The organism is Streptomyces sp. NPDC053432 (assembly GCF_055585365.1).
Genome location: NZ_JBVJKF010000018.1, coordinates 1 through 53,563 on the forward strand (window position 1 = coordinate 1; position 53,563 = coordinate 53,563).

Annotated in this window: 57 protein-coding genes and 2 pseudogenes; 33 read left to right on the forward strand and 26 right to left on the reverse strand. The window is 73.2% G+C overall.

Annotated elements, in window-relative coordinates:
- Both ACZ6Y1_RS26270 and ACZ6Y1_RS26275 read left to right on the forward strand, forming a co-directional pair.
- Window positions 1-89: aggregation-promoting factor C-terminal-like domain-containing protein (locus tag ACZ6Y1_RS26270; protein WP_469631460.1), on the forward strand; the 89-nt coding region annotated here is incomplete at its 5' end.
- A gap of 129 nt (window positions 90-218) precedes the next feature.
- Window positions 219-971 (forward strand): DUF72 domain-containing protein, encoded by a 753-nt coding sequence (locus ACZ6Y1_RS26275; RefSeq protein WP_469634539.1) that lies wholly within the window; start codon window positions 219-221, stop codon window positions 969-971.
- Window positions 972-994: 23 nt separating this feature from the next.
- Here ACZ6Y1_RS26275 and ACZ6Y1_RS26280 read toward each other — a convergent pair whose 3' ends face one another.
- The 5 genes from ACZ6Y1_RS26280 to ACZ6Y1_RS26300 form a co-directional block, all read right to left on the reverse strand.
- Window positions 995-1,399, reverse strand: a complete 405-nt coding sequence (locus ACZ6Y1_RS26280) for an ATP-binding protein (RefSeq protein ID WP_469634542.1) — start codon at window positions 1,397-1,399, stop codon at window positions 995-997.
- An 89-nt stretch (window positions 1,400-1,488) separates the two neighbouring features.
- Entirely contained in the window at window positions 1,489-1,878 is a 390-nt protein-coding gene (locus ACZ6Y1_RS26285) for an STAS domain-containing protein (RefSeq protein ID WP_469634544.1), read from the reverse strand.
- Window positions 1,879-2,009: 131 nt separating this feature from the next.
- On the reverse strand, window positions 2,010-3,602 hold the full coding sequence (locus ACZ6Y1_RS26290; protein ID WP_469634547.1) for a phytoene desaturase family protein: 1,593 nt from the start codon (window positions 3,600-3,602) through the stop codon (window positions 2,010-2,012).
- Window positions 3,589-4,035, reverse strand: a complete 447-nt coding sequence (locus ACZ6Y1_RS26295; RefSeq protein ID WP_469634550.1) for an SRPBCC family protein — start codon at window positions 4,033-4,035, stop codon at window positions 3,589-3,591. The genes ACZ6Y1_RS26290 and ACZ6Y1_RS26295 overlap by 14 nt, the downstream gene beginning before the upstream one ends.
- 45 nt (window positions 4,036-4,080) lie before the next feature.
- Window positions 4,081-5,088 carry an SDR family NAD(P)-dependent oxidoreductase gene (locus tag ACZ6Y1_RS26300; protein ID WP_469634554.1) on the reverse strand — a complete coding sequence of 336 codons (1,008 nt, stop codon included), beginning with the start codon at window positions 5,086-5,088 and terminating at the stop codon, window positions 4,081-4,083.
- A 159-nt stretch (window positions 5,089-5,247) separates the two neighbouring features.
- Here ACZ6Y1_RS26300 and ACZ6Y1_RS26305 point away from each other — a divergent pair, with 159 nt between their 5' ends.
- Window positions 5,248-5,472, forward strand: coding sequence for a DUF6480 family protein (locus ACZ6Y1_RS26305; protein WP_469634557.1), 225 nt, complete (start codon window positions 5,248-5,250; stop codon window positions 5,470-5,472).
- On the opposite strand, the gene ligD is transcribed toward ACZ6Y1_RS26305, so the two are convergent.
- From ligD to ACZ6Y1_RS26320, 3 genes are all read right to left on the reverse strand, one after another.
- Window positions 5,448-6,377: a non-homologous end-joining DNA ligase gene (gene ligD / locus ACZ6Y1_RS26310; RefSeq protein ID WP_469634560.1), complete on the reverse strand. Its 930-nt coding sequence runs from the start codon at window positions 6,375-6,377 to the stop codon at window positions 5,448-5,450. The genes ACZ6Y1_RS26305 and ligD overlap by 25 nt on opposite strands.
- Window positions 6,374-7,012, reverse strand: coding sequence for a DNA polymerase ligase N-terminal domain-containing protein (locus ACZ6Y1_RS26315; protein WP_469634563.1), 639 nt, complete (start codon window positions 7,010-7,012; stop codon window positions 6,374-6,376). Before ACZ6Y1_RS26315 ends, ligD begins: the two co-directional genes overlap by 4 nt.
- Window positions 7,013-7,137: 125 nt before the next feature.
- Window positions 7,138-7,647: a GNAT family N-acetyltransferase gene (locus tag ACZ6Y1_RS26320; RefSeq protein ID WP_469634566.1), complete on the reverse strand. Its 510-nt coding sequence runs from the start codon at window positions 7,645-7,647 to the stop codon at window positions 7,138-7,140.
- A gap of 199 nt (window positions 7,648-7,846) precedes the next feature.
- Here ACZ6Y1_RS26320 and ACZ6Y1_RS26325 point away from each other — a divergent pair, with 199 nt between their 5' ends.
- From ACZ6Y1_RS26325 to ACZ6Y1_RS26390, 14 genes and pseudogenes are all read left to right on the forward strand, one after another.
- A complete protein-coding gene (locus ACZ6Y1_RS26325) occupies window positions 7,847-8,497 on the forward strand; it encodes an acetate uptake transporter family protein (protein ID WP_469634569.1) in 651 nt (216 codons plus the stop codon).
- 121 nt (window positions 8,498-8,618) lie between these two features.
- Window positions 8,619-8,897 (forward strand): isoamylase early set domain-containing protein, encoded by a 279-nt coding sequence (locus ACZ6Y1_RS26330; RefSeq protein WP_469634572.1) that lies wholly within the window; start codon window positions 8,619-8,621, stop codon window positions 8,895-8,897.
- Between the two features lie 15 nt (window positions 8,898-8,912).
- The gene (locus ACZ6Y1_RS26335; protein WP_469634575.1) at window positions 8,913-9,377 is read left to right on the forward strand and encodes a hypothetical protein; all 465 of its coding nucleotides are present in this window, start codon (window positions 8,913-8,915) and stop codon (window positions 9,375-9,377) included.
- Window positions 9,378-9,458: 81 nt separating this feature from the next.
- Window positions 9,459-10,154: a DUF6766 family protein gene (locus ACZ6Y1_RS26340; RefSeq protein WP_469634578.1), complete on the forward strand. Its 696-nt coding sequence runs from the start codon at window positions 9,459-9,461 to the stop codon at window positions 10,152-10,154.
- A gap of 150 nt (window positions 10,155-10,304) precedes the next feature.
- Window positions 10,305-10,766 carry a DUF5133 domain-containing protein gene (locus ACZ6Y1_RS26345; RefSeq protein WP_469634581.1) on the forward strand — a complete coding sequence of 154 codons (462 nt, stop codon included), beginning with the start codon at window positions 10,305-10,307 and terminating at the stop codon, window positions 10,764-10,766.
- Between the two features lie 111 nt (window positions 10,767-10,877).
- Complete coding sequence (locus ACZ6Y1_RS26350; RefSeq protein WP_469634584.1) at window positions 10,878-12,062, forward strand: PP2C family protein-serine/threonine phosphatase; 1,185 nt, start codon at window positions 10,878-10,880, stop codon at window positions 12,060-12,062.
- 128 nt (window positions 12,063-12,190) lie between these two features.
- On the forward strand, window positions 12,191-12,994 hold the full coding sequence (locus tag ACZ6Y1_RS26355; protein WP_469634587.1) for a polysaccharide deacetylase family protein: 804 nt from the start codon (window positions 12,191-12,193) through the stop codon (window positions 12,992-12,994).
- Window positions 12,995-13,108: 114 nt separating this feature from the next.
- Window positions 13,109-14,620 (forward strand): hypothetical protein, encoded by a 1,512-nt coding sequence (locus ACZ6Y1_RS26360; protein ID WP_469634590.1) that lies wholly within the window; start codon window positions 13,109-13,111, stop codon window positions 14,618-14,620.
- Window positions 14,621-15,166: 546 nt separating this feature from the next.
- Window positions 15,167-16,078: an ADP-ribosylglycohydrolase family protein gene (locus ACZ6Y1_RS26365; protein WP_469634593.1), complete on the forward strand. Its 912-nt coding sequence runs from the start codon at window positions 15,167-15,169 to the stop codon at window positions 16,076-16,078.
- Window positions 16,079-16,484: 406 nt separating this feature from the next.
- A pseudogene (locus ACZ6Y1_RS26370) lies at window positions 16,485-16,601 on the forward strand (SDR family oxidoreductase); the annotation flags it as partial.
- Between the two features lie 216 nt (window positions 16,602-16,817).
- On the forward strand, window positions 16,818-18,251 hold the full coding sequence (locus ACZ6Y1_RS26375) for an SWIM zinc finger family protein (RefSeq protein ID WP_469634596.1): 1,434 nt from the start codon (window positions 16,818-16,820) through the stop codon (window positions 18,249-18,251).
- Entirely contained in the window at window positions 18,248-20,953 is a 2,706-nt protein-coding gene (locus ACZ6Y1_RS26380; protein WP_469634599.1) for a DUF7824 domain-containing protein, read from the forward strand. The genes ACZ6Y1_RS26375 and ACZ6Y1_RS26380 overlap by 4 nt, the downstream gene beginning before the upstream one ends.
- Window positions 20,954-21,039: 86 nt before the next feature.
- Window positions 21,040-21,711: an esterase/lipase family protein gene (locus ACZ6Y1_RS26385; protein WP_469635094.1), complete on the forward strand. Its 672-nt coding sequence runs from the start codon at window positions 21,040-21,042 to the stop codon at window positions 21,709-21,711.
- A gap of 321 nt (window positions 21,712-22,032) precedes the next feature.
- Window positions 22,033-22,458, forward strand: coding sequence for a subtilase-type protease inhibitor (locus tag ACZ6Y1_RS26390; protein ID WP_469634602.1), 426 nt, complete (start codon window positions 22,033-22,035; stop codon window positions 22,456-22,458).
- A gap of 22 nt (window positions 22,459-22,480) precedes the next feature.
- Here ACZ6Y1_RS26390 and ACZ6Y1_RS26395 read toward each other — a convergent pair whose 3' ends face one another.
- Window positions 22,481-22,975 carry a MarR family winged helix-turn-helix transcriptional regulator gene (locus ACZ6Y1_RS26395; protein ID WP_469634605.1) on the reverse strand — a complete coding sequence of 165 codons (495 nt, stop codon included), beginning with the start codon at window positions 22,973-22,975 and terminating at the stop codon, window positions 22,481-22,483.
- Between the two features lie 73 nt (window positions 22,976-23,048).
- On the opposite strand from ACZ6Y1_RS26395, the gene ACZ6Y1_RS26400 reads away from it, so the two are divergent.
- Window positions 23,049-25,166, forward strand: a complete 2,118-nt coding sequence (locus ACZ6Y1_RS26400) for an MMPL family transporter (protein WP_469634608.1) — start codon at window positions 23,049-23,051, stop codon at window positions 25,164-25,166.
- Window positions 25,167-25,266: 100 nt separating this feature from the next.
- Here the strand turns inward: ACZ6Y1_RS26400 and ACZ6Y1_RS26405 are convergent, their stop codons facing one another.
- The 4 genes and pseudogenes from ACZ6Y1_RS26405 to sigK form a co-directional block, all read right to left on the reverse strand.
- Entirely contained in the window at window positions 25,267-25,950 is a 684-nt protein-coding gene (locus ACZ6Y1_RS26405) for a DUF1365 domain-containing protein (RefSeq protein ID WP_469634611.1), read from the reverse strand.
- A pseudogene (locus tag ACZ6Y1_RS26410) lies at window positions 25,947-26,081 on the reverse strand (amine oxidase); the annotation flags it as partial. The gene ACZ6Y1_RS26405 and the pseudogene ACZ6Y1_RS26410, both read right to left, overlap by 4 nt.
- Before the next feature lie 221 nt (window positions 26,082-26,302).
- Window positions 26,303-27,052 carry an anti-sigma factor gene (locus ACZ6Y1_RS26415; RefSeq protein ID WP_469634613.1) on the reverse strand — a complete coding sequence of 250 codons (750 nt, stop codon included), beginning with the start codon at window positions 27,050-27,052 and terminating at the stop codon, window positions 26,303-26,305.
- The gene (sigK, locus tag ACZ6Y1_RS26420; RefSeq protein WP_469634616.1) at window positions 27,049-27,642 is read right to left on the reverse strand and encodes an ECF RNA polymerase sigma factor SigK; all 594 of its coding nucleotides are present in this window, start codon (window positions 27,640-27,642) and stop codon (window positions 27,049-27,051) included. Before sigK ends, ACZ6Y1_RS26415 begins: the two co-directional genes overlap by 4 nt.
- Before the next feature lie 376 nt (window positions 27,643-28,018).
- Between sigK and ACZ6Y1_RS26425 the strand changes: the two genes are divergently transcribed.
- From ACZ6Y1_RS26425 to ACZ6Y1_RS26445, 5 genes are all read left to right on the forward strand, one after another.
- Window positions 28,019-28,258 carry a chaplin gene (locus tag ACZ6Y1_RS26425; RefSeq protein ID WP_469634619.1) on the forward strand — a complete coding sequence of 80 codons (240 nt, stop codon included), beginning with the start codon at window positions 28,019-28,021 and terminating at the stop codon, window positions 28,256-28,258.
- Window positions 28,259-28,438: 180 nt separating this feature from the next.
- Window positions 28,439-30,109, forward strand: a complete 1,671-nt coding sequence (locus ACZ6Y1_RS26430) for a molybdopterin-dependent oxidoreductase (protein ID WP_469634622.1) — start codon at window positions 28,439-28,441, stop codon at window positions 30,107-30,109.
- On the forward strand, window positions 30,106-30,756 hold the full coding sequence (locus ACZ6Y1_RS26435) for a fasciclin domain-containing protein (protein ID WP_469634625.1): 651 nt from the start codon (window positions 30,106-30,108) through the stop codon (window positions 30,754-30,756). Before ACZ6Y1_RS26430 ends, ACZ6Y1_RS26435 begins: the two co-directional genes overlap by 4 nt.
- Window positions 30,757-30,902: 146 nt before the next feature.
- Window positions 30,903-31,337, forward strand: coding sequence for a DUF5959 family protein (locus tag ACZ6Y1_RS26440; RefSeq protein WP_469634628.1), 435 nt, complete (start codon window positions 30,903-30,905; stop codon window positions 31,335-31,337).
- A gap of 75 nt (window positions 31,338-31,412) precedes the next feature.
- Entirely contained in the window at window positions 31,413-32,450 is a 1,038-nt protein-coding gene (locus tag ACZ6Y1_RS26445) for a hypothetical protein (RefSeq protein WP_469634631.1), read from the forward strand.
- A gap of 1 nt (window position 32,451) precedes the next feature.
- Here ACZ6Y1_RS26445 and ACZ6Y1_RS26450 read toward each other — a convergent pair whose 3' ends face one another.
- Complete coding sequence (locus tag ACZ6Y1_RS26450) at window positions 32,452-33,186, reverse strand: hypothetical protein (RefSeq protein WP_469634634.1); 735 nt, start codon at window positions 33,184-33,186, stop codon at window positions 32,452-32,454.
- 589 nt (window positions 33,187-33,775) lie between these two features.
- On the opposite strand from ACZ6Y1_RS26450, the gene ACZ6Y1_RS26455 reads away from it, so the two are divergent.
- The 3 genes from ACZ6Y1_RS26455 (at window position 33,776) to ACZ6Y1_RS26465 (ending at window position 35,958) form a co-directional block, all read left to right on the forward strand.
- Window positions 33,776-34,426, forward strand: coding sequence for a DUF4360 domain-containing protein (locus tag ACZ6Y1_RS26455; RefSeq protein WP_469634637.1), 651 nt, complete (start codon window positions 33,776-33,778; stop codon window positions 34,424-34,426).
- 312 nt (window positions 34,427-34,738) lie between these two features.
- Complete coding sequence (locus ACZ6Y1_RS26460; RefSeq protein ID WP_469634640.1) at window positions 34,739-35,332, forward strand: NAD(P)H-dependent oxidoreductase; 594 nt, start codon at window positions 34,739-34,741, stop codon at window positions 35,330-35,332.
- A gap of 128 nt (window positions 35,333-35,460) precedes the next feature.
- On the forward strand, window positions 35,461-35,958 hold the full coding sequence (locus ACZ6Y1_RS26465; RefSeq protein ID WP_469634644.1) for a hypothetical protein: 498 nt from the start codon (window positions 35,461-35,463) through the stop codon (window positions 35,956-35,958).
- Between the two features lie 143 nt (window positions 35,959-36,101).
- Here the strand turns inward: ACZ6Y1_RS26465 and ACZ6Y1_RS26470 are convergent, their stop codons facing one another.
- Window positions 36,102-36,740 carry a TetR/AcrR family transcriptional regulator gene (locus tag ACZ6Y1_RS26470; protein ID WP_469634647.1) on the reverse strand — a complete coding sequence of 213 codons (639 nt, stop codon included), beginning with the start codon at window positions 36,738-36,740 and terminating at the stop codon, window positions 36,102-36,104.
- Window positions 36,741-36,826: 86 nt separating this feature from the next.
- On the opposite strand from ACZ6Y1_RS26470, the gene ACZ6Y1_RS26475 reads away from it, so the two are divergent.
- Window positions 36,827-38,374 (forward strand): FAD-dependent monooxygenase, encoded by a 1,548-nt coding sequence (locus ACZ6Y1_RS26475; RefSeq protein ID WP_469634650.1) that lies wholly within the window; start codon window positions 36,827-36,829, stop codon window positions 38,372-38,374.
- Between the two features lie 46 nt (window positions 38,375-38,420).
- Here ACZ6Y1_RS26475 and ACZ6Y1_RS26480 read toward each other — a convergent pair whose 3' ends face one another.
- Entirely contained in the window at window positions 38,421-38,963 is a 543-nt protein-coding gene (locus ACZ6Y1_RS26480) for a DoxX family protein (protein ID WP_469634653.1), read from the reverse strand.
- Between the two features lie 423 nt (window positions 38,964-39,386).
- On the opposite strand from ACZ6Y1_RS26480, the gene ACZ6Y1_RS26485 reads away from it, so the two are divergent.
- Together ACZ6Y1_RS26485 and ACZ6Y1_RS26490 are read left to right on the forward strand one after the other, a co-directional pair.
- Complete coding sequence (locus ACZ6Y1_RS26485; protein WP_469634655.1) at window positions 39,387-40,607, forward strand: beta-ketoacyl-[acyl-carrier-protein] synthase family protein; 1,221 nt, start codon at window positions 39,387-39,389, stop codon at window positions 40,605-40,607.
- 99 nt (window positions 40,608-40,706) lie between these two features.
- On the forward strand, window positions 40,707-41,744 hold the full coding sequence (locus tag ACZ6Y1_RS26490) for a hypothetical protein (RefSeq protein WP_469634658.1): 1,038 nt from the start codon (window positions 40,707-40,709) through the stop codon (window positions 41,742-41,744).
- A gap of 17 nt (window positions 41,745-41,761) precedes the next feature.
- Here the strand turns inward: ACZ6Y1_RS26490 and ACZ6Y1_RS26495 are convergent, their stop codons facing one another.
- The 3 genes from ACZ6Y1_RS26495 to ACZ6Y1_RS26505 all read right to left on the reverse strand — a co-directional run bounded on the left by ACZ6Y1_RS26495 (window position 41,762) and on the right by ACZ6Y1_RS26505 (window position 44,261).
- Window positions 41,762-42,772, reverse strand: a complete 1,011-nt coding sequence (locus ACZ6Y1_RS26495; RefSeq protein WP_469634661.1) for a BtrH N-terminal domain-containing protein — start codon at window positions 42,770-42,772, stop codon at window positions 41,762-41,764.
- Window positions 42,769-43,578, reverse strand: a complete 810-nt coding sequence (locus ACZ6Y1_RS26500) for a MerR family transcriptional regulator (RefSeq protein ID WP_469634664.1) — start codon at window positions 43,576-43,578, stop codon at window positions 42,769-42,771. The genes ACZ6Y1_RS26495 and ACZ6Y1_RS26500 overlap by 4 nt, the downstream gene beginning before the upstream one ends.
- Window positions 43,579-43,664: 86 nt before the next feature.
- Window positions 43,665-44,261, reverse strand: coding sequence for a TetR/AcrR family transcriptional regulator (locus ACZ6Y1_RS26505; RefSeq protein ID WP_469634667.1), 597 nt, complete (start codon window positions 44,259-44,261; stop codon window positions 43,665-43,667).
- A 170-nt stretch (window positions 44,262-44,431) separates the two neighbouring features.
- Between ACZ6Y1_RS26505 and ACZ6Y1_RS26510 the strand changes: the two genes are divergently transcribed.
- A complete protein-coding gene (locus ACZ6Y1_RS26510; protein WP_469634670.1) occupies window positions 44,432-45,391 on the forward strand; it encodes an alpha/beta hydrolase family protein in 960 nt (319 codons plus the stop codon).
- Between the two features lie 19 nt (window positions 45,392-45,410).
- Here ACZ6Y1_RS26510 and ACZ6Y1_RS26515 read toward each other — a convergent pair whose 3' ends face one another.
- Window positions 45,411-45,866, reverse strand: coding sequence for an RpiB/LacA/LacB family sugar-phosphate isomerase (locus ACZ6Y1_RS26515; protein WP_469634672.1), 456 nt, complete (start codon window positions 45,864-45,866; stop codon window positions 45,411-45,413).
- Window positions 45,867-46,015: 149 nt separating this feature from the next.
- Here ACZ6Y1_RS26515 and ACZ6Y1_RS26520 point away from each other — a divergent pair, with 149 nt between their 5' ends.
- Window positions 46,016-46,300: a DUF6400 family protein gene (locus ACZ6Y1_RS26520; protein ID WP_469634674.1), complete on the forward strand. Its 285-nt coding sequence runs from the start codon at window positions 46,016-46,018 to the stop codon at window positions 46,298-46,300.
- Window positions 46,287-46,550: a hypothetical protein gene (locus ACZ6Y1_RS26525; protein ID WP_469634677.1), complete on the forward strand. Its 264-nt coding sequence runs from the start codon at window positions 46,287-46,289 to the stop codon at window positions 46,548-46,550. Before ACZ6Y1_RS26520 ends, ACZ6Y1_RS26525 begins: the two co-directional genes overlap by 14 nt.
- A gap of 24 nt (window positions 46,551-46,574) precedes the next feature.
- Here ACZ6Y1_RS26525 and ACZ6Y1_RS26530 read toward each other — a convergent pair whose 3' ends face one another.
- On the reverse strand, window positions 46,575-47,006 hold the full coding sequence (locus ACZ6Y1_RS26530) for a glutaredoxin domain-containing protein (RefSeq protein WP_469634680.1): 432 nt from the start codon (window positions 47,004-47,006) through the stop codon (window positions 46,575-46,577).
- Window positions 47,007-47,075: 69 nt separating this feature from the next.
- Here ACZ6Y1_RS26530 and ACZ6Y1_RS26535 point away from each other — a divergent pair, with 69 nt between their 5' ends.
- Entirely contained in the window at window positions 47,076-47,384 is a 309-nt protein-coding gene (locus ACZ6Y1_RS26535; protein ID WP_469634683.1) for a hypothetical protein, read from the forward strand.
- 46 nt (window positions 47,385-47,430) lie between these two features.
- Here ACZ6Y1_RS26535 and ACZ6Y1_RS26540 read toward each other — a convergent pair whose 3' ends face one another.
- The 5 genes from ACZ6Y1_RS26540 to ACZ6Y1_RS26560 all read right to left on the reverse strand — a co-directional run bounded on the left by ACZ6Y1_RS26540 (window position 47,431) and on the right by ACZ6Y1_RS26560 (window position 53,270).
- On the reverse strand, window positions 47,431-49,875 hold the full coding sequence (locus ACZ6Y1_RS26540; protein WP_469634686.1) for an ATP-binding protein: 2,445 nt from the start codon (window positions 49,873-49,875) through the stop codon (window positions 47,431-47,433).
- Between the two features lie 149 nt (window positions 49,876-50,024).
- On the reverse strand, window positions 50,025-50,609 hold the full coding sequence (locus tag ACZ6Y1_RS26545) for a TetR/AcrR family transcriptional regulator (RefSeq protein ID WP_469634689.1): 585 nt from the start codon (window positions 50,607-50,609) through the stop codon (window positions 50,025-50,027).
- Window positions 50,610-50,682: 73 nt separating this feature from the next.
- Complete coding sequence (locus tag ACZ6Y1_RS26550) at window positions 50,683-51,573, reverse strand: SDR family NAD(P)-dependent oxidoreductase (protein ID WP_469634692.1); 891 nt, start codon at window positions 51,571-51,573, stop codon at window positions 50,683-50,685.
- Window positions 51,574-51,699: 126 nt separating this feature from the next.
- The gene (locus ACZ6Y1_RS26555; RefSeq protein WP_469634695.1) at window positions 51,700-52,251 is read right to left on the reverse strand and encodes a DM13 domain-containing protein; all 552 of its coding nucleotides are present in this window, start codon (window positions 52,249-52,251) and stop codon (window positions 51,700-51,702) included.
- Window positions 52,252-52,367: 116 nt separating this feature from the next.
- Window positions 52,368-53,270: an aldo/keto reductase gene (locus tag ACZ6Y1_RS26560; protein ID WP_469634698.1), complete on the reverse strand. Its 903-nt coding sequence runs from the start codon at window positions 53,268-53,270 to the stop codon at window positions 52,368-52,370.
- Window positions 53,271-53,563 lie beyond the last annotated feature (293 nt).

The window sequence follows — 53,563 nt, forward strand, 5'->3', positions numbered from 1 at the left end:
AGATCAAGTGGGGCCTGGACTACATGAACTCCCGCTACGGCAGCCCGGTCGGCGCCTGGAACTTCTGGTCCGCCAACCACTGGTACTGAGCCGCCGGCAGCACAGGCAGCAGCACAGGCAGCAGTCGCACGCAAGACGCCCGGCAGGGACTCCCCGCCGGGCGTCTTCGCGTACGCGGGGCCGGGTGTGGAAGGCCCGCCCCAGGGCATGCGCACGGTATGGGTGTGATCGTCGGCACCTCCGGGTGGCAGTACCGGGACTGGTCGGGCGTCTTCTACCCTCCGGACCGGCCGCAACGGCTGTGGCTGGAGGAGTACGCGCGGCACTTCCGCACGGTGGAGAGCAACAACGCGTTCTATCGCCTGCCGTCGCCGGAAACGTTCGCCCAGTGGCGCGAGCGCACTCCGGCCGGCTTCCTGATGGCGGTGAAAGCGAGCCGCTTCCTCACCCACATCAAACGCCTGCGCGACCCGACCGAACCGGTACACAGGCTCATGGAGCACGCCGCGTCCCTCGGCGACCGGCTCGGCCCGGTCCTGCTGCAGCTGCCGCCCACGCTGCGGGGCGACCCGGAGGCACTCGACCGCTGCCTCGCCTGCTTCCCCGCCGGTGTCCGTGTCGCCGTCGAGCCCCGTCACGCGTCGTGGTGGACCGCCGAGGTGCGGTCGGTGCTCAGCGAACGGGGCGCGGCCCTGTGCTGGGCGGACCGGGGCTCCAGGCCGGTGACACCGCTCTGGCGCACCGCCGACTGGGGCTACGTCCGCTTCCACGAGGGCCGCGCCCAGCCCTGGCCGTGCTACGGCCGCACGGCACTGCACAGTTGGGCGGGCCGGATCGCCGACACCTGGCCCCGTGAGGCGGACGTCTTCGCCTACTTCAACAACGATCCCGGTGGCGCGGCCGTGGCGAACGCACAGACGTTCATCCGGCTCGTGGAGGCATCGCAGCCGGCTCCCCGGCCCCGCCCGTGACACCACCGGCTACGGCGGGACCGTCAGGACGGAAGCGGGAGGTCGGCCCAGACCGTCTTGCCGCTGCCGTCCCGCAGGGTCCCCCAGTCCAGGGTGAGCCGGTCGACGAGGAAGAGGCCGTGGCCCCCGATGGCTTCGGGCCGGTGCTCGCCGGGACGGGGTGGCTCCGGGCTCGGGTCGCTGACGGCGATCCGCAGCACACTGCCGTGGTGCTCGAGGGCGATCCGCAGGACACCGCCGGCGTGCTGGGCGGCGTTGGCCAGCAGCTCCGCGGCGACCAGGACGGCGTCGCCGCTCTCTGCGGGCAGGTGCCAGTCGTCCAGCGTCCGGCGCACCCAGGCGATCCCCGCACCACAGGCCCCCACCGCCTCGGAACCGAATTCCAGTTCGCGGTGCGGGAGTGCGGGAGGCGATGGCGGTGGGCCCATGATCGATCCCTGAGCAGCGGGCGGCTTGTTGCTTCGTAGCCCGCCCCTGCCCGCCCTCGTCCCCCCTACGCACCGGGCGGTGTCCGGGATCAGCGCGTGTGCCGGGCGGCGGCTTCCGCGACGGTCGGATGCACGTCGAACGAGTCCGTCGCCCCGGTCACCTCCAGCACGTGCCGGACGGCTTCGCTGGGGGAGACGAGGGCCAGCGGCACGCCGCGGGCGCGGGCGGTGTCGCGCAGGCCGAGGAGGAGGTTCAGGCCGTCGGCGGTGAAGAGCTCCACGGCGTTGAGGTCGACTGCGAGCAGGACGGGACGCAGATCGAGAGCGGCGCGCAGGGCGTGGTCGCCGACGTCGCGGGTTCCCACGTAGAGGTCCCCGGAAAGTACGCAGACGACGGCGTCGCCGACCCGCACCGTGTCCGTCTTCAGCTCCGGCGCCTGCGTCGGCAGGTCGGCGTCCTCCTGCGGGCTGCTGCTCATGACCGCCTCCTCGGCCCGCCGACCCACGCCTGCCGGGCTGCTTCCACCGTACGCCCCGACCCGCACCCGACCTGGGCAGCGGGGAGCCCCCGAAGGGGGTGACGGACCGATGCAGCGGGGGCTCGCAGGGCTCAGCCGGCCTGTCCCCGTCCGCGGGGCCGCAGCCGCCCGGCGCGCAGCGCGGTGCGGGCGGCATTGGCTCCCGGGGCTCCGTGCACGCCCCCTCCGGGGTGTGCGGTGGCGGAGGCGAGGTAGAGGCCCGCGATGTGGGTGCCGGGTCGTCCGGTGCCCGGTGTGGGGCGGAAGAAGAGCTGTTGGTGGAGGTTGGTGGTGCCCTGGTTGATGGCGCCGCCTACGAGGGCCGGGTTGAGCCGTTCGAGATCCGGCGGGGCGAGGACCCGGCGGGAACGGACCGTCTCCGCGAAGCCGGGCGCGAACCGCTCGATCTGCGCCTCCATGCGATCGGCCATGGCCTCCCTCTCCCGCTCGTCCCAGCGGCCGGTGATGCCGTCCGCGCCGGCGTCGCCCCTGATCTCCTGGGGGACGTGCGTGTACGCCCAAGCGGACTCGGTGCCCGCGGGGGAGCGGCTCGCGTCCGCCGTGGTCATCTGCCCGAGGACCGAGAACGGGGTGGACGGCACCTGGCGCATCGCGATCTGGGCGGCGAAGAGCGTCAACTCGTCCACGCCGTCGGCGAGATGGACCGTTCCCGCGGTGCCCGGACCGTCCGCCGCCCAGGGGATCGGCCGGGAAAGGGCCCAGTCGACCTTGACGGTCGAGAAGTCCCACTGGAACCGCCGCAGGTCGCCGCGCAGGGGGTCCGGCAGGTGTTCGCTCCGCAACAGCCGCCCGTACAACTCAGGTGCCGGCACGGCCGCCAGTACCGCTCGACGTGCCCCGACCAGCGTGCCGTCCAGGGTACGGACCGCCACGGCCCGCCCGCCCCGCACCAGGACCTCGACCGCGGCCTGCCCGCAGTGCAGCACGCCGCCGCGCGCGACGAACCGGCGCACCAGCGCGTCGGACAGGGCCTGCGCACCGCCCTGGGGCACGGGGAAGCCGTGGGCCTGCCCCAGCATGCACATCAGCCAGCCGAAACCCCCGCCCAGGGCGGATTCGGGCGCCAGATCGGCGTGGAGGGCGTTGCCCGCGATCAGCAGGCGCCCGCCCGCGCCGGCGAACTCCTCCTCGCCGAACCTCCGCGCGGGCAGCAGCATCCGGCGCGCCACCCGCAGTGCTTCGGCGTAACCCAGCCGCCACGCCAGCTTCCCGCCCGCGCGCAGCGGCGGGAACGGTGTGAACAGGCACTCCGTCACGTCGTCGCCGATCCGCTCCCACAACCGGTACAGCCTCAGCCACGCCGCCCCGTCACCTCCGGCGAAACGTTCCAGTGAGGCCGCCGTCGCCGACGGGTCGGAGGCCAGGACGGCGCAGCGGCCGTCGGCCAGGGGATGGGCGACCACGGCGGGGGCCCGGCTCCATCGCAGGCCGTGGTCCTCCAGCCGCAGCCGCCTGATGACCGGCGAGGCGGCCGCCAGCGGGTAGAAGGCACTGAAGAGGTCGTGGACGTAGGCCGGATCCAGGGCGCGGTCGCTGCGCACCGCTCCGCCGGCCGAGGGACCGGCTTCCAGTACGACCACCCGCCAGCCGGCGTCGGCCAAGAGGTTCGCGGCGACCAGCCCGTTGGGGCCGGCGCCGATCACCACCGCGTCAGGACCGGTCACGGCGGTCCCCGTCCTCGCACCGGCGGGCCAGGCGCGCCAGCAGCAGGCGGTGACGTACCTGGGAGAGGGCGTCGATCGCCGCGTGGTGGAAGGACCAGCCCCTCCCGCGCAGCGGGTGCTCGTCCATGATGATCAGGGTCTCCGACCCCCAGGGACGGACCTCGAAGGCGATCCGGGCACTGACGCCGCCGGCCAAGGCCTCCAGCTCCAGCCGCCGCGGGGCCTCGTTCACGCGTACGACCGTCTCACCGGAGTACGTCAGCGGCCCGAGCCTGACCTGGTAGTTCAGCCGGGAGCCCGGCTCGGGCCACCGGCCGTCGGCTTCCTGGGAGTCGTGCGCACCGACCACCCACGTCGCGTACCGGTCGCCGTCCGCGAGGACCTCCCACACCCGTTCGGGAGGGGTCCGAACCAGCCGGTGCTGCACTGCCATCACTGCCTCCGCGGGGTTCCGAGCCGAAGTCCTGTGCGGGGGCGCCTACCCGGACGGGCCGACCTCACGCCGGCCCGCCGAGCGGGCGCCGCGCACGCCGCGGAGGGCCGCCAGCACGGCGGCCGCCGCCACGGCCCCGCGGGCCAGGGTCCGCAGGCCCGCGCGGCGCCCACCGTGCACGGCGGCGCTGCCGCCGGACGGATCGTCGAGGATCCCGGACGTCACCTCGGTGCCCGCACCCGCCTCCGCATCGACGTAGGCGGTGTCGGTACGCCATGTCACCGCGCGCCGCACCAGCCCAGGAGCGGCGCCGTGGGCCACGACCATGAGACGGGCGTACGGTCCGACGAGCACCCTCCGGCGCGGCCGGCGCGCGGTGCGCACCACGGCCCGCGCGATCCGTTCGGGGGTCGCCATCGGCGGGAGGGAACGCAGCGTGCGGCCACTGTGGTTCGCCGCGTGGCGGAAGAACGGGGTGTCCACCCCGGTCGGCAGCACGGTGCAGACCTCGATCCCCGGTTCCCGGAGCAGCCGCAACTCCTCGCGCAGTACCTCGTCGAACGTGACGAGCGCCGACTTCGACAGTGCGTATCCGCCCATGTACGGGGCCGTCACGTACCCGCCGAGTACGGAGGCGACGTCGATGACGACTCCCCGGCCCTGGCGCCGCATGACCGCGACCGCCGCCCGCACTCCGAGCACCGTACCGAGGACGTTGACCTCGATGAGGCGCCGCAGCCGCCCTACCGGCACCTGATCGAACCGCCCCAGGATTCCGACCCCCGCGGCGTTGACCCAGACATCGATGCGGCCGAACCGGGAGACCGCGGCGCGGGCGAGCTCCTCCACCGCCCGCTCATCGCTCACGTCCGTGGGCACCACGAGGGCGTGGCCGCCCCGAGCCCGGCACGCCCGGGCGACCTCCTCCAGCGGGCCCCGGCTGCGGGCCGCCACCACGACGCGGGCCCCCCGCCGCGCACACTCCAGCGCGGTCGCCCGGCCGATCCCGCTCGACGCGCCGGTCACCACCACGACGGCATGACGGATCCTCACCCCCTGCCCCTGACCGGTTCCGCCGAGTCCATGCGGCCCGGAGGCGGGGGAGATGTCCGCCGGGACCGGCGTACCACGTGTCATAGGGCGACACCGGGTGGGTAGGCGCCGGACGAGCCGGGCCGACCCGGTGGCCATGGGGGGTACGAGGAGGCAGACATGTCCGCACCCATCCCAGACCCGGAGCCGCGCAACACGTTCCGCCCCGAGCAGGGCGTGCCGCCCGGTGAGACACCGCCCGGTGAGTCCAGCACCGGCTCCGGCGCGGGCCCGTACCGTCCTCTCACCCGCGGCTGGGGCAAGGGCCCCCTCGTGGTGATCTGCGTGGTGGCCGTGCTCTGTGCCCTCTTCTTCCTGGCCTACGCCATCATGCTGAACCTCTGAAGCAGCCCGCGGGCCCTCCGCAGGGAGCGGGGCCGAGGAGGGTCCTGCCAGGGGTCGTCCTCGAGCAGGCCGTCCACGGTCGGGAGGGTCCAGCGCCGGGCCGTGAGGTCCGGGTCGTCGAGATCCCTCCAGGCGAGCGGGGCTGCGACGGGGGCTCCCGGGCGGGCGCGCACGGCGTACGGAGCGACGGCGGTCTGGGCGTATGCGTTGCGTTGGATGTCCAGGTAGAGCCGGCCACGGCGTGCCTTCTTCCGGGCTTCGGTGGTGAACCGGTCCGGGTGGCGTGCCGCCAGCGTGTCGGCGACGCCGCGTGCGAAGTCGCGTACGTCGTCGAAGGGCGCGCTGCGGTCGAGGGCGACGACGACGTGGAGGCCGCGCGAACCCGTGGTCATGAGCAACGACGGCAGTTCCAGCTCGTCCAGGAGCTGGTGCAGGCCGCGCGCGGCGTCCCGCACCGGGGAGAAGTCCTCGCCGGCCGGATCCAGGTCGAACACCAGCCGGTCCGGATGGCCGGGCCGGTCGGCCCTGGACAGGAAGCGGTGGGGGGTCGTGCACGCCTGACCGGCGAGGTGGAGGAGGGTGGCGGTGTCGTCACAGACCGCGTAGGTGACGGTGCCGTCCTCCTTGGGCAGCTCGGCCCGGTGGACCCAGTCCGGGAAATGGTCGGGGACGTCCTTCTGCATGAACGCGGGACCGTCGATCCCGTCGGGATGCCGCTCCAGCATGAGCGGCCGTCCGCGCAGGTGGGGAAGCATGCGCGGGGCGACCGTGCGGTAGTAGGCGGCGAGGTCGGCCTTGGTGATGCCGTCACCGGGGAAGAGGACCTTGTCCGGCCGGCGGATCTCGACCGTGCGCCGGCCGGTTCGTATGCGCTGCGGCGGCGTGGGCTGCTGCTCCGGGGTCATCGGGCCCTCCCGGCCGGTTGCTCGTCGGCGGCGACCTGGTTCAGGGTCCGGCCGGTACGGACGGACCGCGCCCGCCGGGGGTCCGGCGTACCGGTGGAGGAGGCCCGCTCGTCGGCGTGCTTGACCAGCAGCCAGGCCTCCTTCCCGCCGTCCCCGGTGTCGCGGATGCGGGTGAGCGAGTAACCGCCGTGCAGTTTGCGGCCGTCGAGCCGGAAAGAGGCGTGCCCCCGCTCCAGGGCCTCGGTCAGCGGGATCTCGTGGCCCTCGCGGTCGTGGCTGGCGTTGCGGTACGTCCCACGGTCCCAGACGATCACCGTGCCGCCGCCGTACTCGCCTTCCGGGATCGTGCCCTCGAAGTCGCGGTATTCCAGCGGATGGTCCTCGGTCGGTGTTGCGAAGCGCTTGTCGTGCGGGTCGCCGGAGGGGCCCTTGGGCACGGCGAAGGACTTCAGCACGCCGTCGGCTTCGAGCCGGAAGTCGAAGTGCATGCTGCTGGCGTCGTGGATCTGGACGACGTACGAGGGCTGCTCATCGGGCTGCTCGTCGGACGGCTCGTCGAGCCGCCCCTCGGGCTCGGCCGTCTTCGAGAAGTCCCGTCGCCGGTGGTAGCGGGCCAGCGCTCGCTCGGCTGCCATCGCACCCTCCTCACCGTGGGGAAACCGTAGGGCGAGGTGCCCCGCCGACGGTGCGGCACCCTACCGAGGGGGCTACCCGGCTTTCCCGCCGCCATCCGCGGCGGTCCGCCGCCCTCGGCCCTCGGTCAGTCCAGCTCCCCGGCGAGGAGGTCCATGAGCAGGCCGTCGTGCCAGGTGCCGTCGGCGCCGCGTTCGTACTGGCGCATGACGCCGACGGGACGGAAGCCGACCTTGGCGTAGCAGCGGATGGCGGCGGCGTTGTCGGCGGCCGGGTCGATGACGATCCGGTGGAATCCCGCCTCGTGGACGAGGTGCCGGGCGAGGGTTCGGACGGCGTCGGTGCCCAGGCCCCGGCCGTGCACCGCAGGGTCCAGGAAGAGGTCGATCCCGGCGTGCCGGTAGTCGGGCTCTTCTTCGGCGTGCCACTGGATCATGCCGATGACGCGGCCGTCCTGGCAGATCGTCAGACAGTGGGTGCCGGGATCGGCCAGGTCTTCCGCGACCTCGGCTTCCAGGTCGGCGCCACCGCGCCAGCGGGCCCGCACCTCGGGGGTGGCGCGGATCGCGGCCAGTCCGGGGATGTCACCGGGCTCCGAGGGCCGGAGTTCGAGCGCGTCGCCGCACAGCACTGTCATGTCCCGAAGCCTACGGGCCCCCCGCGGGGACCCGTAGGCGCGCGTCCGGGGAGCCGCCGGACAGGGGCGGACCTCCCCGGTCCGCGGCAGCCGGAGCGCACCCACCCCGCACGGGGGCGTGACGGGCGCAGAGCGGGGCAGGCGCGGAACGCAGGTACGCCCCTCACGACACCGGTTGCCCGCCAGAAGGAGTACGAACATGGCCGCGCCCCTTGCTCCGCGCCACGCCACGGCAACGTTTCTGCGGCCCGTCGGCACGCCCCTGCCGCTCGGCTTCCTGGCGCTGGCCGGGGGAGCCTTCGTCACGGCCGGGCTCCAGCTCGGGTGGGCGCCGCCCGCCGAACGGCACCCGGCCGCCGTGGTCATGATCGCGTTCGCCTTCCCCCTGCAGCTCCTGGCGTCCGTGCTGGGCTTTCGCGCCAGGGACACCGCCTTCGGTACGGCGATGGCCGTCCTGGCGGGGAGCTGGCTGGTCCAAGGAGCCCTCCTGAGCGCCGGGCCCGTGCCCGGCACACGGCACGTCCTCGGGCTGTTCATGCTGGTCACGGCCGTGAGCCTGCTCGTTCCGGTCGCAGCCGCCGGGAGCGGCAAGATCGCGGCCACCGTCGTGATCGCCTGCGCCGCGCTGCGGCTGACCGTGGCCGGACTGTACGAGCTGACCGGGGCACCGCCCTGGGAGAACACCGCGGGCGTCATCGGGCTCGTCCTGACGGCGGCCGCCCTGTACGCGGCCGCGGCCTTCGCGCTGGAGGACACCCGGCACCGTCCTGTTCTCCCCGTGGGACGCCCCGGCCCCCGCTCCGCCGCCGTCCGCCGGGGGAGCGAGCCGGGAGAGCGGCCGGAACTGTGATCGTCCCGGGCGGGGCCGGGCGGGTGACCGCCGCGCGCCGGGCGGCGTGTGCGGGCCGGGAGCCGGCACGTCCGTGCCACAGTGCGGGGGCTTCTGTCCCGTTGTACCGCCAGGAGTTCCGATGCTCGAACGCAAACAGCTCAAGGGCCGCCGCACCCAGATCACGTTCGTCCTCCCCGAGGGCACCCCGGACGGGCCGGTCAGCGTGGTGGGGGACTTCAACTACTGGAACCCCTCCGCGCACCCCCTCACCTCCCGTGGCGACGGCACCCGGGCCGCCACCGTCACCCTGCCGAACCACGGGGGGCACTCGTTCCGCTACCTGGCCGCCGGGGACTACTGGTTCGACGACGAGCACGCCGACGCCCACGACGGCGTCAACAGCCGCGTCCACACCTGACCCGGAGGACTCGCCATGGAGGCGATCGCGGCCCGGCGCAGGCCCGCGGTGATCGCACCGCCCCGCTCCCGGCCCCGGCCGGCCCGCCGCCACGTGCTCGTACTGTGCGCGCTGGCCCTCGCCGCAAGCGGGTGCGGGGGGCCTGCCGGCCGGGAGGACGCGGCGGCCGGCGCGGGCCTGGCATTCGAGCAGGCGCTGGGCGCCGGCGAGCACGCGCGGGCGTGCGCCCTGCTGGCCCCGTCGACCCGCCGGGAGCTGGAACAGGGTGAGCAGCAGGCGTGCGCCAAGGCGCTGGCCGCCGAGGAACTGCCCCGGGCCGGGGCCGTGCTGAGCGCGGACGCGTATGGGAGGCAGGCGATGGTGCGCATGACGGGTGACACCTTGTTCCTGTCGCAGTTCACGGGCGGGTGGAAGGTGGTGGCCGCGGGCTGCACGCCGCGCCGGGACCAGCCGTACGACTGCCGGGTCAAGGGAGCCTGAGGTGCGTTTCCTGTTCGTCACCACGCTGGTAGTGATCCTGGGAGGGCTCGGCTACTTCATCACCATCGGGGTGCTGCAACGATGACGGACGACAGTGAGCGGCGGGGCGGCTTCTGGCGGGAGAACAGTCTCACCCTGGCCTTCGGCATCGCCTTCCTGGTGGTTCTCGCGTGCCAGGCCGTGACGGGGCACGCCGAGTTCAACGAGCAGCTGACCGTCGACGGGATGCAGCCGATCGGCTTCGGGGACTATCTGCTGAGCTCCGATTTCGCCGTGGACGTCACGGAGAACTGGCAGTCGGAGTTCCTCCAGTTCTTCCTCTACATCTTCGGCACCGTCTACCTCGTCCAGCGGGGCTCGCCGGAGTCGAAGAAGGTCCATCAGGCGGGCCCGGAGAGCGAGGAGGAACAGCGCATGGGCGATCACGCCCGCGCCGACTCCCCCGGGTGGGCGGGTACCAAGGACTGGCGCCAGGCGCTGTACGCCCGATCGCTGGGGATCGTGATGGGCGGTCTGTTCGTGCTGTCGTGGCTGGCGCAGTCCATCACGGGTACCGCCGCCTACAACGGCCAGCAGCTGCGCCAGCTGGAGGACCCCGTCAGCTGGGCCGGATATCTGAGCACCCCCGACTTCTGGAACCGGACCCTGCAGAACTGGCAGTCCGAACTCCTCGCCGTCGCGGCCATGGTCGTGCTCTCCATCTACCTGCGCCAGCGCGGCTCCCCGGAATCCAAGCCCGTCGGCGCCGCGCACACCACCACCGGCATCGAGGGCTGATCCGCTGCCACCGCACGCCGGGAGTCCCCGGAAGGGCGGGCCGATCCTCCTCCACGCGTCATCGCGGTCGGGCCGAAGGGACCTCTCATGGCCAGTCCTGGCACCACCCCACCGTCACCGAAGGGTCCTGCCCGGACCCCGCAGGCACTGGTGAGGGAAACGACGGCCGCCAGGGCGACCGGCATGCTGATGGCCGGCGTCCCCTGCTCCGCCAGGGAAGCGGCACAACTCATGCAGACCGCCGCCGCCCGGGCCCGGCTCACCACCGCCGAAATCGCCCGAGCCCTCGTCGCGTCGGCCCGCGGGGAAACCGTCCCGGCGCGGGCCGAACGCGCGCTGCGGCACGCCGTCCTGGCGGCACGCTCGGGCCGGGCCCCGCAGGGGGAGCAGCCGGAGCAGCCCGGGCCCTTCCTCACGCCGAACCCGGCGAGCACCCGAAGAGCCCTCGCCCGGCTCCGCGACTGCCAGGTCCGCCTCACACGGAATCCGGGCGACGCGGAAGCCCGTCAGGACATGGACGATGCCGCTTACACCCTGTGCGTCCTCATGGGACGGCCGGCGCTGCACGCCGCCGTCACCGCTGCGGAACAGCGCCTGGTCGAGCAGGAATGAAGGGCCGTCCCCGGAGCCGTGTCCGGCAGGCCGACCGGGCGCATCTTGGCGAGTATGGGAAGAGGAGCCCGGCCGGCGGACCGCCGGGCGTGTGATCGCGATCGGAGATCTGTGGCGGCGCACGACACCACTGCCGGGCTGGGACCCGTCCTCGACGAAGGACATCTGGTCCAGGCCGGCGAACTGCCGCGACTCATCGAGGCCGCTGCCCGTGCGGCGGGAGCGGACGGCACGTACCTGTACGTCGCCGACCTCCAGCAGATCCGGCTCGTCGCGCTTCCGCAGGCGGGTATGGCCGCGGACGAGGAGATCCTGGACATCGACTCCTCTCTCGGGGGCCTCGCCTACCGTACCCAGAGAGCCCAGCGGACACGGGACGGCTCCGTGGCCTACCTGCCGATGATCGACGGCGTCGAACGGGTGGGGGTCCTCAGGGTCACCGCGCCCCGGCTCGATGCCGACACCCTGCTCGCCTGTGAACAACTCGCCGACCTGGCCGCGCTGCTGATCGTCGCCAAATCCCTGCACAGCGACACCCTGATCGCCCGCGAGCGCGCTCAGCCGATGACCGTACAGGCAGAGCTGGTCTGGGCCTTCCTGCCGCCCCGGACCATCGGCACCCGCGAGGTCACCTCCTCCGCCGTGCTGGAGCCCGCCTACGAGATCGGTGGGGACGCGTTCGACCACAGCCTCACCGAGAGCGAGCTCCACCTCACCCTGATCGACGCGATGGGGCACGACCTCGCCTCCGGCGGCTCCAGTGCCGCCGGCCTGGCCACCTGCCGGGCGACCCGCCGCTCCGGCGGCTCCCTGCCGGACATCGCCACCGCCATCGACCGCGTCCTGGGCGAGTGGATCCCGGACCGTCTCATGACCGCTGTCATCGCCGGCCTCGACATCCGCACGGGCCGGCTCTCCTGGGTCAACTGCGGCCACCCCGCCCCCCTCCTCATCCGTGACGGCCGCGTCGTACCCGATGCCCTGTACCGGAAGCCGCAACTTCCCCTGGGCGTCGGGTTCCACACCCGGACCCCACCCACTCTGCACCAGCAGCGGCTCCAGCCGGGCGACCGGATCCTGCTCTACAGCGACGGAGTCACCGAAGCACGCTCACCCGACGGTGACCTGTTCGGCGAGCAGCGCCTCGCCGACGCCGTTCTGCGGTCCGCCGCGGCCGGCGATCCCGCCCCCGAAACCCTGCGCCGCCTCATCCAGAGCCTTCGCGTCCACCAGGACCACCGGCTCCGCGACGACGCCACCCTCCTCCTGGTCGAATGGCACCCCGTGACCCCCTGACCGGCCGCGCCGAACACGCGGCGGGAGCCGGGGAGGGGCCGAAAGGACGATGGGGGTCCGTTCACGCTTGCCCTAGCCTGTACCGGTAACGCACGCCGGGGGGCCGAGCGCAAAGGAAGAGCGCGTCCATGGTCATCGCCAGCAGCTCCGCACGTCGTCGATGGGCGGGCTCCGCCGTGGTGGCGGCCCTCCTCGGCCTCGGGGCCGCGGCCGCACCGGCCCTCGCCGCCTCGGACGGCTCGGCGGGCCGCTCCTCGGCCGGCTCCTCAGCCGGCTCCTCGGCCGCGAACTCCGCCGGGCCCGCCGGGAGCGCCTCCCGGGTCCCCGTGGGCATATCCCGGCTGGCCCAGGGACCGGGCCACGCCATCGCCATCACCATCGACGACGGCCCGGACCCGCGCTGGACCCCGCAGGTCCTCCAGGTGCTGCGGGAGAACCACGTCAAGGCCACCTTCTGCATGATCGGGACCCGCGCGCAGAAGTACCCGGACCTGGTGCGCGCGGTTGCCGCCGACGGACACCAGCTGTGCGACCACTCCGTCGACCACGACGTGACCATGGACCACAAGCCGGTCGCGTACCAGAAGCAGCAGATACTCGACGGCAAGGCCATGATCGAGAAGGCCGCGCCGGGTGTCGCCGTGAACTACTACCGAGCGCCCGGCGGCGCCTTCACGCCCGAGAGCCGCGCGATCGCCGCCGCGAACGGGATGCGGCCCCTGGGCTGGAGCGTGGACCCCAGGGACTGGAGCAGGCCGGGGCTGCCGGCCATCGTCTCCGTCGTGGAGGGCGTGCTGCCCCAGCAGCCGACCGTCCTCTTCCACGACGGCGGCGGGGACCGCAGCGAGACCGTCGCGGCGCTCAAGGAGTACCTGCCCTGGCTCACCGAGCGGGGCTACACCACGACCTTCCCGGCCCGCACCGCCCCCTAGTGCTGTGACCGCCCGGTCCGTAACCCGGTGACACCGGAGGGCCCCCGAGTGGAGAATCGACCCGACCGGGGTGGGGCCGAGGGGCGGGGGGCGCTGATGGGTCGGGCACTGCGTGTGGGGATCGTCGTTCTGCCGGCGGCGTTCGTGTTCTGGTACGCCTCGTACTACTCGACGATCATGGTCTGGGAGTTGCGCAAGCTCTTCGCCTGGTTCGCCCTGCCCGTGCTCGCCGCGGCGGGCACCGCCGCGGTGTGGCTGGTGGTGAGGTGGCTGCGGCGGCGTGCGGGGCACGGGGCGGCCCCGGACGGCGCGGCCGTCACCTTCGGGTGTCTGGGCGCGGTGGCCGGGCTGGCGCTCACGGTCGGCTGGCTCGTGTACGGCTCCTACCTGCAGGACCGTGCGTACATGGCGACCGCACACATCGTGACCGATCCCGTGCCAGGGCTCGCGGCCCGGGCGCCCTACGTCGTCGGCAAGGCACAGGCCGCACCGCACCTGGGCGACGTCACAGGTGAGATTTCCGACATCACCTACCTGCCCGACGCGGACAGGTTCGCCACCCTGGTGGAGCGGCGCGGCTGGCTGGCCGGTTACGAGGTCGGACTCGTGCAGGACATCCCGCTCGGCGGCGAGAGCCGCAGCCAGGAGCGCTGCCAGTTCGACACCTCCACCGCGGATGCCCGCATCAGCGGCTGGTTCTCCCACAACCTCGGCCGGAAGATCTCGGCCGAGCGGCGCTGGGTCCGGTTCGAGGCCGGCGACGCCTACGTGACCTGCTCGGGCGGCGAGCCGACCGTGGTCGTCCCGCTCAAGCGCCAGAGCGGCATCCTCGTCGTGACCGAACGCCCCGCCGGGGTCGCGCTCTACAACGGGCGCACCGGCAAGCTCACCATCACCTCCGACACCTCCGCCGTTCCCGGTCCGTCGTATCCGCTCAGCCTCGCGGCCCGGCAGCGGGAGGGGACGGCCGCCGTCGGCGGTTTCGGCGACTGGTGGTTCGAGCGCAGCGGCTGGGACGCTTCGGAGGACGGCGCCAACGAGGGCAACGAATCCGAGTTCACCCTGCGCTACCGGGAGGAGGCCGGGCGCAGCGCGTACGTCACCCCGCTCACTCCGCAGGGCGAGGCCAGTTCGGTCGTGGCCGTGTCCACGGTGCCCACCCGCCACGAGGGCGACGGGCTCGCGCCGATGACCATCCACCGCCTCACGCCCGCGTGGTCGTCCCCGAAGGCCCTCGTCGCCCTCATCAAGGCCGAGTACCGGGACGTCTGCTGCTACAACGACGACCAGGTGTTCGAGGTCGTCCCCACCGGTGGCAGCACATGGACGGCCACCGTCGGCAGCGAACAGAACATCCGGTACCGGGTGGAGGGGAAGGGCCAGGTGGGAGGCCGGGAAGCGACCTGCCTGAAGGCCGCCGACGGAGCACTCATCCGGTGCGGGTTCGCGGCTCCCGGATCGCCCGAGGAACAGGAGCTCAAACGCAGGGAGCAGCAGAAACAGCAGGAGCAGGGCGCGAAGAACCCGGGGGATCCGGGCGACCTCAAGGGCTACACCAATGAGCAACTGGCCGAACTCCAGCGCCGGATGAGCGAGGAGATCGCCCGCCGCCTGAAGGGCGGATAGCCGGCCGGTGACTGTCCACGGCCCGTCAGGTCCGTCCGGAGCGCGCGGCGGGTGAACCGGCGGACCTGGGGCCACCTGGTTCGCGGGTGGCCGCGATGCCGTCCGATCGCACCGCCTACCGGTGCGTCGGGTGGGGTCGAAGAGGTTCACGGCGAGCGCGGCCACGATCAGGCCGGCCGCCAGCAGCAGCCCGTGCGGTACCACGGCGCCCGTGACCATGGCTGCAAGGGCCGGCAGCAGGGCCAGCCAGGCCAGCCCGTGGTGGCGCTCGCGCGGCCGACGGGGTCGACAGGGCCGACGGGGCCGACGGGGCCAGTGCGGCCGTCCGGCCCGGCCGGGCCGGCTCTTGCCCGTGCCGCACGCGGAGCGGGGGACGGCCCCGGGGCCGGCGAGCCGGTCGTCGTCCGATCCCGTCATCGCCTCGTCTCCTATCCATCGGTCAGGTGCGGGCGAAGCAGCGCAGCCATACGTACATACCCGCCGGCGCGGCGGTGACCGCAGGAAATCCCGATGCCGGGGACGTGAGTTGCCTTGGATACTGGGGCCATGATCGACCCGCCTCCCGCCGCTCTGGACTCCCTGGCCGGGCTCGCCTTCGGCGACGCCTTCGGCGACCGCTGGTTCGGCATCCTGCGCCGCGACGGGCCGGCAGCCCTGGAGGCGCGGATCCTGCCCCCGGAACCGCTCTGGCAGTGGAGCGACGACACCGCCCAGGCACTCGTACTCGTCCGGGAACTCGCCGAAGGCGGCGGCACCGTCGACCAGGACCGTCTCGCCGAGCGCCTCGCCGAGGCCTACGCCGAAGACACCCACCGTGGCTACGGAGCCTCCATGCACGACGTGCTCCGCCGGATCGGCGCGGGGGAAGCATGGCGCGAGGTGGTCGCCGGACAGTTCGGCGGCCAGGGCTCCTGGGGCAACGGCGCCGCCATGCGGGTGGCCCCCCTCGGCGCCTGGCTCGCCGAAGACCTCGACGCGGTCGCCGAGCAGGCCGCCCGGCAGAGCGAGGTCTCCCACCACCACCCCGAGGCCGTCGCCGGAGCGGTGGCCGTCGCCGTGGCCGCGGCGCTGGCCGCCCGCAGCCGTGGCGGGGCCGCCCCGGCGCGGCCGGACCTCCTCCTGGCCGTCGCCGACCGGCTCCCCGTCGGCGACGTCCGGTCCGGGCTGCGGATCGCGGCCCGGATGCCGGAGCACACCTCGGTCCGGCACGCCGCGGAGGTGCTGGGCTCCGGCTACCGGATGTCCGGACCCGACACCGTGCCGTACGCCCTGTGGTGCGCGGCGGCCCACCTCGACGACCTGCACGAGGGCCTGTGGTCCACCGTCGCCGGGCGCGGGGACATCGACACCACGTGCGCCATCGCGGGCGGGGTCATCGCCGCCCGCACGGGGGTCGCCGCCCTCCCGCCCGCCTGGCACGCCGCCCGCGAGCCGCTGCCCGCGACGACGTACGCGTAGCAACCACCCGGCGGGGGCGCCATGTTGTCACCGGGCCCTGCCTGGGGTGACGGGGCGCCGCCCGGGTGCGCGCCGCGGCGTCTTCGTGCTGCCGAGGCGCCGGTAACCGCCGACCACGAGCTGTCGCCGTCCGGCGAACCCCGCGCTGAACTGGTCGTCAAGGCACACAAGCGCGCCGACCTGGAGGAACTCGCCTCATCATCCCCGCCCCGCTCGAACTGCGCGACGCCCCCCAGCGCCGAGGCCGTCCGCACGCCGACCGCCCCGGGGGCATCGACGTCCTCGACCACGCTCGTTCGGCGCGGTCGAAGACGTCTCCGACACCGAACTGAGCGACCAACCGGAGACCCTGGTCGTGGGCCTCGGCGACTGACCCGCCTGGTCCTCCCGCTGGTGCGTCCCCTCCATCGTCGGCCGCACGGCCTTTCCGGGCCGCGCCGCATACGGAGCCCGGAAGCATGCGCCGGAAGGCATGAGCCGGTCCCTGGCCGTCGAGGCGGCACCCCACGACATCCGCGTCACCGTCCTCGAACCCGGCATGTCCGCGACCCGCCACGGCACCTCCATGTCCGAGACGCGCCACCGGATCCCCACCGCGACCCCTCCGGCGGATCCCCATCGGCGAGGACCCTCCGCTCATCTGACGCCACCTCAGACCTCCCCGACCACACCCTCGGTACCGGCGAAGGCAAGCGCGGGCGGAGCGCCGTTGTCAGTGGTCCCGCCTAGCGTTCCGGACATGACGCGAACCGCACACACCTTCGCCTACGCGGGCTCGTCCTCGCTGACCACCGCGGGCGGCACGGGACGGATCCTCGGCCTGGAGACCGCGGGCGGTCTGACGCCGGCCGGCGCCGAGGCCCACCCGCAGTTCTTCGCCGGGTTCCTGAACAGCCCTCAGGCCGCCGCCCGGGCCCTGCTCGCCGTCGCCGACGTGGCCGCCGCCCGCTACTACCGGCGCACCCTGCGGGCCTCCCTCGACCCGGTCGTCACGGGCAACGGCGACCGGCTGCGCTTCGAGTCCTTCTCCGGGTGCTGCGGGGTGTACGCCCGGCTCGACGTGCTCCCCGACGGCCTGGGCGGCGCGGACACCGGCCACGGCACCACCAACGTCGACGTCAACAACCCGCTGCGCGAGGCCCTGTCCCGGCTGACCGGCGACGACCCGCTGCACCTGCGCGTCGGCCCCGACGAGCTGACCGTCACCACCCTCGACGGCCCGGTCGTCGAGAAGAAGGTGCCGCTGCCCGACCGCTGGCTCCGCGGTTTCGCCGAATCCCAGGCCATCACCACCGGTTTCGACCTGCGCGCCGAACTCACCGCCGCCGAAGCCGTACGCTTCCTGCGCTCGCTCCCGCGCACCCCCGCGGGCGGCAGCGCCGCCGGCGCCGCCCTGTGGGTGGTGCCCGCGGGCCGCACGCTGCGCCCCACCACCCGCCCCGTGCCCGGCGCGGTCTGCCTGCCCGGCCCGGACCGGCTCGCCGCCCTCCAGCGGGTCCTGCGCAACGCCACCGGCCTGCGCGTGTACGGCCCCGTGCCCGACGGGGCGGCGCCCACCGCCTCCGCCTGGGAAGTCGGCCTGCCCGGCATGCGGCTCACCCTCACCCTCTCCCCGGAGCCCGACCGCGGGTTCTCCGGCGAGGGCGGTGTGCTGGAGGCCCTCGCCACCGACACGGCGGCCGAGGACGCCGACCTGATATCCGTACTCCTGGCCTGGGAGCCGCGCATCGACCCGGCCGACCTCGCCGAGCAGTCCGGGCTTCCCGTGGAGCGCGTACGGGCCGCCCTCACCCACCTCGGCACGGCCGGCCGCGTCGGTTACGACCTCGCCGAAGCCGCCTACTTCCACCGCGAACTTCCCTATGACGCCCGCCGCGCGGAACGCCACAACCCGCGCCTGGTGGCCGCCCGGGCCCTGCTGGCGGCGGGCGCGGTCACCCTGGACGCCGCTGCGGGAACCGCGGTAGTCGCCTCCGGGGAACGCCGCTACCAGGTCCGCTGCACCGGCGGCGCCCTCAGCTGCACCTGCCAGTGGTGGGCCGACTACCGGGGCCGCCGGGGCCCCTGCAAGCACGCCCTCGCCACCCGTATGGCCCGGCGGGCCGCCGCGCACACCACCACCCCAGACGCCACCACCCCCGACGCCACCGTCCCCGCCGGAGCCGCACGATGAACGCCACCGCCCACGAGACCCCCGCTCCCGCCCCGCAGCCGGACGCTCCGGCACCGGAGATCCTCGCCGCCGTACGGGCCGGACGCGTCAAGGCCCTGCCGGGACTGCTGAAGCCCCTGGACCGGCCGCAACGCCGCGCGCTCCTGGCCGAGTTGAAGGTGCTGCGCGCCGATCTGCGTTCCCAGGGCTGGGACAACTGGCGGGAACGGGACCTGGCGAGCGGGGGCCTGGTCGTGGCCGGCGCCGCGTGCAGCACCGGCGCGGCGGCCACCGCCTCCTGGCTCGCCGCCCGCGACCTGCGCCGCTGGCGGGCGCTCCCCACCGGCATCCTGCTCGACGTCCTGTCGGACCGGGAGCCCCGCCTGCTCGGCGACCTCGCCCACCGGCTCGCCGACCGCGCCGCGACCGCCGAGCAGGACTACCCGCTGATCCGCGCACTCGTCGGCCTCGCCGGGTGCGCGATGCCCACCACCGACGGCGTTCTCCAAGGCTGGGCCTCGGCCCTGCCCGCCCACCGCGTACCCCTCGTCGACGCCCTGCGCGCGGACCCGTACACCGCCGAGCTCGTCCCGCGGCTCTTCGAGACCGCCGAGCCGATCGCCTCGCTCACCTGGCCGGGCGGATCGACCGGCCCGTACCACTGGCCGACCGCGCTCGCCGCCCTCGCGGAGGAGGGGCTCCTCGACCGCACCGGGCTGCTCGACGCGTGCACCGCCCGTCTGCTGCGCGGCGGCACCGCCCCCCACCTCAAGCCGTACCTCGCGGTCCTGCAGGCCCTGGACCCCACCGCGCAGGAGGAGCGGGAGCGGGCGGCGGACTGGATCGCGCTGACCGCCGACGCCCCGTCCGCCGTCGCCGGGCACGCCCAGCAGGCCCTGGCCCGGCTCGCCGCGGCCGGCGACCTCACCCCAGGCCTGCTCGCCGAGATGTCCTCGACCGTCCTCTTCCGCCCCGAGAAGAAGCTGGTCCGCGCCCAACTGGTGCTTTTGGGACGGGAGCTGGTCCGCGATCCGGCCGCCGCCCCCGAACTGCTGCCCGTACTCGGCGAGGCCTTCGGGCACACCGACACCGACATCCAGGAGCGGGCCCTCAAGCTCACCGCCGCGCATCTCGTCCCCGACCCCGACGTGCGCGCCGAACTGGCTGTCCAGGCCCACCTGCTGAGTCCCCTGCACCGGGCGCGTGCCGTGGAGGTCCTCGGCCCGGACGCCGCACCCGCCGCCGGCACCACCCCCTACCGGGAGGTCCTTCCGCCGCCCCCGGGCCAGGTCCTGCTCGCGCCCGCCCCGGAGAGCGTGGAGGAGACCGTGGAGCTGGTCGCCGCCGTGATCAACTCCCGTTCCGCGAGCGTCGAGGAGTACGAACGCGCCCTGGACGGCCTCGTACGGCACGCACACCGCGACCAGGCGGCCCTCGCAGCGGCGCTGCGTCCCGCCCTGGCCGGACGCTGGTGGACCGACCCCGATCGGACCCGCCACTACACCCACGAACTGCCCGGTCTCGAACACGTCGCCGCCGCCGTCCTGGACGCCCGCCCGGCGACGCCGGCCCACCCGCCCGCGGTCGCGCTCGCGTCCTGGCGCAGCGACTGCCACCACCCCGCGTTCGACGTCGCCGCGCACGCCCGGCTCGCCGAAGCGGCCCGGCACATCGCGGACCGGCCGCTGCCCTTCCTGCTCGCGGTCCCCACCCTCACGACCGGCTCCCTGGACCCGTGGACGCTGATCGAGCGCCTCGCCGAGTACGGACGGCTCGGCGCGACCCCCGGCCCGGCGGACTTCGCGCAGGCCCTGCTGCGGACCCGGCGCGACCCCACGGCCGTCCCCGCGGCGTCGGCCCTGGGCACACCCGAAGGGGACCGGCTCGCGGCCTGGCTCGGCGAGGACGGCCGGCCCGCCCCCGTCACCCGCCGCACCGCGCCGGCCCGGGCCCGCCACTACGACGTATGGCCGGAGCACCTCACCCTGGACACCGGGGAGCGCCCGACGGTGCTGCGCGGTTTCCCCGAGCCGTTCCGCGAGCTGGGCGAGGCGCGCACGGCGACGGGCCGCTGCTGGGACGGCGGCGACGACGCCGCCCTGGTCGCCGCCCTCCCCGAGGACCGCGAGACCCTGGCAGCCTGGTCGCTCCCGGCCGTCACCTCGTGCGCACTCCACGACGACCGCGGCGGGACCGGCGTGCTGCCCCTGCTCGCGGCCGCCGGCGGCCCGGCCGGCCCGGCCCTCCACCTCGCCGTCGCCACCGGGCTCGGCGCCCGCCACGCCGAGGACCGGCTCAGGGCCGTCGACGCACTCCTGGCCCTCGCCGCCCGCGGCGAACTGGACGCCGTACGCCTGGGTTCCGACCTGGGGGAGCAACTGACCCTGGGCACGGTCAAGCCCAACCGGCTCGCGGACTCGCTGCGCACCGCCGCCGCGACCGGCGCCTGTGCGACCACGTGGGCCGTGCTGGCGGCCGCGCTGCCCGCCCTGCTCGCCGGCGATCCCGAGCCGCGCGGCACCGGCGAGCTCCTCGAGATCGCCGCCGACTGCGTGGAACAGTCCCTGGTGGCCTCTGCGCACCCGGACGGCCTCGCCGCCGTCGCGGAGCGCGGCGGCCGGTCCCGCCTGGTCACGCAGGCCGCCCGCCTGATCGCGGCCCTGGACCGGAACCGGGAGTCGTCGGAGGTGTCGAACGGCTCCGCCGAAACGTTCCTGGGGTGAAGAGGGGCGGCCGGACGGGTGACGGCTCCGGGCCGGGGCGCGGGCGGGGCGGGCGGGAACGCTACAAACGGCGCGTGAACGCGTCGATGCTCCGCTCGCTCCCCGCCGTCCTGATCTCCCTGGCCGTCTGCGCCGCACCGGCCGCAGCCGTTCCCGCCGCCCCCGCTCCGCCCGACCCGGTCGTCTTCGTGCACGGCTGGAACAGCGACGGCGGGACCTGGAACACCATGGCCGACCGGTTCCGCTCGGACGGCTGGCCGGCCGACCGCCTCCACCAATGGAGCTACCCGAGCTCGCAGTCCAACACCACCACCGCGGCGCAGCTCGCCACCGTCATCGACCGTGTCCTGGCCTCCACCGGCGCCGCCAAGGTGGACGTCGTCACCCATTCCATGGGCGGCCTGTCCTCGCGCTACTACCTCAAGAACCTCGGCGGCGACACGAAGGTGGACGCCTGGGTCTCCCTGGCCGGCCCCAACCACGGCACGCAGACCGCCCGTTTCTGCGGCGGGGTCTCCTGCGCCGAGATGCGACCGGGCTCCGCCTTCCTGCGCGCGCTCAACTCGGGCGACGAAACACCGGGACCGACCCGGTACGCCACCTGGTGGTCCTCCTGCGACGCGATCATCAACCCCGCCGGCAGCGTCGCCCTCACCGGCGCGGTGAACACCCAGGCCCCGTGCCTGCTGCACACGGCGTTCACCGGTGACGCCGGGGTCTACCGGCAGGTGCGGGACCACGTGGCCGGCGGGTCGTAGAACCGCCCGCCGCACCGGCCACCGGCACCGGTCCGGGACCGCATCGTTCCGGTCACCCTGGACGGCCCTTCGTGCGACCGGGCTCGCCCGTCACCAGGGCGGGGACCGAGGGACCGGGCGCCACGCCGTGCCCCGGGCCGGGCCCGGCCACCCCGTGGGACCAGTACGAACCACCCGCGCCGTCCGGAATCCGCGCGACCTGTCCGTAAGTCGACCGCCGATGTGCGACCAACCTCCGCACCTGCCAGCATCGACATCGGTTGAGCATCACATACAAGCTCAACTGCCAACTCGACCTTTGAATCGAAAGCGAGTGTTGTCATGCGTCACCGCTTAGCCGCAGTCTCCGCCGCCGCCCTCCTCTGCCTCACCGGTGCCACGGGTGCGGCGGAGGCCCAGACGGCGAGCCTGTACGCCCCGTCCGCCCTGGTCTTCACCGTCATCCAGGGGGACGACGCCGCCACCGGCACCGTCCTGCGGGCGACCGTCCTCAGCTGCGCCTACACCGCCGAGGGCACGCACCCCGCCCCGAGGGCGGCGTGCGATGCCCTCAACGCCACCGGCGGAGAGTTCAACCGTCTTCTGTCCGCACCGGATCCGGGCCGGGCGTGCCCGATGCACTACGCCCCCGTCACCATCACGGCGGACGGTGCCTGGCGCGGCAGCCGCCTCGCGTGGAAGCACACCTTCTCGAACGCGTGCGAGATGTCCGCGACCCTCAACGGCAACGTGCTCTACGCGTTCTGACGCGGAGACCTGGATCCGCCGCTCATCTGCCGACGAGATTCAGTTCGTGGTTCATCTCGGAGAGGAAGCGGGCCGCCACGCGCAGTTCGTCCTCGGTGAAGCGGGCGAGGGCGGCGTCCGTGCTCCGGGCCAGCGGCCGGAAGTAGGCGCGCGCCACCTGCCGGGCCCGCTCCTCGTAGTGCAGGTGGACCACGCGGCGGTCGTCGGCCGCCCGGACGCGGCGGATGTGGCCCGCCCGCTCCAGCCGGTCCAGGCACGCCGTCATCGCGCCCGACGTGAGATTCATCCGCTTGCGCAGCCTGCCGGGCGTCATGGGGCCGCCCGCTTCGTCGCTGTCCGCGTCCAGGACCGCGATCAGCGCCTGCACGTCGGTGAGATGGAGCCCCTGCTCCTGGGCGAACTCCTGCGCGATCCGGTTGAACTCCGCGTTCATCCGGCGCAGGAGTACGGCGAATGACTGCAACCCGATCGGGTCGTCGGACGGAAGCAGGGGTGCGGAGCTCTCGATCGCATGCATGACATCAGCATAAGATCTCTCGATGATTGACATTCTTTACCGTTGACTCAATGTCCCGTCACGAGGATCCATTGTGAAAAAGACACAGCGCCGGGCCTTCTGGGCCGTGCCACTCGTGCTCCTGCTCGTCTGGCTGGGCATCGGCGGAACCCTCGGCCCCTACGCCGGCAGGCTGGGCGAGGTCGCCACCAACGACCAGGCGGCCTTCCTGCCGCGCAGCGCCGAGTCGACGCGGGTCGTCGACGCCCAGAAGGCCTTTGAGACCTCGGCCTCCGTTCCGGCCGTCCTCGTGTGGACCACGGACGGCGACCGGGTGACCGGCGTACAGCAGGAAGCGGCCACCCGGGCGGTCGGGAGCCTCGCCGGCCGGACCGGTATCGCCGCGCCACCTTCACCCGCCTCCGTCGCGGCGGACGGTCTGGCGATGCAGGCCGTCGTGCCCCTCGCCCCCGATCTCGGCAAGGGGCTCCCGGCGGTCCTGGACGACGTGCGGCGGGCGGCCCAGCAGGTCCCCGGCACCACCGTGCAGATCGCCGGTCCCGCCGCCGCCCAGGCGGACCTCCTCGACGCGTTCTCCGGCATCGACGGGCTGCTGCTGGGGGTCGCGCTCGGGGCGGTGCTGCTGATCCTGCTGCTGGTCTACCGCAGCGTGCTGCTTCCCCTGGTGATCATCTTCAGTGCGGTGCTCGCCCTCGGTCTCGCCTGCGCCGTGGTCTACGCGCTGGCCGACAGGGGAGCGGTCCGCGTCGACGGCCAGGTGCAGGGGATCCTGTCGATCCTGGTCATCGGCGCCGCGACCGACTACGCCCTGCTCATCGCGGCGCGCTTCCGCGAGGAGCTCGCCGTACGCGGCGACCGCGCGGCGGCGGCACTGGCCGCCGTACGCCGGTCGGCGGGCGCCGTCACCGCCAGCGCGGCGACCGTGGCCCTCGGCCTGCTGGCACTGCTCGCGAGTGACCTGACCAACAACCGGGCCCTCGGACCGGTCGGAGCCATCGGCATCGTCTGCGCGGCGCTCAGCGCCCTGACCTTCCTGCCGGCCGTGCTCGCCCTGCTCGGCCGGGCGGCCTACTGGCCCGCAACCCCCAAACCCGCCGACGCCACCGCCGACGGCCACCGCGTGTGGCGCCGCGTCGCCGGACTCATCGACCGGTCACCGCGGCGCGTATGGGCCTCCTCCGCCCTGCTGCTCCTGGTCCTGGCCGCCTTCGCGCCCGGCCTCTCGTCGAAGGGCGTGCCGCTCGACGAGATCTTCGTCAACGAGGCCCCCTCGGTCGGCGCGCAGCAGACCCTCGCACGGCACTTCCCCGGCGGTTCCGGCAACCCGGCCGTCATCATCGCGGACGCCCGGCGGGCCGCGGAGGTACGGGCCGCCGCCGAGGCCACGGACGGCGTCGCCGCGGTCGTCCCCGGCACCGCGGGCGGCCGCCCCGGAACGGGGACGCCACCGGTGGTGGACGGCAGGGTGCGGCTGGACGCCACGCTCGACGCGGCCGCCGACAGCGACGCCGCGAAGGAGACGCTCCAGCGGCTGAGGGAACGGGTCCACGCCGTTGCGGGCAGCGAAGTGCTCGTCGGCGGGTACACGGCCCAGCGGCTCGACACCCAGCAGACCGCGGCCCGCGACCGCACCGTGATCGTCCCGGTCGTCCTCGGCATCATCCTGCTGATCCTCGTCGCCCTGCTGCGTTCCGTGGTCGTACCGGTCCTGCTGGTGGCGACCGTCGCCCTCAACTTCCTGGCCACCCTGGGCGTGTCCGCGCTGGTCTTCGAACACCTGCTGGGCTTCAGCGGCACGGACGCCTCCGTCCCCCTGTACGGGTTCGTGTTCCTGGTCGCCCTCGGCGTCGACTACAACATCTTCCTCATGTCACGCGTACGCGAGGAGAGTCTGGCCCTCGGCACCCGGGAGGGCGTGCTGCGGGGCCTGGTCACCACGGGCGGGGTGATCACCTCCGCGGGCGTGGTCCTCGCGGCGACCTTCGCCGCGCTGATGGTGATCCCCCTGGCGTTCCTCGTCCAGATCGCCTTCATCGTCGCCTTCGGCGTGCTGCTGGACACCCTGGTCGTACGGTCCCTGCTGGTGCCCGCACTCGTGCTCGACATCGGCCCGCGCGCCTGGTGGCCCAGCGCGCTGGCCCGGACCCCGGCGGATCCCGGCGCCCGCTCTCAGGGCCTGTCCACGGTCTGACCTGTCCGCTCCCCTCGCGCGGACCGTCCCGGCCGGGGCGGCAGCGGCAGGACGCCGCCGGCCGCCGCGGCAGGGCGTTGGGAGGTGGCCGCGGGCTGAGTTACGGCAGCATGCCGGCCCGGACCGCGGCGGTCGACCACGGCCCGCGGACGGCGGCGGAGAGCAGCGCGGGCACGGTGGCGGGCCGGCGGCGGCCCCGGACGACGGCGGTGAACACCCGGCCCTCCTCGCTCTCCAGGTGAACGGTCAGCCGGAGCCGTTCGCCGGGCGGCGGAAGCCGCATCCGGTAGCTGCCCTCGACCGAGAAGAAGGGCGAGACGTAGAACTCCTTGTCCACCTCGGCCTCCACACCCGTCTCGGGCTCGCCGGAGTGGTCGGCGCGCAGCAGGTGACAGCGCCGCTCCCCATACGTGTCGGGGACCTCGGCCACGACGCACACGAGGGCGCCGGAGCGGTCGTGGCACCAGTACACCCTGAGCGGACTGGAGACGAACCCGAGGACCCGGGCGTGCGCCAGCATCGTCACGCGCCCGCCGTCCAGGTCGATGCCGTGGACGGCGAGGAAGGCGTCGAGTCCGGCGCGGATGGACACCGCACCCCCGCCGAAGTGGTCGCGGGCGTCGAACCGGGCGAGCGGGCGCACCGGCCGGGGCAACACCGGGAGCCGGTCGAGGTCCACGCACCACAGGTAGGTGCGGTACCGGAAGGAGTGGCGCAGCGGAGTGGTGCGGGCGTGCGCGACCGCGCATTCGTAGAGCGCGGCCGTGCTTCCGGTACGGGTCACCAGCGGACCCCCAGCGACCGGGCGGCCTCGGCGCCGCAGCGGCAGCCGTCCTCGTGGAAGCCCCAGCCGTGCCGGGCTCCGGCGCAGGCGGTCACCCCCGTGTTGAGGCGGGGCGGTTCCCGCCGCGCCGCGTCCGCCTCGTACGGGGTGACCGCGTACGAGGACGGCGGGACGTGGGCGGCGGCCGGACCCGCCACCCCCGAGCCGGCCCCGGCCATGCTCCGGTGTTCCACCACGGCACTCCCGCCACTCGGCACGCCGCCGGAAGGCGGCCCTCGACCCGTGATTCGCAGCCACGGGCGGAGGGGATTGGCGGCGGCGCTCGGCGGGAGCCGCGGGCGTGGCCGGCGGGTCAGGCCGGGAGGGTCATCAGGAGCAGGGGGGCGGTGGTCGGCCGGGGTGATCCGCCGGCGGGCTCAAGGCTGAGGCCGACCGCGCCCGCGTCGGCGGGGCTGCCGGAAAGGATCACCGTGCCGTCGTGGTCGATGAATCCGGCCGGACGCATGGTGCCGTCGTGGTCGAGCCACAGCTGGTACGTCTTGCCGGCCGCGGGCGCGGGCAGGTTGGCGGCGGTGAAGACCGCCTTGTTCTGCCGGTCGGATGACACGACGGTGGTCAGGGCCCCGTTGGCGGCCCGTCCGTGGACGGTGCGGGCGTCGGGTGCGGCCAGGACGGCGCTGACGGCGTCCAGTTGCCGCTGCGCCTGCCGGGCCTGCTCCCGGAGTTCCTGCCCGTTCTGCGTCTGCCACACCGCGATGCCGCCGAGTACGGCGGCGGCCACGCCGGCCGCCAGTGCCAGGGGGACCGCCCTGCGGCGCAGCATGCTCCCGGCGGCGGGTGCGGGGGTGATGGCGGGGACGTGCGGGGGCAGTTGGCGCACCTCGTCGATGGCGGCCATGACCTGTTCCTTGGCGGCGGCGGGCGGCGGCTGGGCGACGGCCGCCGCAAGGCGTGCCGCGGTCGCCTCGAACTCCGCGGCCTCCTGCCGACAGGACTCGCAGGTCTGGAGGTGGGCGTCGAAGTCCTGGCGGTCGGCCGGATCGAGTGCGCCGAGCGCATAGGCGGCGACGAGGGTGTGGGCGTCGGACGCGTGGTGTTTCATGTGGTCACCCCCATGCAGTCGCGGAGCCGGATCAGCCCGTCGCGCATGCGTGTCTTGATGGTCGGAAGCGGTGTGCGCAGGCTCTGGGCGACTTCACGGTAGGTCAGCCCCCGGTAGTAGGCCAGGGTCACCGCCTGGCGCTGGAGTTCGGTCAGGCCGCGCAGGCAGCGGCGTACCTGCTCGGATTCCAGGCGGGTCTCGACCTGCTCGGCGACCTCGTCGAAGGCGGTCGTGTGCTCGCGGGCGGCCTGGGCCTGCTCCCGGTCGGCGGACGCCTGGGCGGACCGGACCCGGTCGACGGCCCGCCGGTGCGCGATCGTCGCGGCCCAGGTCGTGACGGCGCCCGCGTCGGGGCGGTAGCGGGCGGCCTGGCGCCACAGGTCGATCATGACCTCCTGGGCGACCTCCTCGGACTGGGCCCTGTCGCGTACGACCTTGAGGACGATCCCGAAGACCATGGGCGCGAGGGCGTCGTAGAGCACGGAGAAGGCCTGTTTGTCGCCGTGGGCGACCTTCTGCATGACCTCGGCGAGGTCGCTGCGGCCCGGGTCGTCCGAGCGGCGGGGGCCGAAGGGGATCGGTTGCTTCACCGGCGCCACCCGGGCCGTGGCCGGAAACCGGTGCGGTGACCGGAAACGGCTGTCGGGGGGTGGGGTTTCCATCGCATGGCGTCCTTCGTCCTGTTCGTCCGGGCGGTCCTGACGGCCGGCGTGGGCGGTCCGGCCACCGCAGTCCGCTGGTGGGTCAAAGGTTCTTCGTAGCGGACGGGCCGGCGGATGGGAGGGGGCTTTCGTCACCTGCGCCGCCGGTGATTGCCCCGTTCGAGGGAATCGGTTCGTACCGGGCCATCCGGAAGGCGGGCCGGGGCGAAGACGGCGTGTGAGGGGGCCGGGACGCTCCCGTCCCCCCCATCGGCCGTGCGGGCCTTCCGCGCGGCCGCGGCACTCTCCAACAGAGGTGGTTCACATGGTTCGTGCGCGACGAGGTCTGGCAGTTGCCCTGGCGGCCGGCGCGGTGCTGGCCGGCGGTGCGTCGGTCGCCTTCGCCGACGCCGGTGCGCAGGGCGTGGCCGCGTACTCGCCGGGCGTGGGGTCGGGCAACCTGATCCAGGTACCGATCCACATCCCGGTCAACGTCTGCGGCAACACCCTCAGCGTCATCGGGCTCCTCAACCCGGCCTTCGGCAACACCTGCGTCAACGCCTGACCGCTCCACCGCGAAGACCCCGGGCCGCTGCCGGAAGACGGGCGGGCACGGGCCGGCTGTGGGTGGCCGAGGGGGCACGGCCACCCATGGAACGGGCCCCTTCACAGGCCCGGGAGACGGGGGAGTCACTCGTTCGGGTGAGGTACCAATCCGCCGGACGGGTGCTCCCGAACCCTCGGTGTGAACAGCTTCCGCACCACTCTCTCCCGCACCACGCCGGGCGCATCGGCCGGGCTGCTGGCCGCGTTCACCGCGCTCGCCGTCGCCGAGCTGACCGCCGCCGTGGTGCGGCCGGCCGCCGGACCGGTGACCGTGGTGGGCGGAGCGGTGATCGACCGGACCCCGGCCGCGGTGAAGGACTTCGCGATCCGCACCTTCGGGGAGGACGACAAGACCGTCCTGCGGCTCGGCATCCTGCTGCTGCTCGCCGTGTTCGCGACCGCCGTGGGTCTCCTGGCCGTTCGCCACCGGCGCCTCGGCGCCGTCGGCGTCCTGGTGTTCGGCATCGTCGGCGCCTCGGCGGCCCTCGGACGGCCCGACTCCACCGGAGCCCCGGACGCGCTGCCCTCGTCGGCCGGCGCGATCGCCGGCGCCGCCGTGCTGTACGTCCTGGCGGGTAAGGTCCCCCGCGCCGCCCCGGAGTCCGACCGGACGTCCACGGGCGTCGGTTGGGGCCGGCGCGGGTTCCTCACCGCGGCCGCCGTCACCGCCGTGGCGGCCACCGGCGCCGGGGCCGGGGGACGGTACCTCTCCGGCCGGCGGGGGCGGGGCGCGGTCGCCTCCCGCGAAGCCCTCGTCCTGCCCCGGCCCGCCTCCCCGGCTCCCGCCATCCCGGTGGGCGCACGGTCCAAGGTGCCCGGCATCAGCCCCTTCACCACCCCCAACCGGGACTTCTACCGGGTCGACACCGCCTTGGAGGTACCGCGGATCGACGCCGGGACCTGGCGGCTGCGCATCCACGGAAACGGCGTCACCCGCCCCCGTACCCACACCCTCGACCAGCTCCTCGCCCGCCCGCTCATCGAACGCGACATCACCCTCAACTGCGTGTCCAACGAGGTCGGCGGCCCCTACATCGGCACCGCCCGCTGGCTCGGCGTACCCCTCGCCGACCTCCTGCGCGAAGCCGGGATCAAGCCCCCGTCGGACGGCGGGGAAGCCGATCAGCTGGTGGCCCGCTCCGTGGACGGCATGACCCTCGGCTCGCCGGTCGAGGACGTCATGGACGGCCGTGACGCGATGCTCGCCGTCGCCATGAACGGCGAACCGCTGCCGTTCGAGCACGGCTTCCCGGTCCGCATGCTCGTGCCCGGCCTGTACGGCTACGTCTCGGCCTGCAAATGGATCACCGACATCGAACTGACCACCTTCGACGCCTACGACCCCTACTGGGTGCGGAGGCAGTGGGCCCGCCGGGCGCCGGTCAAGACCCAGGCCCGCATCGACACCCCCAGACCCTTCGCCCGCCCCCCGGCCGGCACCGTCCCCGTCGCGGGCGTCGCCTGGGCCCAGCGGCGCGGCATCTCCAGGGTCGAGGTCCGCATCGACGAAGGGCCCTGGCAGGACGCCGACCTCGCGGCGCAGGCCGGCGTCGACACCTGGCGCCAGTGGACCTACCGCTGGCAGGCCACTCCGGGCGGGCACACGATCACCGTCCGCGCGACCGACGGCACCGGGGCGCTGCAGACCGAACAGCGAGCCCGCACCGTCCCCGACGGAGCGAGCGGCCGGCACAGCGTCTTCGTCACCGTCCCCCAGACCACCGGTGCGGCTCCCGCAGCCGCTCCGGCCGCACCACCGAATTCCCGAAACCCCCGACAGTCACACCGGTCAAGGAGTACCCAGACATGAACAGCATGCCCATCCGCCGTACCGCGATCGCCGTCGCCGCAGCCGCCCTGCTGCCCTTCACACTGGCCGCGTGCTCCGACTCCGGCAGCGACACCGGGGCGGCGCCCACCGCGGCAGCCGGAGGCGAGGCCACGAGCGGCTCCAGCACCCCGAAGGACGCCGCGATGCCCGCCGGCGAGCCGTTCGGCCCGGCATGTGCCGGGGTGCCCAAGGACGGCGCGGGTTCCTTCGAGGGCATGGCCCAGGACCCCGTCGCCACGGCCGCGTCCAACAACCCGGCGCTGTCCACCCTGGTGGCAGCGGTCAAGCAGGCCGGTCTGGTCGACACGCTGAACAACGCCAAGGAGATCACGGTGTTCGCGCCCACCAACGACGCCTTCGCGAAGATCCCCAAGGCCCAGCTCGACAAGGTCCTCGCCGACAAGGCCACCCTGACGAAGATCCTCACCTACCACGTGGTCGGCCAGCGGCTCGCCCCCAAGCAGCTGGAGAACGGCTCCTTCGAGACCCTGGAGAAGGGCATGGTCACCACGAAGGGATCCGGTGAGGCGTACAAGGTCAACGGCAGCGCCTCGGTGGTGTGCGGCGACGTGAAGACCGCCAACGCCAACGTCTACATCGTCGACACCGTCCTGATGCCCGAGTAGCGGGCGCGCGGGCGGGATCCGGGCGCGGCCCCACCGGCGCCCGGATCCCGCCCGCACCGTTCAGGCGGCTCTGCGCGGGGGACTGTCGGCGGCGGCTGGCAGGATGCGGCGTGTCCCGCAGCGCATGCCGAGGAGGAGGAGAACAGGTGGGAGACGTCGACATCGTCCGGTTCGCGGACCGGACGCGGCGCGTATCGGTGGTGATGGAGGACGGGGCCGGCGGCGGACGCCGCGACGGCTGGCACGAGGGCGAGATCGTGATCGAGACCGGCTTCGTCGGCGCGCGCCTGCCGGTGCACTTCACGGCCGCCGACCTCGCGGACCTCGCCGCCTTCCTCACCGCACGCGCCACCGACGAGGAGGACGGCGCCCTGCCCGACGGCTCGGCCACCGACTGGCCCGCCGCGGGTCGCAGCGCCTACGTGCGGCTGCGCGCCGAGGACCCGTTCGTGGTGGAGATACGCGACCCCGTGCAGAGCGGGGTGACGGTGAGCGTGCCGCTGCACCTGCGCGACGGGTGGGCCACCCGCGCCGCCTCCCGACTCGACCGACTGCGTGCCGCTCTCGCCCACGACCGCTGACCTCACCCCGATGGGGGAGGACGTTCGTCCGGGCGGTTGACTCCCCGCCCCCGCATCCGGTGCGACGTTCGGAACATGACCAGTGACGAACGGACGACGAGGACCCTCTGGCGTGCCGGGTGGCGGGGGCGGCCCTCACCGCGCCGGGTGGCCCGGGCGGCCACGGTGTGGGGACTGCTGTACGCCGGCTTCGGCCTGGCATGCGTGCTGGGCGGGATCCCGTTGATCTACCACGGCGGGGAGTCAGGGGTTCCGGGGCTGGGCTGGGCGGTGGCGGCGGTGGGCGCCGCCGCGGCGTCGGTCAGTGGAGCGGTCGCGCTGTACGGGCCGCGGCCGGCGCTGAGGATGCTGCTCCGGGTGCTCTGCGCCCTGGCCGGGGCCACCGCGTTCAGCCTGCTCATGGATGTGATCACCCTGATGTCCGGTCAGGGGGTGGACAGCCCGCCGGCCGCTGCGAACAAGGCACTCGCCGCCGTCGGGGCGGTCCTGCTCGCGGCCACCGCCCGCTCCGACCGGCGGCCCGCCGGTACCGCCGTCCGCACCCCGTCCGCCGGGTCCCGGATCGCCCATCGCGCGGCCTGGGCGGGGACGCTGGCCTTCGTCCCGTACGCGGCCATGAAAATCATCTGGGCGTCCGGCGGGACGTTCGCGGGAATGACCGGTGAGGAGATGTTCGCGATCTCGCGGCGGAACGGCGCCTCGGAGCTCTTCCTCACCCTGGAGTCCTGGGGCCTGGACCCCACCGCACTGCTGGCCGCGCTCGGAGTCTTCCTGCTCTGGGGCCTGGTCCGCCCATGGGGGCAGGAGTTCCCCCGCTGGACCCTGTTCCTCCGCGGCCGACGGGTGCCGCGCTGGCTCCCGCTCACCCCGGCTCTGCTCGGCGCCGCCACCCTGGCCCCGTACGGCGTCGTCGGAATCGGCTACCTGGCCCTCGTCGCGTCGGGAGTGACGTCGATCCGCCCCGGCGACTTCCACTCCGCGGGCGACGCGCTGCTGGTCGGCTGGATCGGCATGGCCGCGTTCGCCGTACACGGCATCGCCCTGGCCGTCACGGCCCGTTCGTACTGGCTTCGGACATGTCCTCATGGTCCGGCACGCCCTGGTACGGCCTGAGTCAGCTCGCCGTGGGGGTGTGCCGTGCCGCTGCGAGGCCGGCCAGGACGCGAAGTTTCGCGAAGTAGGAGGCGCAGTACTCCGAGTTGACAAGGGGCACGGCCTTGTCGAGGTCGGCGATGCACGACCAGAGGCCGGCGATGCCGCTGTCATCGAGTCCACCGTTCAGCTCGCGCCGGACGAGGCCGGCGACGTTCGCGTCCAGGAGGATCAGTTCCACGCCGGCCAGGGCGACGCCGCGGAAGCTGTCGGGGTACGGGGCGCGGCGGTGTTCCTCCCACAGTCGGGCGAGCCCGTCATCAGACGGTGCCCCGTTCCCCTCGCCAACCGCCGCTTCCGCCTCAGCCGGTGGGCGAAGCAGGAGCGAAACGGCGTCGAAGACGGCCCGCACCATGGCAACGGCCCTGATCGGGTGGAGTGCGGCACTGGTCGCGGTGCCCTGCGCGAGTTCGTCGCGCAGCCGTCGGCTCCGGCTGAGCTCGCCGGCGAGCTCAGCCGGAAGGAGTCCCTTCGCGGCCGCCTGCTCGATCATGTCCATGCCCTGAAGCGGTTCGTCGACGGCCAGCCGCTCGGCAAGGACGTGTTCCAGGGCGAACAGGGAATGCGTGACGGCAACGGTCGCGAATTCGTACCGGAAGTAGGAGTACCGGATGAGCTCGCGGGACGTCTCCATCGCGCTCATGACGTACATCGACGCGTCGCGGGGCACAACCAGGCCGGCCACGAAAGCGTCCATGTCCGCAAAGTCGGGAACGGCATCGAAGGCGCGCGGGTCCGGTACGGGCCCAGGACGCGGGCCGGGTGGCGGAGGTGTGGGGTTCACCCGCGCAGTCTTGTCGGCCAACGGGTCTCGCCGCCAACGGATTTGCAGCCGCGCGTGCGGCATCGTCACCGACGAACGGGGAATCGCTGGTCGCGTGGTCGACGACCTGTTCGATCGGGCGGTGGTCGGACGCCGCACCGCCTGCCACCACCGGGACGCCCTCGGCCGGCCCGCCGGGCCGGCTTCCCTCCGCGGCGTGCGAGCCCGCTCGGCCGCGACCTGCGGAGCCGGCCGCCGCGGCCCGTTCCTTTCGGTCAGCGGCTGTACCCCTGGCCCCGATGACGTGTGAATGGCTGAACTGCGTGCTGGCCCGACCTGGCGGCGGCTCCTACGATTTCGCTGTCCGACCCCGCGGACCGCGCAGTGATTGTCATGGACGTCTCAATCCCTCCATGGCGGCCCTGCACCGACACAGCTTCCGCCCGCTGTTACGCCCCCACCGCGTGTGACCCAGACCGCGGCCCAGTGGCGCCCGGTTTCCGAAGCAGCGGATTGGAGAATCATGGCCGGAGGTTTTCTGGCGAGCGGCGCGATCGGCCTGCTGCTCGCGACGGCCCTGCCCGCCCAGCACAGCCCATCGGTGATCACGGACCCCCCGCCGGACCGGATCGTGATCGACGTCGCGACGGTCAACGGGTCCGGATGCCCGAAGGACACGGCGGCGGTGGCCGTGTCCCAGGACAACACGGCCTTCACGGTGACCTACAGCCAGTACGTCGCCCAGGTCGGCCCCGACGCGCCGCCCACCGCCGCGCGCCGCAACTGTCAGCTCAACCTCATCGTGCACGTGCCCCACGGCTTCACGTACGCGATCGCCAGCGCGGACTACCGCGGCTACGCCTCCCTCGCACCCGGCGCGAGCGGCACCACGAAGGCCTCGTACTACTTTCAGGGCTCACCGCAGACGGCCGCCAGAGAACACACGTTCAACGGCCTGCACGACGACAACTGGCAGGCCACCGACACGACCGACTGGGCCCAACTGGTCTGGGCACCCTGCGGCGTGCAGCGCAACTTCAACATCAACACCGAACTGCGCGTACGCAAGGGCACTTCGGCGCCTCAGTCCACCAGCTACATGACCATGGACTCCACCGACGGCGACATCAGCACCGTGTACCACCTGGCCTGGAGGGAGTGCCCCGCGATCTGACACCCACCGGGCGGGGGCGTGCCGAGCCCCCGCCCGACCCGCGCCCCCGCCGGCCCGCCGGGCGGGGGAACCGGCGTTTCGCGGCCGTTCGCGGCCGTTCGCGGCACGCAGCGCGTCGCCGCCGGTCCCGGCGGATCCCGTCATGCACGAGCCCGGAGCCCACCCCCCCCCGCGGCTCAGAAGCGCTCGTACCGCGCCCAGGCCGCGCCCCCGCTGCCGCACGCCTCGCCGATGTGGCGACAAGCGCCCCTCCCCGAGGCATAGGCTCAGGCATGCGATCGCCCGACGGCGTCGCGGGTGAATGGGGGAGAGATGCAGATCGGTGTGTACCTGGCCCATCCGCGGCCGGGCAGCTTCAATCACGCCGTTTTCGATGCGGTCGTGGAGGAGCTGCGGGGGAGAGGGGCCACGGTCCTGGCGCACGACCTGTGCGCCGAGGGGTTCACCCCCCTGCTGTCCGCCGACGGGACGGGGACCGTCGAGGCCGCGGGACGTGCCCACGAGGCGCAGGTGGCGCTGCACCGGACGGAAGTGGCCACACTCGATGCGATGGTGTTCGTCCACCCGAACTGGTGGGGAATGCCGCCCGCCGTTCTCGCCGGCTGGGTGCAGCGCGTGTTCGCACCCGGCGTCGCCTACAAGCTGGGTGCCGCGGAGGGTGAACCCGCCGGCCTGCTGAAGGCGCGCAGGGCTCTCGTGCTGAACACGTCCGACACTCCCGCCGTCCGCGAGGAGGACGAGTTCGGGGACCCCCTGCAGCGGATCTGGGCGGCATGTGTCCTGCCCTACGTGGGTGTTGCCGACGTCCGCCGACTCGTCTTCCGGACCGTCACCGACTCGTCCGACGAGGAACGCGCGGCCTGGCTGACGCAGACGCGCAGGGAGGCGGCCGCGCTCCTGGCCTGACCGGGCCGATTCCGGTCAGTGGCGGGCCCGAGGGCGGTGCCGGGGGCTTCACCGCATCGGCACCCGGCACCCGATGGGCGATGATGCGGGTTCGGTTCAGACACGACACGGGCACGGAAGGCAAGACGATGGAGGCGGTACGGGGCGCAGAACGCCTCACGGTCGGGGAACTGCTCGCTTCGGCGGAGCCGGACCAGAGCGGCGCGTTGTGGCGGCTGGAGGGCGCCGACCGGCAGCTGGACGCGAATCTCGTCCGGCATCTGCCCGGCACCGGGGGCACCCTCTTCACCGAGGAGGAAGTCGACGTACTCCTCATCGTCGTCCTGGGCAGCGGCACCCTCACCCACGGGAGAACCGAGACCGCCCTGTCTCCCGGGTACCTCGGCCTCCTGCCCCGCGGCACGCCCCGCGCCCTGCTCGCGGGCGAGGACGGCCTGGTCGTACTGACCGCACACCGCAGGCGCCCGGGACTGAGCATCGGACCGGCCCCTTCCGGGAACACGTCGCCGCCCACGTGCGTGCTGCACAAGGTGTGCGGCCGCTGCCACCGGCACGCGATAGAGGCCGACGCCCGTTTCTGTACGGGCTGCGGCACCCGCCTGGACCGGCAGCCGTCGGCCGGCTGACCGCGCGGGGCGGCGGCCGCGAGCGGGCCACGCTGCGTCGGGTCGCCGGACCACCGCCGGCCTGACCGGGCAGCGCCTCGCACGCGTGGGTGACCGCACCGGAGGCCGGCCGTCGCCGTCGCCGTCGTGACGACGGCGCACGCTCAGGTGGTGGACAGCGCGTCGGCCAGGCCGGTGCCGAGCAGCTGGAAGGCCCGGTCGGCGGCGGCGACGGCCTCGGGGTACACGTCGTCGGCCGGGCGGCCGGCCTGCATCTGGGCGCTGTTGCGGTCGGCGAGGGTGCGCAGGACGGTGACGATCTGCACTGCGGCGAGCCGCGCGGTGAGCTCGTCGGCGCCGGCCTCCTCCAGCGCCCCGGCCAGCGCCGCGATACTGCGCCCCGCGTAGCCGAGCAGCCGCTCGCTGAGGCTCGCCGTGGTGCTCAGCAGCCGTGCGAAGGCGACGGCGTCGGGGTCGGAGGTGAGTCCGGTGACCGGGTCGCGCCGGGCCAGGGCGTCGAGCTCGTGGGCGTGCAGGGCGGCCAGGGGGCTCGTACCCGGCGGGCGGGTGCGCACGACGCGGGCGGATTCGTCCTCGTGGTCGGCGAACACGTGCAGGACCAGGTCTTCCTTGGTCGGGAAGTACGTGAAGAGCGTGCGTTTGGACACCTCGGCCGCCTCGGCGATCTCCACGATCGACACGTCGTCGAAGCCGCGGCTCAGGAACAGCCGCAACGCCGCCTCGAAGATCGTCTGCCGGGTGCGCTGCTTCTTGCGTTCCCGCAGTCCAAGTTGTTCAGCCATGCGCCCACGATAGCAATCCGGCACCCAGGAGAAACTTGCACCTGGTATAGTTTTCTCCCAGGTGAAGGAATCTCCTGGGAGGCTTCATGAACACGCAGGTCACCGGCGTCATCGTCGTAGGGGCCGGCGGCGCCGGACTCACGCTCGCCACCGAACTCGCCCTCGCCGGCGTCCCCGCCGTCGTGCTGGACCGGCTGCCCGGCCGCAACCTCCAGTCCCGCGCCGGGGCGATCCAGCCCCGGACCGCCGAGATGCTCGCGCTGCGCGGCCTGCTGGACGAGGCCCTCGGGCGGTCGATCGACTACCAGCTCGTCGGCGGCCACTTCGCGGGACTGCCGGTCCCGCTGGACTACACGGCGTGGGACACCCGCTATCCGCACCCCGTGCTCCTCCCGCAGGACCAGCTCGAGGCCGTGCTCGAGGACCGGCTCACCGAGCTCGGCGGCCAGGTGCTCAGGGAGCACCGGCTGACAGACCTCCGCCAGGACGCCGACGGCGTCACGATCACCATGACCGCACCGGAGGGCGTCCGGTCGCTGCGCGGCCGGTACCTCGTGGCGTGCGACGGAGCCCACAGCAGCGTGCGCAAGCTCATCGGCGCCGACTTCCCCGGCCAGGCGGCCACCGTCCGCATGGCCACCGCCGACCTGCTGCTCACCGGCGACCTCGACGACAGCCCCGGCGGACACATCAGTTCGCGGATCCACACCTCGCCCCAGGGCCACTTCGCCATGATCACGCCCTTGGCGGACGGACTCCACAAGCTCATCTTCAGCGGGCCGCTGACGATGACGGCCGAGCGCGACGCCCCCGTGACCCCGCAGGAGGTCCGCGAGGTGCTGAACGCCACCCACGGCGGGGCGCTCGACGTCGCCGAGATCCGCTACTCCTCCCGGTTCAGCAATGCCAGCAGGCAGTTGGAGCACTACCGCCACGGTCAGGTGTTCTTCGCCGGGGACTCCGCCCACATCCACTCCCCGGCCGGCGGCCAGGGGCTCAACCTCGGTGTGCAGGACGCGTTCAACCTCGGCTGGAAGCTCGCGGCCGTGCTGCGCGGCGAGGTGGGCGAGGAATTGCTCGACACCTATCAGACCGAGCGGCACCCCGTCGCCGCGCGGGTGCTCGCCCTGACCCGGGCCCAGGGGGTCGTCATGGGGCCGCAGCGCGACGGCGGCCTGGCCGAGCTGCGTGACGTGCTCACCGACCTGCTCCGCCTGCCCGACGCCAACCGGTACATGGCCGGCGTGATGGCCGGGCTCGACCTCTGCCTCCCGTCTCCCGACGCCGCCGCCCATCCGCTGCTGGGGCTGCGGATGCCGGACCTGGACCTCGTCGTCGGTGCGGGGGAGCGGGTCCGGTTCAGCGACCTCACGCGCACCGGCCGCGGCGTCCTGCTCAACCTCACCGACGCCCCGCTCGCGGCCGCGGCCCCCTGGAGCGACCGGGTCACGCAGGTACAGGCCCGGCCCGCATCCGGCACGACCGACGCCGAGGCCGAGGCCGTACTGGTCCGCCCGGACGGATACGTCTGCTGGGCCGGAGGCGCCGGTCTCACCGAGACGCTCACCCGCTGGTTCGGCCCGGCCGACCGCGAAGGCGAGGGGCGCGTGGGGGAGTCCGCGCCGGGAGCATGAAGGCGTACGGACAGCCGCAGGCGGTTCCCACGGGGCCCACGGCTGCTCACTCCCGGATGAGCAGGACCACGAGCCCCGCGGCGACGCCCAGCACCACCGCGAGCACGGAGTACCGGGGCCGCGACTCGCGCAGTACGGGAAGGAAGTGGTCCACGGAGAAACGGCCCGGTCCGGTGAGCGTGAGGGTGAGGGCCCCGGTGAGCAGGAGCACTTCCAGTTCGACGCCCTTCGGGGGGAAGAAGGCGTTCAGCCCCCGCACGTCGAGGACGTTGATGAACACGCCGATCAGGGCCGCGCCCGCGAGCGGGGTGAGCAGACCGAGGGCGAGACCGAGGCCGCCCAGCGTCTCGGAGAGACCGGCGATCACGGCCATGGCATCGCCGGCCGGGTATCCGGCCAGCGTGAAGCCCTTGCCGGTCGCGGAGAGCCCGGGACCGCCGAACCATCCGAAGAGTTTCTGCGTGCCGTGGCCGACCATGGCGAGGCCGACGACGATCCGGAGCACCAACAGGCCGACGTCTTGGGTCACGGTGGTGCGGGGAGCCGTCGAGGTGGCGAACATCGTGCGGTCCCAGCGTTCTTGCACCATGGACGTCCCGTTCTTCCGGCACCGGCGAGCCACGGAAACCCTATGGTGTGCGTCCGCGCCGACCAGGCCGCAACGGCGGTGGCCCGCCATGACGACCCGTTCGGCCGCCGCCCGGGTCGGCCCCTGCGGTCAGCAGGTCGGGGAGGAGGAGGTGCGGACACCGTCCGCGTAGCTGGTCGGTTCGTCGTTGACGAACGAGCAGCTGCTCTGGGGCCGATGCAGCGGACCGTGCCGTCCGACATGTGTACGTACGCTCTCCTGCTCCCCTCAGTGCCCCTGCTGGGCGGATCGCCATGGCCGGACCCTACAAATTCGTGATCATGAATCGATGGATCTTCCGGCTGAAGAGTCAGCAACTCGCTTGAGACAGTGGTGATGCAGCCAGTCCGACCGACTGTCAGATCACTACAAAGGGGAACCGTCATGGGTACCGACATCACCGGAGTCGCCGTCACCGGCCTGGGGGCCACCACCCCGCTCGGCGGCGACGCGGAGGCCACCTGGCAGGCCATGCTGCGCGGCGAGAACGGCATTCACGCGATCGAGGAGGAGTGGGCCGCCTCCCTCCCCGTGCGCATCGCCGGGCGCGTCCGCCAGGAGCCGACCGAGGTACTGGACCGGGTACAGGCGCGGCGCCTGGACCGCTGCGAGCAGCTCGCGCTGGTCGCCGCCCGCGAGGCGTGGGCGGACGCGGGGAGTCCGCAGGTGGATCCGGAGCGGCTCGCCGTGGTCGTCGGCACCGGGACCGGCGGGGCGCTGACCCTGCTCGGCCAGGACGACGTCCTGGAGACCTCCGGCGTACGCAAGGTCTCCCCGCACACCGTCCCGATGCTGATGGCCAACGGCCCGGCGGCCTGGGTGTCCATCGAGCTCGGCGCGCGCGGCGGCGCGCACACCCCGGTCAGCGCCTGTGCCTCCGGCGGGGAGGCCCTGTCGCTCGCCCTGGACCTGATCCGGCTCGGCCGGGCCGACGTGGTGGTCGCCGGCGGTACGGAGGCCTGCGTGCACCCGCTGCCCCTGGCCGGATTCGCGCAGGCCAAGGCCCACTCGACGCGCAACGACGACCCGGCGGCGGCCTCCCGCCCCTTCGACACCGGCCGCGACGGCTTCGTCATAGGCGAGGGCGCGGGGCTGGTGGTCCTGGAGCGGGCGGAGTTCGCGGCCGCGCGCGGGGCGCGGGTGTACGCACGGCTGGCGGGGGCGGGGGTGACCTCGGACGCCCACCACATCACCGCCGCCCACGCACCGGGCCAGGTACGCGCGATACGCACGGCGCTGGCCTCGGCCGGGCTCGCCCCCGCCGACGTGGCGCTCGTACTGGCGCATGCGACGTCGACGCAGGCCGGCGACCTGGTGGAGGCGCGGTCGGTCGCCGAGGCGGTGGGCACGCACGCCGCGGTGACGGCGATCAAGTCCATGACGGGGCACCTCTTCGGGGCGGCGGGCGCCCTGGGGGCCGTCGCGGCGGTGCGGTCGGTGTACGGGGGAGTGGTCCCGGCGACCCGCAACCTGGAGTCCCCGGACCCGGAGATCGGCCTGGACGTGGTGGCGGGCGGCCCCCGCCGGATGCCGGTGCCCGCCGCACTGGCGAACTCCTTCGGCTTCGGAGGCCACAACGCCGCCCTGCTCTTCACCTCCGCCTGACCGTGTCCCCGCCATCGGCGCCAATGCCCCGGCGAGGGGGCCGTCCGGCGTCCGGGCCGCCGGAGTGCCGCGGCGGCCGCGGTCGTAGGGTTCGGGATCATGACGAGGACCACGCCACCGCGCCCGCTCGACGTCGAGGAACTCTTCCCCGGGCTCGCCGCCCACCGAGGGACGACGACCCGCCTGCACCCGCGGCCGGGCACCCCCGACGCGTCGATGAGCTCCGTCGGCGGGCCGATGCTCTGGCCGGCCGACGAGCCGTGGCCGCTCTGCACCGATCCGCACTCCCACGGCCGCGGCCGCCGTCCCGCGGACATCCACCGGGAGCGGCAGCTGTCGGCCGACGCGTGGGCCCGGAACCCGGGCTCCGGGCCCACGGACGAGGAGCGGCGGCTCCTCGAGGAGCTCAGGCGCGGGCACCGGACGGCGGGGGCGAGCGGGGAGACGGAGAAGGACCCGCTCCCCATGATCGGTCTGGCCCAGCTGTACCGCCGGGACGTGCCCGACCTGCTCGCGGGGCCAGCGGACCACGATCTGCTCCAGGTGTTCTGGTGTCCCTTCGACGCGCACGGCGAGCATCGGACCGGCATGCTGCTGGACCTGCGCTGGCGCCGGTCGTGGGAGGTCGTCGAGACGCTGGTGCGGCCGCCCGTGCCCGAGGTCGTCGGCTTCGAGGGATACGTACCCGAGCCGTGTGTGCTGTACCCCGAGCAAGTGGCCACGTACCCCTTCGCGGAGCTGCTGCCCGAAGAGCTGTGCGCCCTGATCGAAGCCAGGGAAGAGGCCCTCGAGGAGGAGGCCGAGGAAGCGGACCTGGAGGAATGGGACTGGCCGACCTACCAGTTCGACCTGTCCATCCCGCCCGGCTGGCGTGCGGGGGGTTACGCGTCATGGAACCTGACCGACGCCGCGGCCACGGACTGCCCCGTCTGCGCGGCCCCGATGGAGCTGCTGCTGACCGTCGACAGCAAGGAGTGGGACGGCGGAAGCAGCAGCTGGATACCGCTGGAGGAACGCGGTCCGGCGGCCGGCAAGGACAGTGAACCCACCCGGGTCTCGGTGGGCCGGTGGGGCAAGCTGAACATCTTCGCCTGCCCCGCCGAGCCGGGACACCCGCATCTCACGAGCATCCAGTAGCCGCCGCCGTACGGGGTTTACGGGAACTCCCGGGGTCCCGCGCTCCCCAGGCGGCTCAGCACCTGCATGGCCTCGCGCTCCACACGTGAGAGGTCATCGAGGAGCGAGCCGGCCCGGTCGAGGTACTGTGCATCACCCGATTCGCCGGCCTTCCCGATGAGTGCCGCCGCTTCCGTCCAGAGCACGGCCGCCTCGGTGTACAGCGCGTGGCCGGTGCGCAGGTGTCCGCTGTCGAGCAGATCGGTGCATTCGGCGAGGAAGTCGCGGTAGAGGTTGCGGAACAGGGCTCCGCCGGTGCCGGCCTTCTCCATCAGCAGGGCGGCCTGTGGCAGGTCCCGCCGCGGGTCCTCGGTACGGCGGAGCCACGTGCGCGCCAGCTTGCCGGCCTTCTCGATGCCGCGGTGACCGAGGTTGGAGATGGGCGGGTGGAGGAAGGCGTCGGCGCAGGCGGTGATGGCGGGGACGATCCGTCCGTGCGGGGCGGGCAGGTCCCTTGGAGCGGCGAGGGTGAAGGAGCGGTGCCCGGCGGTCATCGGTCCGCGCGCGGCCCTGGCGCGGGCGAGGCCGGTCAGGCTGGTGGAGACAGCTCCGCCTTGCTGGTCGGTGTCCACGAGGTAGGCGTTGTGGTCGTCGTAGCCGTACAGGGCGACGACGTGGCCGCCGAAGTGGACCTTCGAGGTGAAGTAGTCCAGGTAGCGGCTGTCGAGCTGGAGTCCGACGGGGCGGCCGGCGTCGACCGAGGCCGCCACGCTGTCCCATGCCCTGCGCGGGGAGGCGGTCTCCTGGACCACGAGTTCCAGCCCGAGCCGGGCGGCCAGGTTTCTCGTGAGGTCGAACGGCTTGACCCGTCCCCCGAGGAAGGGGAAGCCCATGTTCTTGCCGTCCCAGTAGACGAAGGAGAGGCCGGCGCCGAGGCCGAACAGCATGGGCTCGGACAGATCGAGTCCGTGGTGTCGCAGCAGCACCCCCAGGGCCGACGTCTCGCAGTGCTGCGTGCCGCGGGTGTCGAGGCCCGTCACCGTGCTCATGCCGTGTTCTCCTGGACGGGGATGATCAGTCGGGTCATCAGTTCTCCTCGCGGCGCTTCGCCCGGACCGACGAGGTACTCCTCGCGCACGGGTGTGCCGGCGGGGCGCAGTCCGCGCTCGTGGACGGCGGCGAAGAGCGCGTTGTAGGCCAGGGGCAGCTGCGTATACGGCCCGATGTGCGTGGTCTCGGCGACGGGTCCCCCGGGCAGCACCTCGTACGCCAGGCCGGGCACTTCGGCCTCCCGCGCGGTCTGCGCCCCGACGGCGATCTCCATCCGCTCCTCCAGGTCCAGCGGGTACAGCCCCCACAACGGCGGCTTCCAGGGGATGTCCGTCCCGGCGAGCACGGGCAGCAGCCGGCTTGCGCACTCCCCGACCACGGTTCCGATCTCCGTGGGGGTGCAGACCGCGCGCACCACCACCAGCCGTCGTTCCGGCTCCCTGCCCAGAGTCACCTCGTAGCCGGGCAGGCCGTCTTCCGCCAGCCGCTCCAGCATCTCCAGCCGGAGCTGGTCCCTGCTGATCCGCTCGGCCAGCCGATCCCGTTCGGTGCGCAGGATCTGCGCCCTGCGCTCGGGCCCGGCGGCCAGGGCCTCGGCGATGACGGCCAGGGGAAGACCCATCTCGCGCAGCAGGGCGATGGTCAGGGCATCACGGGCCTGTTCGGGCGCGTAGTAGCGGTAGCCGGAGTCGACGCTGACGCGGCTGGGCGCCAGAAGCCCCGTGTCGTCGTAGTGCCGTAGCTGCTTCACGCTGAGGCGGCACAGGCGGGCGAAGCGCCCGATGGTGAGGAGTTCGTCGTGCACTCCGTCATGGTGGACCCTCCCACCAGGGGAGAGTCCAGCTCGCCGGCGGTCGTCCTGTGGACGCGGCCCCGTCGCCCGTCGGGGCGTCACGACGCGCGGGGTCGCTGGAGTCCCTGGAGGAGGAGGGCGATCAGGCGTCGGGGGTCGTAGCGGGGGTCGTTGTCGCGTCCGACGCAGAGGTTGCCGATGCCGCGCATCAGCTCGTAGGGCTGTGTGCCGGGCCTGATGTCGCCGGCCTCCACGGCGGCGTCGAGCAGTTGGGCGCAGACGGGCAGCAGGCGGTCGAGGAAGTAGGCGTGCAGTGCGGCGAAGCGGTCGCTGTCGGACTGCAGGGCGTCGGCGAGGCCGTGCTTGGTGACCAGGAAGTCGACGAAGAGGTCGATCCATTGGCGCAATGCGTCGAGCGGGGTATCGGCGTCGGCCAGCAAGTTCGGGCCCGCTTCGGCGCATGCCTCGATCTGGTGCTGGTACACGGCGGTGACGAGGTCCGCCCGGGTCGGGAAGTGGCGGTAGATCGTGGCCATCCCGACGCCCGCCTGGGCCGCGATCCGGCGGATCGGCGCATCGACGCCGGAGGTGACGAACACCTCGGCTGCGGCAGTGAGCACCGTCTCCCGGTTGCGCTGCGCGTCGGCCCGCTTGCTTCGGGACGGCGAATCCCCTGCGGGACCCTCGGCGGCCATCACGTTCTCCTTCCATACCGGTTGACAAAACGGAGCGACGCTCCGGATAGTAAATGGAGCAGCGTTCCGTTTCAGCTTAGCCGAGACGGGACACCCCTGACCGCCTTTGTCTGCCCACCGACGGCAGGCGACCGGCGGGCCGCAGGCTCCACCGAAAGGGAATCCATACCGTGAGCACACCCACCACCGCCGACGTCTTGGGCACATCCGTTCCGGTCCTGTCCTTCAGTCCCGTGGTCCTGCCCGTGCCCGGACGTCCCGTGGATCTCCACGTGCGCGTCTCCGCACCCTCGACCGGCACCGGCCTCCCCGTCATCCTCCTCTCCCACGGCCACGGCCCCTCGAACAACCTCTCCTCGCTCAACGGCTACGCGCCGCTCGCCAACTTCTGGGCGGCCCACGGATTCGTCGTCGTCCAGCCCACTCACCTCACCTCGAGGACTCTGAGCCACCTGGTCGCCGACGCCCCCGGAGCACCCGACTTCTGGCGCTCCCGCGCCGAGGACATGACCCACATCCTCGACCGGCTCGACGTGATCGAGAACGCGGTGCCGCAGCTCGCCGGACGGATCGACCCCACCAAGGTCGGCCTCGCCGGACACTCGCTCGGAGGCTTCACCGCCGCCCTCCTGCTGGGCGCCGGACTCACCGACCCCTACACCGGGAACGTGGTGCACCTCGCCGAGCCGCGGATCAAGGCCGGCGTACTGCTCGCCGCGCCCGGCAGGGGCGGCGACGTCTTCAACGGGCCCATGGCCCGGCAGTGGCCGATCATAGGGGCCGTCGACTTCTCCACCATGACCACGCCCACGCTGGTCGTCGCCGGGGACAAGGACGACTCCCGGCACTTCACGGACATGGGGCCGGACTGGCACGCCGACCCCTACACCCTCGCTCCCGGACCCAAGACCCTGCTCACCCTGTTCGGCGCGGAGCACGGACTCGGCGGGATCGCCGGATACGACGCCGCCGAGACCACCGACGAGAACCCCGGGCGCGTCGCCGCCCTCGCGCGGCTCACCGCGGCATACCTCCGTACCCGGCTCCACCCCGGCGTACCCGCGTGGCAGACCGCGTGCAAGGCGCTGACGACCGGACCCCACCCGGCAGGACGGGTCGAATCCAAGTAGGCCCCCTGTCGCGCCGGCTTCAGGGTCGGGCCGTGCTCTCGTCGAGCTCCTGCAGGTACGCCACGTTCTGCCGGTCCTCGGGGTCCGTGCTCGCCTCGGCGGCGAACCAGGCGTCGAGGATCTCCTTCAGCATGGGTTGCGACGTCAGGCGCAGGCTGAGCGCGAGCACGTTGGCGTCGTTCCAGCGGCGCGCACCGTCCGCCGTGTACGCGTCCGTGCACAGGGCCGCGCGCACACCGGGCACCTTGTTCGCCGCGATCGACGCTCCCGTTCCGGTCCAGCAGCACACGACGGCCTGGTCGGCGTTCCCGGCGGCGACCTCGAGGGCCGCGGCCCTCGAGCAGGCGGCCCACTGCGGATCGTCGCCGGGGCTCAGCGCCCCGTACGCCACCACGTGGTGTCCGCGCTCGCGCAGCTCCCCGAGGAGGGCACGTGCCACCGGTTCGTCCATGTCCGAGGAAACGCAGATCCGCATGCCCCGAGCGTACTGACGCTCCCGGGCCGTCGTCAGCCGGTGGCAGTCCGGGATCAGGCGTGCCGGGACCCGGCGCGCGTCGGCGTTGATCTGTGACTCCGCACACCCTCCCTTGACCAGCGAAAGAAGGGTTACCTAACTTCGACTGTATGGCCCCCCACGACCCGACCCCTTCCCCGGACGAGCCCGACGCCACCGACGCGTCCGCGCTGGTCGACTTCGAGGTGGACCTCACCTCGCAGGAGGTCCTCCGGCGCGCCCAGGTCATGGAAGCCCTCGGCCCGGACTGGGACCCGGTCGAGGTACTGCTCGGCGAGGAAGCCGCGTACGACCTCCTGTACTCCGGACTCGACGCGCAGCAGCAGCGCCTCTACGACGACCTGGTCGCGGCCGGCGTACTGCCCGCGAGGGGAGACGGCCGTGCTGCCGCTTGATCCGCAGGCCGACCCCGGCCGCCGCGCCTGGGTGGCCTGCCCGAAGTGCGACGACGCCCGGGGCTGTGAGCCCTGCGGCCAGCGGCGGAGCTGCTCCACGCACTGGCGCTACCTGCTCACCAACACGGGGAGCCTGCTGCATCTCCAGTGCCCCGCCTGCACCCACGTCTGGGTACACGAGAGCGGCTTCGGCGCCACTCGTTCCCTGTGGAACCGCGTCACCGGGACCCTGCCCCGCTTCTCGGCGTAAAGCCCAGGAGGGCGCCGGCCACCCCTACGACGTGATCGACGCGCGCACCCATGCGGGATCGGGGTTGGTGTGTGCCCGGCCTGCCACGACGACGGTCGGCACGGTCTCGTTGCCGTCGTTGGCCGCTCTCACCGCCGCGGCTCCTGCCGGGTCGCGCCAGATGTTGACCCAGTGCGCCTTGCCGGCGCTGCGGCCCAGCCGGATGCGCAGCCGTATGCAGTACTTGCAGCCCGGCCGCCAGAAGACGACCGGCCGGCCGTCGGCCGCGCCGCGGCGTTGTGCCTCCTGCGCACCGATCGACCCAGGGAAGATCAGGGGCGAGTTCACGCCGGCGAGAGCCAGGAACGCCAGCAGGAGCGCCGCGGCCGTGCCGGGGCTCCCCTTGACGATCTGCGCAGTCGCGACGGCTGAACCACCGAGTACGAGCAGCAACGGCAGGATCCAGGCGCGCATCATGGTGAGGCATGCTATCGATGAGTCGAAATGCGCCTCGAACGAGGCTGCTCACCTAGGGGGAGTCACGCGATGGACATGACCGGCAAGCGCATGGCGGCGGCAGGGGCGACGGTCGTAGTGGCGGGGCTCGTGAACGTGGCGACCGGAATGCTGACGCAGAAATGGTCGCTGGCATGGGCGGCCTGCACGGCCGCCGTGCTGATCGTAGGGGTGCTGCTGCAGGTGTGGCTGACGAAGTCGGATCAGCGGACGGACCGCCGTCAGCAGTTCGAGGACGTCAAAGGCCGCTCGCTCAAGCAGGAGATGCAAGGGCCGGGTGAGCAGATCGTGAGCCGCGCGGAGGTCGACGGCGATCTGGTCCAGCGGCAGCACGACTGACGCCCGTCCCGCCGAGGCGAGTGGCGGGCGGGTCAGGAAGCGCAAGTCAGGGAGTCCTGGCCGCCGCACGGCGGAGACGGATCGCCTGGGCCTCTTGCGCGGCGGCAGTGGCTTCGGCGTGACGTCCGACCGCTGCGAGGCGGTTGCCGAGACTGGACAGGGCGCTCGCCAAGTTCACTTCGAAAGCCTTCCGGTTGGCCTCGGTGAGGCGACGGAAGAGGGCGACGGCTTCCTGGGCGGGCACGAGACCCTCATCGGGCCGCCCCGCCTGCGCCAGCTGGATGCCGAGGTTCATCAACGCCGCCGCGAACGTGTGCTGATGGGCGACAGATCCGGCCCCCGTCACGCTCCGGAAGAGCGAGACGGCTTCCTGGGTGACGACCACCGCCTCGTCCGCCTGACCGACATCGGCCAGGTCGCCGCCGAGGTTGGTCAACGCACTGGCGAGGCGGTGCCGGTGGGCGGCCGGATCGCCTTCCGCCAGCCGGCGGCGGATGGCCACGGCCTCCCGGGTCGGGATGATTCCCTCCTGCGGCCTTCCGAGTTCGGAGAGGGAGGCGCCGAGGTTCGTCAGCGCCACGGCGAGGGTTTCGTAGTGATGGGCGCTGGGTTCGGCTTCCGCCAGCCGGCGGCGGATGGCCACGGCCTCCTTGGCGGGCGCAAGGGCATCCTCGCCCCGGCCCGCCTCGGACATGTAGACGCTGAGGTTGGTGAGCCCTCCGGCGAGGGCGGGTTCGAAGGCCGCGATGGTGCCGTCCGGACGGAGGAACGGGAGGAGCGTCTCCCGACCGGCCGCGGCGGCCTCTTCGTGCAGGCCGGCGTGGTGCAGACGCCTGGCGAGGTCTTCGTGGACGCGAGCGCGTTCGCGGGGATCCCGGGTGCGGGCGAGGCGGTGGGGTGTCAGGCGGGAGGCCACGGCAGCAGAGCCGGCATCGAAGTCCGGGTGCCGGCCCTGGGGCAGGCAGCGTTCGATCGCCTCCAGTACGGGCGGCTCCAGACCGGGGAGCTTCGCCAGCGCCGCGAGCGCGGCGCCGCCCGCCTCGACCGCGAGATGCGGGTGGTCCTCCAGCAGGGGCACGAGCTGGCGGCCGACCACGTGGTCCCAGCGGTCCGCTGCGGCGATCAGGGCCGTGAGGGCGCTGCGGATCCAGGCCGCCGGAGGGGTGCCGGACGGATCCGCGCCGGGGGCGGTGAGGACGCGTCGGGGCGCGTCGGTGGACCAGGGGTCCGGTGCGTAGACGTGTGCCAGACGGTGGCCGGGCACTGTCAGGGCGAGGAAGTCCTCGGCGAGGCGGTCCGGGTAGAGGGGCTCCAGGACCCTCGCGTCGCCGGGGTCGCCGTCGGTGGAACCCGGCGGGTAGGCGAGGGCGTGGTCCTTGAGGACGCGGTCACCGGGCTCGGTGCTGCCGACCCCGATCCGGGCGATGACGCTCAGTCCGTCGGCGTGGGTCTGAGGACCGACCAGCGCTGCGGCGTAGGCGGTCTGCCCCAGTGCGTCGGCGGGGACGTGGACGCGGCCGTGGGCATGGAGTTTGTCCCAGTGGGCCCGCTCGCGCAGGAGCAGGTACGCGGATACCTCCGCGGGATCGTTCAGGGCGGGACGCACGCCCCGATCGCCCTCGGCCTCGCAGTGATGTGCGTCGACGACCACGAGGGCGGCCATCTGCAGGGCCAGGGCCTGCCGGAACTCCGGGTTCTTCCGGACCTCCGAGGGCATGGCCAGGCCGCTGGTGCCGGGGACCTCCAGTCTTTCGGCGAAGCGGTCACGGGCGATAGTGAAGAGGGCCTCGGGGCTCGTGGCGTCGTCGTCCGCCAGCCCGCGCAGGGTCAGTTCAGCGGTCTCGATCTCCATACGATCCAGGTCGTTGGCCAGGGTCTGCCACCACAGCCCGGCCGGACGGGAGATCAGCAGGACGCGGGCGCGGTGCGCTTGCCGGGTCGCGTCGGCGAGCAGTTCCCGCAGATCGGCCGCGGGCCACCGCTCGGCGTAGTCGACCACCATCAGGACGCCCGGGCCGTCGGCCGGCCCGCCGAGCGCGGACCGGGGCTGTCCGGGCACGCCACCGGTGACGGGGTCGCCCGCGTGACGGGCCTGCAGCACCTGCCAGCCCGCGTCGCGGCTGATCCGCGCGAACTCGTCGGCCAGCCTGGTCTTTCCCTGTCCGCCCGGTCCGTGGAGCAGGAGAACCGATACGGGGGCGTCGTCGTCCCGCCACGCCGCCAGGTCCCCGAGTTCACTCTCGCGGCCGATGAAGTCGATCACCGCGTACCGGGACTGCAGCAGCCGGGCGGGCTGGCTGCGGGCACGCTTGGCCGAGAGCCGCGGCCGGTCCGTCGGAAATTCCCCGACCCGGTACAACTGCCTGTCCCCGCCGGGGACATTGACCGACACGTCCCCGGTGACGCCGTGGACCTGGACCAGTGAGCCGTGGACGACGGAGTCGGCCACCCACTGGCCGCGCCGACGCCACGCCGTTCCCAGCCCGGTCACCGACCCGCCTCGATGCCGCCGGCAACCGCACCACCGAGCACAACCGCACCACCGAGCCCTGCCCGTATCCGCCCCGTCACACTTCCATCATCGCGCAAGTGCCGGGAAACACGCCCAGAGCGCGCGACCTTCGGCTCACCGGGCGTTGCTCATGCCTGGGGAGGGGGCGTGGTGCGCAGGCCTTCGAGGAGTGCCGACAGGTACCGGTGGGCGGTGGTGATCCGGTCGGCGGGGGTGCCGGCCTGGATGTCCACGGCGTGGGCGATCCCGCACATGAGCGGGACGAGGTCACCGGAGGTCAGGTCGGGGCGGACCGCTCCGGCCTCCCTGGCCCGGTCGAGGAGCGCGGCGCCGACCGACCACAGGGACTGCTTGAGTTCCGTGGTGCGTGGCAGGGCGTCCACGGCTGCGGCGGTGACGGGGGCCAGTGAGGCGTCGGTCACCTGCGCCTCCACGGTGCGGGTGAGGAGGCTCTCGAGCCCCGGCCAGGGGGCGGCGCCGGCCAGCGCCTGCTCGCCGTGTGCGACCAGGGCTTCCAGGGAAGGCGTGGCGACGGCTTCCAGCAGGGCCTCGGGCGTGGCGAAGTGGCGGTAGACGGTTCCGACGCCGACTCCGGTACGCCGGGCGACGTCGTTGAGCTGCAACGGTGTGCCCTCGTCGACCAGCGTGCGGGCCACGGCGACGATCCGGTCCCAGTTGCGGGCCGCGTCCTTGCGCAGGGGTGTCGTCGTCATGGGGACATCCTAATCGGATAGCCCATCCGGGATGTCCCGGTCGCGGCCCGCCCGTTGGGCGCGTGCGGGCAGGTCAGGCGGGCGCAAGGGGCGCGTGGCGTTCGCTGAGCCGGCGTACGGCCGCGGCCACCCGGGGGTCGGCAGCAGTGCGGGGCGGGGTCGCCGGGCGCGACCGGGCATCGATGAGGATGCCGGTACGACCCCCCAGGGCTTCGTCGGTGGCCGCGGTGATCGAGGGCCTGGCCGCCGCGGAGGCCGGGCCGGAGGTGGAGCGTTCGAACTTGCGGCGAACCAGCGGCCACAGCAGCCGCAGGGCGGGGGAGACGATCTTCGGATCGGTCATGGTGCCGTCGGTCATGTCGGTCGCGGCGCCGCCGGGGTCGGCGGCGAACACCGATACGCCCGTGCCGTCCAGCCGCTTCGCCAGGTCGAGCGTGTAGGCGAGATTGGCGAGCTTGGCGCGGCCGTACCAGTGGAAGCCGTAGTAGCCGCCGGGCGGTTCGACGCCGTCGAACGCCCGCTTCGCGACTCCGACCGCGCCCGAGGTGACGTTCACGATCCTGCTCGGCGCGCCGGCCGTCAGTGTGGGCAGCAGCAGTTCGGTCAGGAGGTAGGGCGAGAGGTGGTTGACGACGAAGGACGCCTCGACGCCGTCCACGTCCTGCCGGTCGGCGAACATCGCCCCGACGTTGTTGACCAGCACGGTCAGCGGTGTCCCCGCGGCGGCATGGTCGGCGGACAGCCGGCCGGCGAGCGCGCGTACTTCGTCGAGCGAGGCGAGGTCGGCGGCCAGGAAGCGGGCGGCATGGGCGGGGTTCGTCGAGTTGATCCGTTCTATCGCCCGCGCGCCCCGGTCGGGGTTGCGCCCGACCACGGTGACCGAGAACCCGGCCGCAGCCAGACCCAGCGCAGTCTCCAAGCCGATGCCGGCTGTACCGGCCGTCACCACGGCTGTCTTCCTCATGATTCGTCCACCCTCGGTAGGCATCCGGATAGGTCATCCGGTTGCTTGACCGTAACACATATGCGGATTAGCTATCCGTTTTATTGCCGGGCGGTTGTCCCGGGAGTGGTTGGAGGTAGGCCGACGTCAGGCAGGGCTCAGGGCGGCAGCGCCGAAGGAGACGTCGAAGCGGTCGCACCAGATGGTGACGCTGCTGTACTCGGAGAGCTTCACGTCCGCGGGGATCGGGTAGTTCTGGTCACCCTTGTTGCCCTTGAGCTTGCCGAGGCTGACGTACTTGCCGTCGTCGAAGACCCGCCATCCCGCGGTGCCCTCCTTCACCGGGGCGTCGGTCAGCCACACCCTCAGGTCCGGCCCGTTGCTCGTGTCCAGTCCCTCCAGGCGCAGGGTGTGCGAGCCGTCCGGCAGCCGGACGATCTTCACCGTGCCCGAAGTCGTGTGCTCGTGGCTGATCAGGCTTCCCTGGGCGATCGTGCGCGGCGAGGCCGGACCCGGCGCGGCGGAGGCGGAGCCTGCGGCCGGCCTGCTCGGAGCCGCACTGGGCAGCGCCTCGCTGACCCTCTGGTCCTGCCACAGCTTCCACGGCTCGAACCAGTACAGCCCCAATGCCACCAGCACGGTTGCCACCGCCACCGCCACGATCGTCAGCGGCCTGCGCCGCCCGCCCTCACGTACCACTTCGCGCTCCTTCATCGATGTTCAGGACGCATTCAACGTCATGGGGACCAGGGGGCCCAGGGCATCGCTGATGACGGAAGTCTTACGGCGGGACCGGGTGGCCGGTTCCGGGCTGTTCACGCATCCAGCCGCGCCAGCTCCTCGGCGCTCAGCGTGAGCTCCGTCGCCCCGGCCGAGTCCGTGACGGAGGCCGGACGGCTGGCTCCCGGTACCGGGATCACGGCGGGGGAGCGGGCGAGCAGCCAGGCCAGGGCGACCTGTTGGGGGCTGACACCGCGCTCGGCGGCGATGCGGTGGAAGGCGGTGCAGGTGGAGGCGGTGCCGGTGGAGGCGCTGCCGCTGGAGGCCGGGCCGGACGGGCCGTCGAGGGAACTGCGCGAGATGCCGCCGAGCGGGCTCCAGGGCAGGAAGGCCAGTCCCAGCTCCGTGCTCAGCCGCAGCTCGGGCTCGCTGTCGCGCACGACGGGGGAGTACTGGTTCTGCACGGAGACGAGTCCGTCGCCGAGGATCAGGTGCGCCTGGCGGATCTGCTCACACGTGACGTTGGAGATGCCCGCGGCCCGGATCGTGCCGGCGTCGAGCAGTTCGCGCAGCGCGCCGACGGACTCGGCCCAGGGCACGGCCGGGTCGGGCTTGTGCAGCTGGTAGAGGCCGATGGCGTCGGCGCCGAGGCGCTTGGCGGAGGCCTCGGCAGCGCGCTTGAGGTGTGCGGGGGTGGCGGTGACGGTCCAACTGCCGTCTCCCGGGCGGCCGCGGCCGCCCTTGGTGGCCACCAGGACGCCCGAGGTGTCACCGCCGTAGCGGGCGAGGGCGCGGGCGATGAGCTCCTCGTTGTGACCTGCCTCGCCGGCGTGCCAGTGGTAGCTGTCGGCGGTGTCGATGAGCGTGACGCCGGCGTCGAGGGCGGCGTGGATGGTGGCGACGGCACGCGCCTCGCCGGGCCGGTGCTCGATGGACAGGGGCATGGCGCCCAGGCCTATGGCGCTGACGGCGGTGTGGCCGATGGTGCGGTACCGCATGGGTGGCTCGACTTCCTCTGGTCGGTGACGGCTCGGGGCGAGAGCGCCGGGCGGCCGTCCGGCGGTGGGGGAGACGGGCAACTCCGCCTCCACCGCGGAACGGTGGCAGTGCTCCGGGCTTTCTCGCCCCATCCTGAAGGCCGGTTGCCATCAGCAGAAGTCCGTACCCACTGCTCGCGCGTTTAGGAGAACTGTTGACCGGTGCGCGGGAGAACTCCGCTGCGGTCCGCCGGCCGGACAGCCGTCCCCGCCGGCCGGCCGAGGAGCGCCCCGGCCCACCCGCATCGCACCGT

What these genes read in the sequence shown, in the direction of transcription:
- ACZ6Y1_RS26275 (WP_469634539.1), top strand. Translation starts at nt 219, where the DNA reads ATGGGTGTGATCGTCGGCACCTCCGGGTGGCAGTACCGGGACTGGTCG.
- ACZ6Y1_RS26280 (WP_469634542.1), bottom strand. Translation starts at nt 1,399, where the DNA reads ATGGGCCCACCGCCATCGCCTCCCGCACTCCCGCACCGCGAACTGGAA.
- ACZ6Y1_RS26285 (WP_469634544.1), bottom strand. Translation starts at nt 1,878, where the DNA reads ATGAGCAGCAGCCCGCAGGAGGACGCCGACCTGCCGACGCAGGCGCCG.
- ACZ6Y1_RS26295 (WP_469634550.1), bottom strand. Translation starts at nt 4,035, where the DNA reads ATGGCAGTGCAGCACCGGCTGGTTCGGACCCCTCCCGAACGGGTGTGG.
- ACZ6Y1_RS26305 (WP_469634557.1), top strand. Translation starts at nt 5,248, where the DNA reads ATGTCCGCACCCATCCCAGACCCGGAGCCGCGCAACACGTTCCGCCCC.
- ligD (WP_469634560.1), bottom strand. Translation starts at nt 6,377, where the DNA reads ATGACCCCGGAGCAGCAGCCCACGCCGCCGCAGCGCATACGAACCGGC.
- ACZ6Y1_RS26315 (WP_469634563.1), bottom strand. Translation starts at nt 7,012, where the DNA reads ATGGCAGCCGAGCGAGCGCTGGCCCGCTACCACCGGCGACGGGACTTC.
- ACZ6Y1_RS26320 (WP_469634566.1), bottom strand. Translation starts at nt 7,647, where the DNA reads ATGACAGTGCTGTGCGGCGACGCGCTCGAACTCCGGCCCTCGGAGCCC.
- ACZ6Y1_RS26325 (WP_469634569.1), top strand. Translation starts at nt 7,847, where the DNA reads ATGGCCGCGCCCCTTGCTCCGCGCCACGCCACGGCAACGTTTCTGCGG.
- ACZ6Y1_RS26330 (WP_469634572.1), top strand. Translation starts at nt 8,619, where the DNA reads ATGCTCGAACGCAAACAGCTCAAGGGCCGCCGCACCCAGATCACGTTC.
- ACZ6Y1_RS26335 (WP_469634575.1), top strand. Translation starts at nt 8,913, where the DNA reads ATGGAGGCGATCGCGGCCCGGCGCAGGCCCGCGGTGATCGCACCGCCC.
- ACZ6Y1_RS26340 (WP_469634578.1), top strand. Translation starts at nt 9,459, where the DNA reads ATGACGGACGACAGTGAGCGGCGGGGCGGCTTCTGGCGGGAGAACAGT.
- ACZ6Y1_RS26355 (WP_469634587.1), top strand. Translation starts at nt 12,191, where the DNA reads ATGGTCATCGCCAGCAGCTCCGCACGTCGTCGATGGGCGGGCTCCGCC.
- ACZ6Y1_RS26365 (WP_469634593.1), top strand. Translation starts at nt 15,167, where the DNA reads ATGATCGACCCGCCTCCCGCCGCTCTGGACTCCCTGGCCGGGCTCGCC.
- ACZ6Y1_RS26375 (WP_469634596.1), top strand. Translation starts at nt 16,818, where the DNA reads ATGACGCGAACCGCACACACCTTCGCCTACGCGGGCTCGTCCTCGCTG.
- ACZ6Y1_RS26380 (WP_469634599.1), top strand. Translation starts at nt 18,248, where the DNA reads ATGAACGCCACCGCCCACGAGACCCCCGCTCCCGCCCCGCAGCCGGAC.
- ACZ6Y1_RS26385 (WP_469635094.1), top strand. Translation starts at nt 21,040, where the DNA reads ATGCTCCGCTCGCTCCCCGCCGTCCTGATCTCCCTGGCCGTCTGCGCC.
- ACZ6Y1_RS26390 (WP_469634602.1), top strand. Translation starts at nt 22,033, where the DNA reads ATGCGTCACCGCTTAGCCGCAGTCTCCGCCGCCGCCCTCCTCTGCCTC.
- ACZ6Y1_RS26395 (WP_469634605.1), bottom strand. Translation starts at nt 22,975, where the DNA reads ATGCATGCGATCGAGAGCTCCGCACCCCTGCTTCCGTCCGACGACCCG.
- ACZ6Y1_RS26415 (WP_469634613.1), bottom strand. Translation starts at nt 27,052, where the DNA reads ATGAAACACCACGCGTCCGACGCCCACACCCTCGTCGCCGCCTATGCG.
- ACZ6Y1_RS26425 (WP_469634619.1), top strand. Translation starts at nt 28,019, where the DNA reads ATGGTTCGTGCGCGACGAGGTCTGGCAGTTGCCCTGGCGGCCGGCGCG.
- ACZ6Y1_RS26435 (WP_469634625.1), top strand. Translation starts at nt 30,106, where the DNA reads ATGAACAGCATGCCCATCCGCCGTACCGCGATCGCCGTCGCCGCAGCC.
- ACZ6Y1_RS26445 (WP_469634631.1), top strand. Translation starts at nt 31,413, where the DNA reads ATGACCAGTGACGAACGGACGACGAGGACCCTCTGGCGTGCCGGGTGG.
- ACZ6Y1_RS26450 (WP_469634634.1), bottom strand. Translation starts at nt 33,186, where the DNA reads ATGGACGCTTTCGTGGCCGGCCTGGTTGTGCCCCGCGACGCGTCGATG.
- ACZ6Y1_RS26455 (WP_469634637.1), top strand. Translation starts at nt 33,776, where the DNA reads ATGGCCGGAGGTTTTCTGGCGAGCGGCGCGATCGGCCTGCTGCTCGCG.
- ACZ6Y1_RS26460 (WP_469634640.1), top strand. Translation starts at nt 34,739, where the DNA reads ATGCAGATCGGTGTGTACCTGGCCCATCCGCGGCCGGGCAGCTTCAAT.
- ACZ6Y1_RS26465 (WP_469634644.1), top strand. Translation starts at nt 35,461, where the DNA reads ATGGAGGCGGTACGGGGCGCAGAACGCCTCACGGTCGGGGAACTGCTC.
- ACZ6Y1_RS26470 (WP_469634647.1), bottom strand. Translation starts at nt 36,740, where the DNA reads ATGGCTGAACAACTTGGACTGCGGGAACGCAAGAAGCAGCGCACCCGG.
- ACZ6Y1_RS26475 (WP_469634650.1), top strand. Translation starts at nt 36,827, where the DNA reads ATGAACACGCAGGTCACCGGCGTCATCGTCGTAGGGGCCGGCGGCGCC.
- ACZ6Y1_RS26480 (WP_469634653.1), bottom strand. Translation starts at nt 38,963, where the DNA reads ATGGTGCAAGAACGCTGGGACCGCACGATGTTCGCCACCTCGACGGCT.
- ACZ6Y1_RS26485 (WP_469634655.1), top strand. Translation starts at nt 39,387, where the DNA reads ATGGGTACCGACATCACCGGAGTCGCCGTCACCGGCCTGGGGGCCACC.
- ACZ6Y1_RS26490 (WP_469634658.1), top strand. Translation starts at nt 40,707, where the DNA reads ATGACGAGGACCACGCCACCGCGCCCGCTCGACGTCGAGGAACTCTTC.
- ACZ6Y1_RS26495 (WP_469634661.1), bottom strand. Translation starts at nt 42,772, where the DNA reads ATGAGCACGGTGACGGGCCTCGACACCCGCGGCACGCAGCACTGCGAG.
- ACZ6Y1_RS26505 (WP_469634667.1), bottom strand. Translation starts at nt 44,261, where the DNA reads ATGGCCGCCGAGGGTCCCGCAGGGGATTCGCCGTCCCGAAGCAAGCGG.
- ACZ6Y1_RS26515 (WP_469634672.1), bottom strand. Translation starts at nt 45,866, where the DNA reads ATGCGGATCTGCGTTTCCTCGGACATGGACGAACCGGTGGCACGTGCC.
- ACZ6Y1_RS26520 (WP_469634674.1), top strand. Translation starts at nt 46,016, where the DNA reads ATGGCCCCCCACGACCCGACCCCTTCCCCGGACGAGCCCGACGCCACC.
- ACZ6Y1_RS26530 (WP_469634680.1), bottom strand. Translation starts at nt 47,006, where the DNA reads ATGATGCGCGCCTGGATCCTGCCGTTGCTGCTCGTACTCGGTGGTTCA.
- ACZ6Y1_RS26535 (WP_469634683.1), top strand. Translation starts at nt 47,076, where the DNA reads ATGGACATGACCGGCAAGCGCATGGCGGCGGCAGGGGCGACGGTCGTA.
- ACZ6Y1_RS26545 (WP_469634689.1), bottom strand. Translation starts at nt 50,609, where the DNA reads ATGACGACGACACCCCTGCGCAAGGACGCGGCCCGCAACTGGGACCGG.
- ACZ6Y1_RS26550 (WP_469634692.1), bottom strand. Translation starts at nt 51,573, where the DNA reads ATGAGGAAGACAGCCGTGGTGACGGCCGGTACAGCCGGCATCGGCTTG.
- ACZ6Y1_RS26560 (WP_469634698.1), bottom strand. Translation starts at nt 53,270, where the DNA reads ATGCGGTACCGCACCATCGGCCACACCGCCGTCAGCGCCATAGGCCTG.